The 51627-nt window shown below is 63.2% G+C and carries 48 protein-coding genes, 2 tRNA genes and 1 pseudogene; 36 read left to right on the top strand and 15 right to left on the bottom strand.

The window, feature by feature from the left end:
• On the bottom strand, nucleotides 1-1361 hold a 1361-nt coding region (locus tag AWB68_RS22465; RefSeq protein WP_087646546.1), incomplete at its 3' end, for an NAD(P)/FAD-dependent oxidoreductase.
• A 196-nt stretch (nucleotides 1362-1557) separates the two neighbouring features.
• Here AWB68_RS22465 and AWB68_RS22460 point away from each other — a divergent pair.
• Both AWB68_RS22460 and AWB68_RS22455 read left to right on the top strand, forming a co-directional pair.
• Entirely contained in the window at nucleotides 1558-2331 is a 774-nt protein-coding gene (locus AWB68_RS22460) for an SDR family oxidoreductase (RefSeq protein ID WP_087646549.1), read from the top strand.
• 31 nt (nucleotides 2332-2362) lie between these two features.
• Entirely contained in the window at nucleotides 2363-2800 is a 438-nt protein-coding gene (locus tag AWB68_RS22455; protein WP_087646545.1) for an acyl-CoA thioesterase, read from the top strand.
• A 6-nt stretch (nucleotides 2801-2806) separates the two neighbouring features.
• Here AWB68_RS22455 and AWB68_RS22450 read toward each other — a convergent pair whose 3' ends face one another.
• Nucleotides 2807-3352, bottom strand: a complete 546-nt coding sequence (locus tag AWB68_RS22450) for a LuxR C-terminal-related transcriptional regulator (protein ID WP_087646544.1) — start codon at nucleotides 3350-3352, stop codon at nucleotides 2807-2809.
• Nucleotides 3353-3544: 192 nt separating this feature from the next.
• Here AWB68_RS22450 and AWB68_RS22445 point away from each other — a divergent pair, with 192 nt between their 5' ends.
• From AWB68_RS22445 to AWB68_RS22380, 14 genes are all read left to right on the top strand, one after another.
• The gene (locus AWB68_RS22445) at nucleotides 3545-4249 is read left to right on the top strand and encodes a CoA transferase subunit A (RefSeq protein ID WP_087646543.1); all 705 of its coding nucleotides are present in this window, start codon (nucleotides 3545-3547) and stop codon (nucleotides 4247-4249) included.
• A 2-nt stretch (nucleotides 4250-4251) separates the two neighbouring features.
• Nucleotides 4252-4893 carry a CoA transferase subunit B gene (locus tag AWB68_RS22440; protein WP_087646542.1) on the top strand — a complete coding sequence of 214 codons (642 nt, stop codon included), beginning with the start codon at nucleotides 4252-4254 and terminating at the stop codon, nucleotides 4891-4893.
• A 204-nt stretch (nucleotides 4894-5097) separates the two neighbouring features.
• A complete protein-coding gene (locus AWB68_RS22435) occupies nucleotides 5098-6021 on the top strand; it encodes an alpha/beta fold hydrolase (protein WP_087646541.1) in 924 nt (307 codons plus the stop codon).
• Nucleotides 6022-6076: 55 nt separating this feature from the next.
• On the top strand, nucleotides 6077-6430 hold the full coding sequence (locus AWB68_RS22430; protein ID WP_087646540.1) for a RidA family protein: 354 nt from the start codon (nucleotides 6077-6079) through the stop codon (nucleotides 6428-6430).
• Nucleotides 6431-6454: 24 nt separating this feature from the next.
• Nucleotides 6455-8677, top strand: a complete 2223-nt coding sequence (locus AWB68_RS22425) for a RelA/SpoT family protein (RefSeq protein ID WP_087646539.1) — start codon at nucleotides 6455-6457, stop codon at nucleotides 8675-8677.
• Nucleotides 8678-8794: 117 nt separating this feature from the next.
• A tRNA-Val gene (locus AWB68_RS22420) sits at nucleotides 8795-8871 on the top strand.
• A 320-nt stretch (nucleotides 8872-9191) separates the two neighbouring features.
• Nucleotides 9192-11099 (top strand): threonine--tRNA ligase, encoded by a 1908-nt coding sequence (gene thrS / locus AWB68_RS22415; protein WP_087646538.1) that lies wholly within the window; start codon nucleotides 9192-9194, stop codon nucleotides 11097-11099.
• A 48-nt stretch (nucleotides 11100-11147) separates the two neighbouring features.
• A complete protein-coding gene (infC, locus tag AWB68_RS22410) occupies nucleotides 11148-11672 on the top strand; it encodes a translation initiation factor IF-3 (RefSeq protein WP_087646537.1) in 525 nt (174 codons plus the stop codon).
• Nucleotides 11673-11867: 195 nt separating this feature from the next.
• Nucleotides 11868-12065, top strand: coding sequence for a 50S ribosomal protein L35 (gene rpmI, locus AWB68_RS22405; protein WP_047898168.1), 198 nt, complete (start codon nucleotides 11868-11870; stop codon nucleotides 12063-12065).
• 29 nt (nucleotides 12066-12094) lie between these two features.
• A complete protein-coding gene (rplT, locus tag AWB68_RS22400) occupies nucleotides 12095-12454 on the top strand; it encodes a 50S ribosomal protein L20 (RefSeq protein ID WP_062637433.1) in 360 nt (119 codons plus the stop codon).
• A gap of 173 nt (nucleotides 12455-12627) precedes the next feature.
• Nucleotides 12628-13641, top strand: coding sequence for a phenylalanine--tRNA ligase subunit alpha (pheS, locus tag AWB68_RS22395; protein WP_200828761.1), 1014 nt, complete (start codon nucleotides 12628-12630; stop codon nucleotides 13639-13641).
• 82 nt (nucleotides 13642-13723) lie between these two features.
• Nucleotides 13724-16156, top strand: a complete 2433-nt coding sequence (pheT, locus tag AWB68_RS22390) for a phenylalanine--tRNA ligase subunit beta (RefSeq protein WP_087646536.1) — start codon at nucleotides 13724-13726, stop codon at nucleotides 16154-16156.
• 46 nt (nucleotides 16157-16202) lie between these two features.
• Nucleotides 16203-16613 (top strand): integration host factor subunit alpha, encoded by a 411-nt coding sequence (locus AWB68_RS22385; protein WP_062637437.1) that lies wholly within the window; start codon nucleotides 16203-16205, stop codon nucleotides 16611-16613.
• Nucleotides 16614-16676: 63 nt separating this feature from the next.
• On the top strand, nucleotides 16677-17057 hold the full coding sequence (locus tag AWB68_RS22380; protein ID WP_087646535.1) for a MerR family transcriptional regulator: 381 nt from the start codon (nucleotides 16677-16679) through the stop codon (nucleotides 17055-17057).
• Between the two features lie 117 nt (nucleotides 17058-17174).
• On the opposite strand, the gene AWB68_RS48285 is transcribed toward AWB68_RS22380, so the two are convergent.
• Nucleotides 17175-17327 (bottom strand): hypothetical protein, encoded by a 153-nt coding sequence (locus tag AWB68_RS48285; RefSeq protein WP_160110046.1) that lies wholly within the window; start codon nucleotides 17325-17327, stop codon nucleotides 17175-17177.
• A 118-nt stretch (nucleotides 17328-17445) separates the two neighbouring features.
• On the opposite strand from AWB68_RS48285, the gene AWB68_RS48280 reads away from it, so the two are divergent.
• Entirely contained in the window at nucleotides 17446-17622 is a 177-nt protein-coding gene (locus AWB68_RS48280; protein ID WP_160110045.1) for a hypothetical protein, read from the top strand.
• Between the two features lie 49 nt (nucleotides 17623-17671).
• On the opposite strand, the gene AWB68_RS22375 is transcribed toward AWB68_RS48280, so the two are convergent.
• The 5 genes from AWB68_RS22375 to AWB68_RS22355 all read right to left on the bottom strand — a co-directional run bounded on the left by AWB68_RS22375 (nucleotide 17672) and on the right by AWB68_RS22355 (nucleotide 21186).
• A tRNA-Pro gene (locus AWB68_RS22375) sits at nucleotides 17672-17748 on the bottom strand.
• A gap of 128 nt (nucleotides 17749-17876) precedes the next feature.
• Nucleotides 17877-18251 (bottom strand): hypothetical protein, encoded by a 375-nt coding sequence (locus AWB68_RS22370; protein WP_087646534.1) that lies wholly within the window; start codon nucleotides 18249-18251, stop codon nucleotides 17877-17879.
• A 141-nt stretch (nucleotides 18252-18392) separates the two neighbouring features.
• Nucleotides 18393-19283 carry a LysR family transcriptional regulator gene (locus tag AWB68_RS22365; protein WP_087646533.1) on the bottom strand — a complete coding sequence of 297 codons (891 nt, stop codon included), beginning with the start codon at nucleotides 19281-19283 and terminating at the stop codon, nucleotides 18393-18395.
• Between the two features lie 82 nt (nucleotides 19284-19365).
• Complete coding sequence (locus tag AWB68_RS22360) at nucleotides 19366-20289, bottom strand: LysR family transcriptional regulator (protein WP_087646532.1); 924 nt, start codon at nucleotides 20287-20289, stop codon at nucleotides 19366-19368.
• Nucleotides 20290-20373: 84 nt separating this feature from the next.
• Entirely contained in the window at nucleotides 20374-21186 is an 813-nt protein-coding gene (locus AWB68_RS22355; protein ID WP_087646531.1) for an IclR family transcriptional regulator, read from the bottom strand.
• Nucleotides 21187-21381: 195 nt separating this feature from the next.
• Here AWB68_RS22355 and AWB68_RS22350 point away from each other — a divergent pair, with 195 nt between their 5' ends.
• The 9 genes and pseudogenes from AWB68_RS22350 to AWB68_RS22315 all read left to right on the top strand — a co-directional run bounded on the left by AWB68_RS22350 (nucleotide 21382) and on the right by AWB68_RS22315 (nucleotide 32098).
• Nucleotides 21382-22074: a 3-oxoacid CoA-transferase subunit A gene (locus AWB68_RS22350; protein WP_087646547.1), complete on the top strand. Its 693-nt coding sequence runs from the start codon at nucleotides 21382-21384 to the stop codon at nucleotides 22072-22074.
• Nucleotides 22075-22089: 15 nt separating this feature from the next.
• Nucleotides 22090-22746, top strand: a complete 657-nt coding sequence (locus tag AWB68_RS22345) for a 3-oxoacid CoA-transferase subunit B (protein WP_087646530.1) — start codon at nucleotides 22090-22092, stop codon at nucleotides 22744-22746.
• Nucleotides 22747-22779: 33 nt separating this feature from the next.
• On the top strand, nucleotides 22780-23982 hold the full coding sequence (pcaF, locus tag AWB68_RS22340) for a 3-oxoadipyl-CoA thiolase (protein ID WP_087646529.1): 1203 nt from the start codon (nucleotides 22780-22782) through the stop codon (nucleotides 23980-23982).
• 4 nt (nucleotides 23983-23986) lie between these two features.
• On the top strand, nucleotides 23987-25345 hold the full coding sequence (locus AWB68_RS22335) for a 3-carboxy-cis,cis-muconate cycloisomerase (RefSeq protein ID WP_087646528.1): 1359 nt from the start codon (nucleotides 23987-23989) through the stop codon (nucleotides 25343-25345).
• Nucleotides 25346-25370: 25 nt separating this feature from the next.
• Complete coding sequence (pcaD, locus tag AWB68_RS22330) at nucleotides 25371-26165, top strand: 3-oxoadipate enol-lactonase (protein WP_087646527.1); 795 nt, start codon at nucleotides 25371-25373, stop codon at nucleotides 26163-26165.
• Nucleotides 26162-26557 (top strand): 4-carboxymuconolactone decarboxylase, encoded by a 396-nt coding sequence (gene pcaC, locus AWB68_RS22325; protein WP_087646526.1) that lies wholly within the window; start codon nucleotides 26162-26164, stop codon nucleotides 26555-26557. The genes pcaD and pcaC overlap by 4 nt, the downstream gene beginning before the upstream one ends.
• Nucleotides 26558-27028: 471 nt before the next feature.
• Nucleotides 27029-30100 (top strand): annotated as a pseudogene (locus AWB68_RS22320) (hypothetical protein); the annotation flags it as partial.
• Nucleotides 30086-30931, top strand: coding sequence for a YadA family autotransporter adhesin (locus AWB68_RS51880; protein ID WP_445344361.1), 846 nt, complete (start codon nucleotides 30086-30088; stop codon nucleotides 30929-30931). The pseudogene AWB68_RS22320 and the gene AWB68_RS51880, both read left to right, overlap by 15 nt.
• Nucleotides 30932-31024: 93 nt before the next feature.
• Nucleotides 31025-32098, top strand: a complete 1074-nt coding sequence (locus tag AWB68_RS22315; RefSeq protein ID WP_160110044.1) for an OmpA family protein — start codon at nucleotides 31025-31027, stop codon at nucleotides 32096-32098.
• Nucleotides 32099-32151: 53 nt separating this feature from the next.
• On the opposite strand, the gene AWB68_RS22310 is transcribed toward AWB68_RS22315, so the two are convergent.
• Together AWB68_RS22310 and AWB68_RS22305 are read right to left on the bottom strand one after the other, a co-directional pair.
• A complete protein-coding gene (locus AWB68_RS22310; protein WP_087646523.1) occupies nucleotides 32152-33441 on the bottom strand; it encodes a DUF3443 domain-containing protein in 1290 nt (429 codons plus the stop codon).
• An 11-nt stretch (nucleotides 33442-33452) separates the two neighbouring features.
• The gene (locus AWB68_RS22305) at nucleotides 33453-33917 is read right to left on the bottom strand and encodes a DUF2844 domain-containing protein (protein WP_087646522.1); all 465 of its coding nucleotides are present in this window, start codon (nucleotides 33915-33917) and stop codon (nucleotides 33453-33455) included.
• Nucleotides 33918-34455: 538 nt separating this feature from the next.
• Here AWB68_RS22305 and bamC point away from each other — a divergent pair.
• Both bamC and AWB68_RS22290 read left to right on the top strand, forming a co-directional pair.
• The gene (gene bamC, locus AWB68_RS22295) at nucleotides 34456-35658 is read left to right on the top strand and encodes an NlpB/DapX family lipoprotein (RefSeq protein ID WP_087646520.1); all 1203 of its coding nucleotides are present in this window, start codon (nucleotides 34456-34458) and stop codon (nucleotides 35656-35658) included.
• Nucleotides 35659-36208: 550 nt separating this feature from the next.
• Nucleotides 36209-36496: a putative quinol monooxygenase gene (locus AWB68_RS22290; protein ID WP_087646519.1), complete on the top strand. Its 288-nt coding sequence runs from the start codon at nucleotides 36209-36211 to the stop codon at nucleotides 36494-36496.
• A 33-nt stretch (nucleotides 36497-36529) separates the two neighbouring features.
• Here the strand turns inward: AWB68_RS22290 and AWB68_RS22285 are convergent, their stop codons facing one another.
• From AWB68_RS22285 to AWB68_RS22275, 3 genes are all read right to left on the bottom strand, one after another.
• Nucleotides 36530-36790 carry a hypothetical protein gene (locus AWB68_RS22285; protein WP_062637467.1) on the bottom strand — a complete coding sequence of 87 codons (261 nt, stop codon included), beginning with the start codon at nucleotides 36788-36790 and terminating at the stop codon, nucleotides 36530-36532.
• A gap of 219 nt (nucleotides 36791-37009) precedes the next feature.
• Entirely contained in the window at nucleotides 37010-37243 is a 234-nt protein-coding gene (locus AWB68_RS22280; protein WP_087646518.1) for a hypothetical protein, read from the bottom strand.
• Between the two features lie 347 nt (nucleotides 37244-37590).
• On the bottom strand, nucleotides 37591-38235 hold the full coding sequence (locus AWB68_RS22275) for a YdcF family protein (RefSeq protein ID WP_235028451.1): 645 nt from the start codon (nucleotides 38233-38235) through the stop codon (nucleotides 37591-37593).
• Between the two features lie 355 nt (nucleotides 38236-38590).
• Between AWB68_RS22275 and AWB68_RS22270 the strand changes: the two genes are divergently transcribed.
• Nucleotides 38591-38902, top strand: coding sequence for a hypothetical protein (locus AWB68_RS22270; RefSeq protein ID WP_087646516.1), 312 nt, complete (start codon nucleotides 38591-38593; stop codon nucleotides 38900-38902).
• A 286-nt stretch (nucleotides 38903-39188) separates the two neighbouring features.
• Here the strand turns inward: AWB68_RS22270 and AWB68_RS22265 are convergent, their stop codons facing one another.
• Nucleotides 39189-39446 (bottom strand): hypothetical protein, encoded by a 258-nt coding sequence (locus AWB68_RS22265; protein ID WP_087646515.1) that lies wholly within the window; start codon nucleotides 39444-39446, stop codon nucleotides 39189-39191.
• Nucleotides 39447-39721: 275 nt separating this feature from the next.
• The gene (locus tag AWB68_RS22260) at nucleotides 39722-40123 is read right to left on the bottom strand and encodes a transposase (RefSeq protein ID WP_087646514.1); all 402 of its coding nucleotides are present in this window, start codon (nucleotides 40121-40123) and stop codon (nucleotides 39722-39724) included.
• Nucleotides 40124-40522: 399 nt separating this feature from the next.
• On the opposite strand from AWB68_RS22260, the gene AWB68_RS22255 reads away from it, so the two are divergent.
• From AWB68_RS22255 to infB, 7 genes are all read left to right on the top strand, one after another.
• Nucleotides 40523-41437 (top strand): LysR family transcriptional regulator, encoded by a 915-nt coding sequence (locus tag AWB68_RS22255; RefSeq protein ID WP_087646513.1) that lies wholly within the window; start codon nucleotides 40523-40525, stop codon nucleotides 41435-41437.
• Between the two features lie 69 nt (nucleotides 41438-41506).
• Nucleotides 41507-42745 carry a pyridoxal phosphate-dependent aminotransferase gene (locus AWB68_RS22250; protein ID WP_087646512.1) on the top strand — a complete coding sequence of 413 codons (1239 nt, stop codon included), beginning with the start codon at nucleotides 41507-41509 and terminating at the stop codon, nucleotides 42743-42745.
• Nucleotides 42746-43131: 386 nt separating this feature from the next.
• Nucleotides 43132-44202 (top strand): SMC-Scp complex subunit ScpB, encoded by a 1071-nt coding sequence (gene scpB / locus AWB68_RS22245; RefSeq protein WP_087646511.1) that lies wholly within the window; start codon nucleotides 43132-43134, stop codon nucleotides 44200-44202.
• A gap of 123 nt (nucleotides 44203-44325) precedes the next feature.
• The gene (gene rluB / locus AWB68_RS22240; protein ID WP_087646510.1) at nucleotides 44326-46215 is read left to right on the top strand and encodes a 23S rRNA pseudouridine(2605) synthase RluB; all 1890 of its coding nucleotides are present in this window, start codon (nucleotides 44326-44328) and stop codon (nucleotides 46213-46215) included.
• Between the two features lie 404 nt (nucleotides 46216-46619).
• On the top strand, nucleotides 46620-47078 hold the full coding sequence (rimP, locus tag AWB68_RS22235) for a ribosome maturation factor RimP (RefSeq protein ID WP_087646509.1): 459 nt from the start codon (nucleotides 46620-46622) through the stop codon (nucleotides 47076-47078).
• Nucleotides 47075-48550, top strand: coding sequence for a transcription termination factor NusA (gene nusA / locus AWB68_RS22230; protein WP_087646508.1), 1476 nt, complete (start codon nucleotides 47075-47077; stop codon nucleotides 48548-48550). Before rimP ends, nusA begins: the two co-directional genes overlap by 4 nt.
• Before the next feature lie 93 nt (nucleotides 48551-48643).
• Nucleotides 48644-51616 carry a translation initiation factor IF-2 gene (gene infB / locus AWB68_RS22225; protein ID WP_087646507.1) on the top strand — a complete coding sequence of 991 codons (2973 nt, stop codon included), beginning with the start codon at nucleotides 48644-48646 and terminating at the stop codon, nucleotides 51614-51616.
• Nucleotides 51617-51627 lie beyond the last annotated feature (11 nt).

The raw sequence follows: 51627 nt of genomic DNA, 5'->3' as shown, positions 1-51627 counted from the left end.
TTGCCATCCGGTTTCGGATAGACGATCTGCTTGCATTGCGACGCGGGCTTGAGCGTCTCGTTGTCCGAGTGCTGATGGTGCAGCGTCCACGGCACGTTGCCGCCCATCACCTTCTGCTCCAGGCCGACCATGAAGGTGCCCAGGTACAGGCCCTTGCTCATCCACTGCTTGAAGTTGCGCGCGCGGTAGAGCTCGGTCTTGAGCCACGAGGTGTCGAAGGCATCGGGGTAGGCCGTGAGTTCATCGGCTTGGCGGCCGGCCTGCACCGCGTCGAACGCGGCTTCGGCGGCCATCTTGCCGGTCTTGATCGCCGCGTGCGAACCTTTGATGCGCGACGCGTTCAGGAAGCCCGCGTCGCAGCCCACCAGTGCGCCGCCCGGAAACACCAGCTTCGGCAGCGACATCAGGCCGCCCGCCGCGATTGCCCGCGCGCCGTAGGAAATGCGCTTGCCGCCGTCGAGGAACGCGCGAATCGACGGATGCGTCTTGTAGCGCTGGAATTCCTCGAACGGCGACAGATACGGATTCGAGTACCCCAGCCCGACGACGAAGCCGACCACCACCTGGTTGTTGTCCATGTGATAGAGGAACGAGCCGCCGTAGGTGTCGTTTTCCAGCGGCCAGCCGGCCGTGTGGATCACGAGACCGGGCTTGTGCTTGACCGGATCGATTTCCCACAGTTCCTTGATGCCGAGGCCGTAGACCTGCGGATCGGCGTCCTTGCGCAGCTTGAACCGGTCGGTGAGCTGACGGCCGAGATGTCCGCGCGCGCCTTCGCAAAAGAGCGTGTATTTCGCGTGCAATTCCATGCCGAGCTGGAAGTTTTCGGTTGGCTGGCCGTCCTTGCCGACGCCCATGTTGCCGGTGACCACGCCGCGCACCGCGCCGTCTTCGTTATAAAGCACTTCGGCTGCGGGAAAACCCGGAAAGATTTCGACGCCGAGCGCTTCCGCCTGTTGGCCGAGCCAGCGCGTGACGTTCGCGAGGCTGATCACATAGTTGCCGTGATTCTTGAAGTTGTCGGGCAAAAGCCAGTTGGGCACTTGCTTCGCGCTGTCCTTCGTCAGGAACAGAAAGCGGTCTTCGGACACTTCGACGTCGAGCGGCGCGCCTTTTTCCTTCCAGTCGGGGATCAGTTCATTCAGGCCGCGCGGGTCCATGACGGCGCCCGAGAGAATGTGGGCGCCGATCTCGGAGCCTTTTTCCAGCACGCACACGCCGATTTCGACGCCTTTTTCCTGTGCAAGCTGCTTCAGCCGGATTGCCGCCGACAGTCCGGCGGGGCCGCCGCCGACGATCACGACGTCGTATTCCATCGACTCGCGGGGACCGTACTGCTCGATGAGACTCTCCGGGGTCATCCAATGCTCCTATGTACCGTTAGAATGCTTTTTTCGGGGATCGGCTATTGTCAGCGAACGCTTGGGACGGTGCAACCAACCGTTCTGAGATTAGCACGATCGTACTATTTTGTGATAGCGTAGCAACGTGAAAGAATCGCGGTTGCGCGCGGCGCGTCCGGCGCGGCTGGATCAACCGAACAACAAGGGAACCACAATGGGCCGTTCGATCAATCTCGAAGGCAAGGTCGCGCTGATCACAGGCGCGTCCAGCGGATTGGGCAAGCGTTTCGCGCAGGTGCTGTCGCAGGCCGGCGCGAAGGTCGTGCTCGCGAGCCGCCGCACTGAACGCCTGAAGGAACTGCGCGCCGAAATCGAGGCGTCGGGTGGCGCGGCGCACGTCGTCTCGCTCGATGTCACCGATTATCAGAGCATCAAGGCAGCCGTCGCGCACGCGGAGACCGAAGCGGGCACCATCGACATCCTGGTGAACAATTCGGGCGTCTCGACGACGCAAAAGCTCACCGACGTCACCCCCGCCGACTTCGAATTCGTCTTCGACACCAATACGCGCGGCTCGTTTTTCGTCGCGCAGGAAGTGGCGAAGCGCATGATCATGCGCGGCAACAGTGCGTCGAAGCCGGGCTACCGGATCATCAACGTGGCGTCGGTGGCGGGGCTGCGCGTGTTTCCGCAGATCGGCCTCTACGCGATGAGCAAGGCCGCCGTCGTGCAGATGACGAAGGCGATGGCGCTCGAATGGGGCCGCCACGGCATCAACGTGAACGCGATCTGCCCGGGCTACATCGATACCGAGATCAATCATCATCACTGGAAGACCGAGCAGGGTCAAAAGCTGATGTCGATGCTGCCGCGCCGGCGCGTCGGCAAGCCGGAAGACCTCGACGGCTTGCTGCTGTTGCTCGCCGCCGACGAATCGCAGTTCATCAACGGTTCCGTGATTTCCGCCGACGATGGATTTTCCCTCTGATTTTCCCCTCCCTGATTTGCGGAAAGCGGCAATGAGTATTGAAAGCGATTTCCACACTGCGTTTGAAATGTCCATGCCGATCCGCTGGGGCGACATGGATGCCTTCGGACATGTGAACAACACCGTCTATTTCCGCTATATGGAGCAGGTGCGGATTTCCTGGTTCGAACAGCTCGGCATCGTGGCCGGCAACGGCGAGGGAGAGGGGCCGGTGCTCGTCAATGCATCGATGGAATTCCTGAAACAGCTTCACTATCCGGGCGACGTGATCGCGAGGATGTCGGTCGGCAAACCCGGTCGCAGCAGTTTCGACACGCGTTTCGAGCTGTATCGCGCCGACGATCCCGCCGCGCTGTACGCGAAGGGCGCTGCGAAGTGCGTCTGGATCGACTATGCGGCGGGTAAGTCGGTGCCGATTCCTGACATGCTGCGCCAGAGCATCGAAACCTCGGCGCCGGTTACGCCCTAGATCGCCTCAGGTCCCCAGCAACCGCTGCAGAAGTTCGGTGGCGTTGCAGGTGTCGTACTTTCTCATCAGCCGCGCGCGGTAAATATCGACGGTGCGCGGACTGATATCCAGCACCCGCCCGATCTGCTTGCTGGTCTTCCCCGTCACGAGCTGCGCGGCGATTTCCCGCTCCCGCGGCGTCAGTTCGATCGCGACGCGGCGCGTCGCGCTCAGGTCCTCGAAGGTCCACACGCCTGCCGCATGCGGCGCCGCCGGATCGAGCGAACGGCCGGTCACGTGGCACCAGAACAGCTCGCCATTCGAGCGCTTCATGATGCGGTCGTCGCCGTAATTCCCCTGATCCGTCATCAGCACGGCGATCCTCTCGCCGATCCTCTCGAATTCGTCCGACGACGGATACAGCACCTCAAACGACTGCCCGATGAGCGCTTCGCGCGGCGCGCCGAAGATCGCGCATAGCTGCGCGTTGCAATCCTCGATGATCCTTTCGCGCGACAAAACCAGCCCGACGGGCGCAAGATGAAACGCGGTTTGATAGTCCAGTTCGGGCATGTTGACTGTGATTGGCCGCGATCCTGTAGCGGTGCGGCGATTGCTTATGTATTTTTGCGTATTGTGCCGGATGGACGCGCCGTCGTACTCTTGCGTCACGCTAAAACGCCGCTGAGAGCGAAGTGTGAAGTGGGGCGCAGCGGCGAAACAAGCCGATTTTCAGTAGGTTCACAACATGGAAGGGACAAAGAGATGAACAAGGTCTATCCCGGCGCGAAAGAGGCGCTCGACGGCATCGTCAAGGACGGTCAGACTTTCGCCGTCGGCGGCTTCGGGCTGTGCGGCATTCCGGAAGCGCTGATCGAAGCGTTGCGCGACTCCGGCGTGCAGGACATCACCTGCATCAGCAACAACGCGGGCGTCGACGGATTCGGTCTCGGCCTGTTGCTCGAGACGCGCCAGATCAAGAAGATGATTTCGTCATACGTGGGCGAGAACAAGGAATTCGAGCGGCAATACCTCGCCGGCGAACTCGAACTCGAATTCACGCCGCAGGGCACGCTCGCCGAAAAGCTGCGCGCGGGCGGCTCGGGCATTCCGGCGTTCTTCACGAACACGGGCTTCGGCACGATCATCGCGGACGGCAAGGAAACGCGCCAGTTTGGTGAAAACCACTACGTGCTCGAACATTCGCTGACCGCCGACGTCGCGCTCGTCAAGGCGTGGAAGGCCGACAAGTCCGGCAACCTGATCTACCGCCGCACGGCGCGCAACTTCAACCCGATGTGCGCGATGGCCGGCAAGATCACCGTGGTGGAAGTGGAGGAGATCGTCGAAACGGGCGAACTCGATCCGGACGCGATCCATACGCCGGGCATCTTCGTGCAGCGCATCGTGCTGAACGCGAATCCCGAGAAACGCATTGAACAACGCATCGTCCGCGCGAAAGGAGAATGACCATGGCATGGAATCGTGACGAAATGGCCGCGCGCGCGGCGCAGGAACTGCAGGACGGCTTTTATGTGAACCTCGGCATCGGCTTGCCGACGCTGGTGGCGAACCATGTGCCGCCGGGCGTCGAAGTGTGGCTGCAGTCGGAAAACGGGCTGCTCGGCATCGGGCCGTCGCCGACGGAAGAAGAAGTCGACGCCGATCTCATCAACGCCGGCAAGCAGACGGTGACGACGCTGCCGGGCTCGTCGATCTTTTCATCGGCGGATTCGTTCGCGATGATTCGGGGCGGCCACATCAACCTCGCGATCCTCGGCGCGATGCAGATCAGCAAGAAGGGCGATCTCGCGAACTGGATGATCCCGGGCAAGATGATCAAGGGCATGGGCGGCGCGATGGACCTGGTCGCGGGCGTGAAGCGCGTGGTCGTGCTGATGGAGCACGTCGCGAAGGGCGACCAGCACAAGATCCTCGAGGAATGCACGCTGCCGCTGACGGGCGTCGGCGTCGTGAACCGGATCATCACCGATCTCGGCGTGATCGACGTGACCGAGAACGGCCTGAAGGTGGTCGAACTGGCCAAGGGCGTCAGCGCTGAAGAGATCCAGCAGAAGACCGGCGCGCCGCTGGATGTGAGCGGCGTGAAGTAATTGCGGCGATTCTGCCGTTTGGTAAGCAGGTCATAAGCAGGTCATAAAGCGGGCGAAGCGGAAGGCTTCGCCCGCTTTGTTTTTTGGACGGGTTTTTGGCGTGTGCACACTCGGCTTGTCCATTCGGCCAACGATTGTGCCGGGTACCGAAACGCTGCTATTAAGTGTTTACAATCATATCGACTCTTCTCCGAGGAAAATCCAATGTCCGCGCCAATCGTCGAAGCAACGTCTGGAACTTCAGAAGCATTTGAGCCGCGCCAGCGCTATGTGCAGTGCGCAAGTCCGGCGGGCTTGCATCGCGTCGCGTACACCGAGTGGGGCGACCCGGCGAATCCGCGGGTGCTGGTCTGCGTGCACGGCCTGACGCGCTCCGGGCGCGACTTCGACAAGGTCGCAGAGGCGCTCTGCCGCGAGTATCGCGTCGTGTGCCCGGATATCGTCGGGCGCGGCCTGTCCGACTGGCTCGCCGATTCGAAGTACTACGGCATCGCGCAATACGTCTCCGACATGGTGACGCTCATCGCGCGACTGAACGTGGAAACCGTCGACTGGTTCGGCACGTCGATGGGCGGCCTGATCGGCACGGCGTTCGCCGGATTGCCGAACTCGCCGATCCGCAAGCTCCTCCTGAACGACGTCGGGCCGCACATCGAACCGGCGGCGTTGAAGCGCATCGGCGAATACGTCGGCAAAGCCCCCGAATTCGAAACGCTCAAGGAAGCCATCGGCCATGCGGCGGCGCTCGCCGCGTCGTTCGGACCGCTGACCGGCGAAGAATGGGCCGCGATCAACACGCCCTTGCTGCGCGAACGCGAGGGCCGCTGGGGCTTCCGCTACGACCCGGGCATCGCGGTGCCGTTCACGGCCGCGACCGACGAAGCCAACGCCGCGGGCGAGGCATACCTCTGGCATGCGTTTGCCTCGATCAAGGCGCCGGTACTCATCGTGCGCGGCGAAACGTCGGATCTGCTGTCGCGCGAGACGGTCGAGCAAATGGTCGCGCGTGGCCAGGCGGCAAGCAGTTGCGAGATCCCGGGCGTCGGTCATGCGCCCGCGTTTTTGTCGCCGGACCAGATCGACGTCGCCCGGCGCTTCTTTCTCGAAAGCGCAACGGACGGGGCATAATATTAGGCTCGGCGTCGCGCTCGCCCCGAGCGCGCGGATAGAAACAGGAACCCTCATGGCAGTTACTCGTCATCACGTCGGCGCGCGTCTTTCCGAGATCGCGATCCACAACAACACGGTGTACCTGGCGGGCCAGGTCGCGGAAGACACGACAGCGGACATCGCCGGTCAGACCCGCGAAGTGCTCGGCCATATCGATCGCCTGCTCGCCGAAGCGAACAGCGACAAGACGCTTCTGCTGTCGGTGCAGATCTTCATCTCCGACATCGCCAATTTCCCGGCCATGAACACCGTGTGGGATTCGTGGGTCGCGGCCGGCAACACGCCGCCGCGCGCCACCGTGGAAGCCAGGCTCGCGAATCCGGCGTGCCTCGTCGAAGTCGTGGTGGTGGCGGCCCAGCGCAGCTAAAGCATTTGCAGTAACGCCGCAGGCATGACCGACACCGCCGTCTCCCCCGAACTGTTGCCCGAGCCGTCGTTCGACGATGCGCTCGCGTTCGTGCGCGAGCACGCGAGCGACGCGCGGCTCGTGAGCGGTGAATCGCTCGTCGATCACGCGGCGGGCACGGCGCGCATCGTGCAGTCGCTCAACATCGATCCGCACGCGGTCGCGGCGGCGGCGCTCTTCACACTGGCGCCGCATCTCGACGATCCGGAGGCCATCGGCGAGCGCTTCGGGCCGGAGGTGCACGCGCTCGTCTGCGATGTCAGGAAGCTCGCGCGGCTCGGCTCGGTCAGTTCGCGTGCAACCCAGGCGGTGCTGCCCGAAACCGGCCGCGATGCGCAGGCAGCGCGCCGCGCGCAGGTCGAGGCGCTGCGCAAGATGTTTCTCGCGTTCGCGCAGGACATCCGCGTCGTGCTGATCCGGCTCGCGTCGCGGGTGCAGACGCTGCGTTACTACGCGGCGCACAAGACGGAGCCGTCGCCGGACGTGCCGCGCGAGACGCTCGAAATCTACGCGCCGCTCGCGAATCGTCTCGGCATCTGGCAACTGAAGTGGGAGCTCGAAGACCTCGCGTTCCGCTTCGAAGACCCAACCACCTACAAGCGCATCGCGAAGCTGCTCGACGAACGGCGCATCGAGCGCGAGTCATATGTGACGAGCGCGATCGCCCGCCTGCAGACCGAACTCGCAACCGCGCAGATCAAGGCCGAGGTGAGCGGCCGTCCGAAGCACATCTACAGCATCTGGAAAAAGATGCGCGGCAAGGAACTCGATTTTTCCGAGCTCAACGATGTGCGCGCGTTTCGGGTGATCGTCGAGGACATCAAGGATTGCTACACCGTGCTCGGCATCGTGCACAACCTGTGGCAGCCGGTGCCGCGTGAGTTCGACGACTACATCTCGCGGCCGAAGCCGAACGGTTACAAGTCGCTGCATACGGTCGTGATCGGCGACGACGGCCGCGCGTTCGAGGTGCAGATCCGCACGCACGAGATGCACCGGTTCGCCGAATACGGCGTGGCGGCGCACTGGCGCTACAAGGAAGCGGGCACGCGGGCGTACGCGGGCCAGGTGACCGCGAGCGAGAAATACGACGAGAAGATCGCGTGGCTGCGGCAACTGCTCGCGTGGAAGGACGACGTATCGGATGCCGAACGACCGGGCTGGCAGCAACTGCGCGACGCTACCCTCGACGACGACCACATCTACGTGCTGACGCCGCAGGCGCGCGTGATCGCGCTGCCGCAGGGGGGCACCGCCGTCGACTTCGCCTATCACCTGCATAGCGAGCTCGGGCACCGGTGCCGCGGCGCTCGCGTCGATGGCGCGATGGTGCCGCTCAACACGCCGCTGCAAAACGGCCAGACGGTCGAGATCATCGCGGTGAAGGAGGGCGGTCCGTCGCGCGACTGGCTCAATCCGCAGCTCGGCTACCTGCATAGCGCGCGCGCGCGACAGAAGGTGCGCGCGTGGTTCAACGCGGTCGACGCCGAGGAGAACATCGCGGCGGGCCGGGCGATCGTCGACAAGACGCTGCAGCGGGAAGGCAAGACGTCGGTCAACCTCGACCAGCTCGCGGCCAAGCTCGGCTTCAAGACGCCCGAGGATCTGTACGCGCTCGTCGCGAAGGAAGAGTTCAGCCTGCGCAACATCGAGCAGGCGCTCCACGATACGCCGCCACCCGAGCCCGAGCCCGAAGCGCCCGCGCAGTTCGAAAAGCGCAGCAGCGGTCAGAGCGTGGCGCAGGGGGCATCGACGGGCGTGCTGGTCGTCGGCGTCGATGCGCTCCTCACGCAGCTTGCGCGCTGTTGCCGCCCGGCGCCGCCAGACCCGATCGCGGGATTCGTCACGCGGGGCAAGGGCATGTCGATCCACCGCAGCGATTGCGCGACGTTCAAGCGGATGGCGGATCGTTCGCCCGAGCGCGTGCTGCACACCACCTGGTCCGCCGATGTGATGGGCGGGCGCGGGTCCTCCGTGTATCCGGTCGATCTGGCGGTCGAATCCGCCGACCGGCAGGGCTTGCTGCGGGATATCTCGGAAGTGTTCGCGCGGGAAAAGATCAACGTGGTCGGCGTGAAGAGCCAGAGCCGCCGAAATATCGCGTACATGCAGTTCACCGTCGAGGTGTCGAACGCGGCGCAGATTCAGCGCGCCTGCACGCTTCTGGGTGAAGTGCAGGGCGTGATTCGTGCTTCACGCCGCGCGTAAGGTGTTGAATTTGAAGCGCATTTGACAAGAACTTAAACGTATCGACGAACTTTTTCAAAGCGGCTGCATAAAAACGCTTGCCAAGATTCAAAACGGTCCATATAATTTCGTTTCTTCAGGCTCGTAGCTCAGCTGGTTAGAGCACCACCTTGACATGGTGGGGGTCGTTGGTTCGAGTCCAATCGAGCCTACCAACGAAAAGGAAATCCTGGTTCGCCGGGGTTTCAAAACCGCAGTAAGCGCCTCGGCGCTAAAGGCGAACAAAGAGATGGCACCGCGAACGTTGACCGAAACAAATTCGGAGCGACGCTAGTCGAGGACCTCTTTCGCCCTTGTGGTTTGGTTTGAAAGTGAATGCGGCCCCTCGATTCGTGGGGCCGCATTTTTTTTGTTCGTTTGGTTTTGTTCGTTTGGTTTTGTGTGTCTGGTTTTGCGTAATTTGTTTTGCCCTTCGATTCCGTGGGGCAGGTTGATTTGAACTTGGTCGCCGCAAGCCGGCGTCTTGGAGAATGAAATGGTTTCGATACGCTTGCCCGACGGCTCCGTCCGACAGTACGACCACCCGGTGACGGTCGCCGAAGTCGCGACCTCGATCGGCGCCGGGCTCGCCAAGGCCGCGCTCGGCGGCCGGCTGGACGGCGAACTCGTCGATACGTCGGCACTGATCGACCATGACGCGTCGCTCTCCATCGTCACCGACAAGGACGCCGACGGCCTCGACATCGTTCGCCATTCGGCTGCGCACCTGCTCGCGTATGCGGTAAAGGACTTGTACCCGGAAGCGCAGGTCACGATCGGCCCGGTCATCGACAACGGTTTTTACTACGACTTCGCGTATAACCGCCCCTTCACGCCCGAAGATCTCGAAAAGATCGAAAAGCGCATGCTGGAACTCGCGAAGAAGGACGAGCCGGTGTCGCGTCGCGTCGTCTCGCGCGATGAGGCCGTCGACTACTTCAAGAGCATCGGCGAGAAGTACAAGGCGGAGATCATCGAATCGATCCCGGCCAGCGACGAAATCAAGCTTTATTCGCACGGCGCTTTCACCGATCTGTGCCGGGGCCCGCACGTGCCGTCCACCGGCAAGCTCAAGGTCTTCAAGCTGATGAAGGTCGCGGGCGCGTACTGGCGCGGCGACTCGAAGAACGAGCAGTTGCAGCGCATCTACGGCACCGCCTGGATCAAGAAGGAAGACCAGGACGCGTACCTTCACATGCTCGAAGAGGCCGAGAAGCGCGATCACCGCAAGCTCGGCAAGCAGCTCGACCTGTTTCATCTGCAGGACGAGGCGCCGGGCATGGTGTTCTGGCATCCGAAGGGCTGGTCGCTGTGGCAGCAGGTCGAGCAGTACATGCGCCGTCGCGTGAACGGGGCCGGTTATCTCGAGATCAAGACCCCGATGGTGATGGACCGTTCGCTCTGGGAGGCTTCGGGTCACTGGCAGAACTATCGTGAAAACATGTTCACGACCGAGTCGGAAAAGCGCGACTACGCGATCAAGCCGATGAATTGCCCGGGCCACGTGCAGGTGTTCAACCACGGATTGCGCTCGTATCGCGATCTGCCGCTGCGCTACGCCGAATTTGGTTCGTGCCATCGCAACGAGCCGTCCGGGTCGCTGCATGGTTTGATGCGCGTGCGCGGTTTTGTCCAGGACGACGCCCACATCTTCTGTACGGAAGACCAGTTCATCTCGGAATCGATTGCCTTCAATACCCTCGCGATGAGCGTGTACAAGGATTTCGGCTTCGACAGCATCGGCATCAAGCTTGCGCTCCGTCCCGATCAGCGCGCCGGCACCGACGAAATCTGGGATCGTGCCGAGCAGGGCTTGCGCGACGCGCTGACCGCCTGCGACCTGGAATGGGAGGAGCTGCCGGGCGAGGGCGCGTTTTACGGCCCGAAGATCGAATATCACATCAAGGACGCCCTTGGCCGTTCGTGGCAGTGCGGTACGCTGCAGCTCGACATGGTGCTGCCGGAACGACTCGGTGCGGAGTATGTGTCGGAAGACAACAGCCGCAAGCGGCCGGTCATGCTGCATCGGGCGATCGTCGGCTCGATGGAGCGGTTCCTGGGCATTTTGATTGAGCACCACGCCGGTGCAATGCCTTCCTGGCTCTCGCCGATTCAGGCGGTCATCCTGAATATCGCCGAGAATCAGGCGGATTACGCTCGCGATCTGGCCCAATCGTTGCAAAAACAAGGGCTTAGAGTAGAGAGCGATTTGCGCAATGAGAAGATTAGCTATAAAATACGCGAGCACACGCTGCAAAAGGTCCCGTATTTGCTGGTCGTCGGCGACAAGGAGCGTGAGGCAAAAACTGTAGCCGTGCGTGCTCGTGGCGGCGTCGATCTGGGCTCAATGCCGGTCGATGCATTCCTCGATCGCCTGCAGCAGGACGTGCAGGCGTTCAAGTAAGCCCACCCGCAGCGCGGCTTGTTTTTTAATTTTTAGAGGAAACGTAACATCGCTACTGATAAGTCGTCACATCGCATCAACGGTGAAATTACTGCACCTGAGGTGCGCTTGGTCGGAGTGGACAACGAGCCGCTCGGAATCGTGAAACTCGCCGATGCTTTCCGCATGTCGGAACAGCAGGACGTGGACCTCGTCGAAATCGCGCCACAGGCTGTACCGCCTGTCTGCCGGTTGATGGATTACGGCAAGTTCAAGTATTCGGAAGCGAAGAAGCAGCACGAGGCGAAGCTCAAGCAGAAGATCGTTCAGGTCAAGGAAGTCAAATTCCGGCCGGGCACCGATGACGGTGACTACAACGTGAAACTGCGCAACCTCACGCGTTTCCTCGAAGACGGCGACAAGACGAAAATCACGTTGCGTTTCCGCGGGCGAGAAATGGCCCACCAGGAAATCGGCATGCGCATGCTCGAACGTCTGAAGACGGACCTCGACGAATTCGGTCAGGTCGAGCAGATGCCGAAGATGGAAGGTCGTCAGATGATCATGGTTCTGGCGCCGAAGAAAAAGAAGTAATCGATGGATCGCGCTTGCTGGCAGGCGCGGCATCGGAGCAGGTTTCAGTGTGATGCCGGGCAATCGGCGTCGCTCATGAAAATGCGGCGGGTTCAAAACCGTCCGCACACAAGTGGCGCGTGGGTTTCGAAGGGCGGGAAAGGATCGATGGATCAACCGCACACCCATGTCCATCTAATAAACTGGAGTAGTTTCATGCCGAAGATGAAGACCAAGAAGAGTGCTGCAAAGCGCTTCGTGGTGCGTCCGGGCGGTACCGTCAAGCGCGGTCAGGCCTTCAAGCGCCACATCCTGACGAAGAAGACCACCAAGGTCAAACGCCATTTGCGCGGTTCCACGGCTGTTCATCATGCAGATATGAACTCCGTGCGCGCAATGCTGCCGTTCGCTTAACCCTTAACCGAAACTCATAGGAGCGCAACATGCCTCGAGTAAAACGTGGGGTTACCGCACGGGCCCGTCACAAGAAAGTCATCAAGCTGGCCAAGGGTTACCGCGGCCGTCGCAATAACGTCTATCGCATCGCCAAGCAAGCGGTCATGCGCGCAGGGCAGTATGCCTATCGCGATCGCCGCAACAAGAAGCGTGTGTTCCGCGCACTGTGGATCACGCGTATCAATGCAGCGGTGCGTCAGCACGACATGACCTACAGCGTGTTCATCAACGGCCTGAAGAAGGCTCAGATCGAACTCGACCGCAAGGTGCTGGCTGACATGGCTGTGTTCGACAAGGCTGCTTTTGCTGCGATCGTCAAGCAGGTGAAAGCCGCCGTTGCAGCCTAATTGCGAAATTAGTACTGCGTGGTTCGTCGCAGCGAATATCCGGTAGTTTCGGTGCCGCTGCGATAGAAAACGGGGCTCTCACCGAGCCCCGTTTTCGTTGGTCGAGCGAATTTGCACTTGAGTTTGCCCGTTCAGTTAAGCAGTTGAACTTCGACGTTGAAATGATGGGATCAATGGACCTGGATCAGATTGTCGCCGACGCGCAAAGCGCTTTTGAAAACGCCTCCGATGCCGCCACGCTCGAAAACGAGAAGGCGCGCTTTCTCGGCAAGTCGGGCGCGCTTACCGAGTTGCTCAAGGGCCTCGGCAAGCTCGATCCGGACACGCGCAAGACCGAAGGCGCGCGCATCAACGTCGTGAAAGGCCAGGTCGAAGCCGCGCTGAATGCGCGCCGCCAGGCACTCGCCGATGCGCTCTTGAATCAGCGGCTCGCGGCCGAAGCGATCGATGTGACGTTGCCCGGGCGCGGTATCGGCGCCGGCACGCTGCATCCGGTGATGCGCACGTGGGAACGCGTTGAGCAGATTTTCAGCACGATTGGTTTCGACGTGGCGGACGGCCCCGAAATCGAAACCGACTGGTACAACTTCACTGCGTTGAACAGCCCCGAAAACCATCCGGCGCGTTCGATGCAGGACACGTTTTATGTCGACGGCAACGATGCCGACGGCCGTCCGCTCCTTCTGCGCACGCACACGAGCCCGATGCAGGTGCGCTACGCGCGCATGAACAAGCCGCCGATCAAGGTGATCGTGCCGGGCCGCACGTACCGCGTGGACAGCGACGCCACGCATTCGCCGATGTTCAATCAGGTCGAAGGCCTGTGGATCGACGAGAACATCAGCTTCGCCGACCTGAAGGGCGTCTACACCGACTTCCTCAAGAAATTCTTCGAGCGCGACGACATCCTCGTGCGCTTCCGTCCTTCGTATTTCCCATTTACCGAGCCGTCGGCCGAAATCGACATGATGTTCGAGCACGGCAAGAATGCCGGCAAATGGCTCGAAATCTCGGGTTCCGGCCAGGTTCACCCGACCGTCATCCGCAACATGGGTCTCGACCCGGAGCGCTATATCGGCTTTGCGTTCGGCAGCGGCCTCGAACGCCTGACGATGCTGCGCTACGGCGTGCAAGACCTGCGCCTTTTCTTCGAAAACGATCTGCGTTTCCTGCGGCAATTCGCTTAACGCGCACCTTTGCCGAGAGGCCCGGCACATAAGAACACATGAGACCGGGCGCAGACATAACTCCTTTCGAACGTAGACACACATGCAATTCCCAGAATCCTGGCTTAGAAGTTTCGTCGATCCGGCCTTGACCACCGACGAACTGTCGCACGCGCTCACGATGGCCGGTCTCGAAGTCGAAGGTCTGCAGCCGGTCGCGCCGCCGACCACGAAAATCGTCGTCGGCCAGGTGCTGGAAGTGGCCAAGCATCCGAATGCGGACAAGCTCAACGTCTGTCAGGTCGATGCCGGCACGGGCGAGACGCTCAACGTTGTGTGCGGCGCGCCGAATGTCTCGCCGGGCATCAAGGTGCCGGTCGCGCTCGTAGGCGCGCAATTGCCGCCGACGGAAGCGGGCGGCGAACCGTTCGCGATCAAGCTGTCGAAGCTGCGCGGCGTCGAAAGCCAGGGCATGTTGTGTTCGGCGCGTGAACTGAAGCTGTCGGAGGATCACAGCGGCTTGCTGATCCTGCCCGCCGATACGCCGATCGGCCAGGACATTCGCGAGACGCTGAATCTCGACGACACCGTCTTCGAAATCAAGCTAACGCCGAACAAGGCGGATTGCCTGTCGGTGTTCGGCGTCGCGCGGGAAACCGCCGCGATCACCGGCGCGCCGCTCAAGGCGCTCGACATGCCGCCGGTTGCCGCTGCGCTCGACGAAAAGCTGCCGGTGAAGATCCTGGCGCCCGACCTGTGCGGACGCTTTTCGGGTCGCGTGATCCGCGGCGTGAACGCGCACGGGAAGACGCCGCCATGGATGGTCGAGCGGCTCGAGCGTTCGGGGCAGCGCAGCATCTCCGCGCTCGTCGACATCTCGAATTACGTGATGCTCGAACTCGGCCGTCCGACGCACGTGTTCGACCTGGACAAGATTCACGGCGGTATCGAAGTGCGCTGGGGCCGCAAGGGCGAGACGCTCAAGCTGCTGAACGGCAATACTGTCGAACTCGACGAAACCGTGGGCGTGATTGCCGATGACCGGCACGTCGAAAGTCTCGCCGGGATCATGGGCGGCGACAGCACGGCCGTATCGCTCGACACGACCAACATCTATCTCGAAGCCGCGTTCTGGTGGCCGGATGCGATCCGTGGCCGCGCGCGCAAGTACAACTTCTCGACCGACGCGGCGCATCGGTTTGAACGCGGAGTCGACTACTCGACGACCGTCGAGCACATCGAGCGCATTTCGCAATTGATTCTCGACATCTGCGGCGGCAAGGCCGGTCCGGTCGACGATCAGATCGTCAATCTGCCGACACGCGCGCCGGTCAAGATGCGCGTCGCGCGTGCGCATCGGATCATCGGCATCGAGATCGGCGCGGAAGAAATCGCGCAGATCTTCACGCGGCTCGGCCTCGCATTCGAGCGCGACGGCGACACGTTCTCCGTGACGCCGCCGCCGTATCGCTTCGACATCGAGATCGAAGAAGATTTGATCGAGGAGGTCGCGCGCATTTACGGTTTCGAGAAGATTCCGGCGCGCCCGCCGGTCGCCAAGAGCGAAATGCGTCCGACCAACGAGACGAAGCGTTCGGTTCATACGATTCGCCACGCCGTCGCCGCGCGTGACTACTCGGAGACCGTGAACTTCAGTTTCGTCGATGCCGAATGGGAGCAGGATTTCGCCGGCAACGACCATCCGGTCAAGCTGGTCAATCCGATCGCGAGCCAGTTGTCGGTCATGCGCACGACGCTGTTCGGTAGCCTCATCAGCGTGCTGCGCTACAACCTGAACCGTCGCGCGGACCGCATTCGCGTGTTCGAGGCGGGTCGCGTGTTCCTGCACGATCCGTCGATCAAGGCCGGCGAGCTGACCATCGAAGGCTTCGCGCAGCCGAAGATGATCGGTGGCCTCGCTTACGGCCCGACGCTCGACGAGCAGTGGGGCGCGCCCTCGCGTACGGTCGATTTCTTCGACGTGAAGGGTGACGTCGAGGCGCTCTTCGCGCCGGTCGTGCCGCGTTTCGTGACGGCAGCACATCCGGCGCTGCATCCGGGACGCAGCGCACGGATTGAAATCGATGGTCGCAAGGTCGGCTGGATTGGCGAGCTTCATCCGCGCTGGCTGCAAAAGTATGATCTGCCGCAGGCGCCGATTCTGTTCGAAATCGAAGCCGACGCTTTGATCGAGCGTTCGTTGCCGGTGCCCTCTGACGTGTCGAAATTCCCGCCAGTGAGGCGCGATATCGCGGTCGTCGTCGATCAGAAAATCGAGGTTCAGACGCTCCTCGACGAGCTCGAAAACGCTCGTTCCGAGCCCGCCTGCAAGCATGTCACGAGGGTTGCGCTGTTCGATGAATTTCGTCCAAAATCAAGCACTTCCGGTGGTTTGGGAGCGCACGAGAAAAGCCTTGCCTTCCGTGTAACGTTGCAAGATACTGGCGGGACGCTTCAGGACGAAACGGTCGAAACGGCCATCAAAACGCTGGTGGATCGCTTGGCTCGAGTACATGGCGCGCGGTTGCGCGGATAGCCTTTGTTGGGCCCCTCCGTCTTAATCGTCACGCCATTTTTCTGATATGAACCAAATGAACTCGAGTGATTTCGAAGCCCTTCTTTCGGCGCAACGCAGCGCCATGATCCGAGATATCCCGACTTCGAATGGCGCGGCGTCCAATGAGACGCCGACGCTCACGAAAGCCGAATTGGCCGAGATGCTGTTCGACCACGTCGGACTTAACAAGCGCGAAGCGAAAGACATGGTCGAAGCCTTCTTCGAAGTCATTCGCGACGCGCTCGAAAGCGGCGATAGCGTCAAGCTGTCCGGCTTCGGCAACTTCCAGTTGCGCGACAAACCGCAGCGGCCGGGACGCAACCCGAAAACCGGCGAAGCGATCCCGATTGCCGCGCGCCGCGTTGTCACGTTTCATGCGAGTCAGAAGCTGAAGGCACTGGTTGAAACCGGCGCGGAAACCAGCTTCGGACGCTGATGAACGGAACAGCGCTGCCGTAACCAGCGCCTCTGCGACACTCACCACGATGGTTGATCGACGATGGAAAAAGTCGTCTTGCCTCCGATCCCGGCCAAGCGCTACTTCACGATCGGCGAAGTCAGCGAACTATGCGGCGTCAAGCCGCACGTGCTGCGCTATTGGGAGCAGGAGTTCACGCAGTTGCGGCCGGTCAAGCGACGCGGGAATCGTCGGTATTATCAGCATCATGAAGTGCTGCTGATCCGGCGAATTCGCGAGTTGCTTTACGAGCAGGGATTTACGATCAACGGCGCGCGTAACCGGCTCGATTCGCAAGGCCGCGCAATTGACGACGATGGCGATGACGCCGACATCAAGGCGGAATCGTCGACGCAGGCTGTGGTGGATGTGGAGCAGTTGAGGAAAGAGATTTTGCAGGTGATCGAACTGCTTGGCGGGTGAGATCTCCTATCGATCGAAGAGCGCCGCGACGTGAGTCGCGGCGCTTTTTGTTTGCGTCGTCGGAACGCGTGCTCGCACGCCGTCACTGTTTGGTTTGTCCGTCCGACGCGCTTCGGCTCAATGTCCGATGAGCATGACGAGTGGCGCGAGCGGAATGATCGGATAGAGGCCGAAGGTCAGCAGGTTGTCGACGCCGAGTTCCCGCATCCAGAACTGTTCGATCTTTCCGTCGAGGTACGACCGCAAGGTGGCGCGGACTTCGGTCGGCATGTGCTCATGCTCCCGACGGCGACGAAGTTGGCATTGGTTATTCCACCGAAGGCGGGAACTTCACAGCACCTTTCGTCGCTGGCTCGACATTGAACAGATTCTCGCCTCGAAGACGGCCATGCTGGATTCGCTCGGTCGCCAGCGATCGACGGAAAATATGATGAGCGCCCTGTTTGAATCCATCGGGCTTGTTGACACAAGGAGTTTTGATCCCGAACCGATCGGTCGAATCGCGGCGATCAACGAAGTTGCCGAGCTTGTTGCATTTCCTCGGCGCGCGTCTCAAGTGCCGTGAAATTAGACAAAAGGCCCTCCGGCCAGAAGCCGGAGGGCCTTTTAGATACTGGTCGGGGCGAGAGGATTTGAACCTCCGACCACCTGCACCCCATGCAGGTACGCTACCAGGCTGCGCTACGCCCCGAAAGAGAGCGAAAGTATATCAGACCGCTTCCGCACTGAGAACCCATCCGACGACTTTCGCGCTGAAGCTCCATATTATCGCCCTCCCATCCGTCGTAGCGGTGGCGAGCGCACGCGACTCCGGAACCATCAGGCCGACAACTCCGACTGCGTATACTCCGACGTCTGGATCCGCACTGGACCCACCCCTCGATTACGACGTTGCCGAAAGCGCACGGCAAGCACAACCCCGACCACGCAAGGTATCGCATACCCGACAACCCGCTCGCCCAGTGCCGGCATCGATGCAAGGTTCACATAGCCCATCCGATCCAGCGACGCCGCCGATGCGAAAACGCGCGTAAGCAGCAAGTCGAGCACCATCGCGAGCGCGCAGAGCCCGACGAAGATCAGCGCGCCATTCCACTTTGCCTCGCGCTGGCTCGCGTTGATCGTGTTGCAGATGAACACCGCCGCGCCAAGCAGCACAAAATTGAGACAGAGTTGAAACCAGGGTAAGTTCATCGCGTGCCCGCTTGGCAGTAAGAGAGGTGAAGGCTCGACCAACCCCTCATCCGACGGCGCAAAACAAGCGCTTTCAATGAGGCGAAAATCGGGCGCGATCATCACATGCCGGCCGATGCGCTTGAATACGAGTTATCCTAATTAATTAGGCCGATCGGCCAGCGACTCCGACAGGAAGTCGATGAACGTGCGGACCTTCGTCGTCATGTATTTGCGGCTCGTGTAGACGGCGTAGACCGGCGGCGCGAACGCCGCATAGTCCGGCAGCACGCGCACGAGCGCGCCCGTCGCGAGATCCGGCGCCACGATCCATTCCGGAAAGTACGCCAGCCCGAGCCCGGCGCGCACGAGTTGGAGGGACATCGACGTGTCGTTGCTCTTCAGCACCGCGTGATTCTTCACGGTGAACGTGCCGTCGGGGCCGGTCAGTTCGACGAACTCGATGTTGGTGTACGTCGGCAGGATGATGTGATGCCTGCCGAGTTCATCGGGATGGCGCGGATCGCCGTGCTGTTCGAGATAGGCGGGGGAACCCGTCAGCATGAACGGCATCTTGCACAGCGGCCGCACGATCAGCGACGGCGACGGCTCCGACGTCGCCCGCAGCGCCATGTCGTAGCCTTCCTCTACCAGATCGACGAAGCGGTTTTCCAGCCGCAGGTCGATCAATACCTGCGGATAGCGCTGCCGGTAGGCCACGAGAATATCGGCGAATTTGCGCGTGGCGAACCAGCCCGGCGCGGTCACTTTCAGCACGCCCTGCGGATGCGCGGTTTGTGCGCCAACGGCCGCTTCGGCCGCTTGCAAAATGTCGAGCGCCTCGCTGCATTGTTCGAAATAGACGCTGCCCGCTTCCGTGAGGCTCAGGTGCCGCGTCGTCCGGTTGAGCAGGCGCACACCGAGCTGGCGTTCGAGATTCGCCACGTGCTTGCTCGTCATCGCGGTGGAGATGTCGAGGCGCTCGGCGGCCTTCACGAAACTTCCCGCCTCGACGACCTCGCGAAACACCCGCAGGCTGGTCAGCGCATCCATTCGATCATTTCCTGGCTGGAAATAAAGCGCCCATTCTAGCCGGATTGTCGTCGGCGGCTGAAGCTGCCCGGGTCGAGTTCGATTACTTCGGCCATTCGTCGAGCGCGTCGTTGAAGAGCGACGCGACCACGCCGCGCAACCACATCGTGCGGGCGTCGTTGTGAAACTTGCGATGCCAGTGCTGCCTCAGATCGAAACGCGGCAAGGGCAACGGCGGCTCGGCAAGCGTGATCGACGCATGCTCGGCGACATAGGCGAAGCCGATCGCGTGCGGCACGGTCGCGATCAGGTCGGTGCGCGACAGGATGAACGGCAGGCTCATGAAGTGCGGCGTCTCGAGTACCGCGCGGCGCCGAACGCGCTGCTTGTCGAGAAAATTCTCAAGAATTTCCTGGCTGCGTCCCTCGGCGCGCACGACCGCATGTCCGCACTCGGTGAATTGTTCGAGCGTGAGCGGTCCGCGTGCGAACGGGTGATCGCGCCGCATCAGGCAGATGAATCGATGGGAAAACAGGCGCTGCTGGAAAAAGTTGTTGCCGCCGAGGTCGGGAAAATAGCCGACCGCAAGATCGATGTCGCCGGCTTCGAGTCCGCGCTCGACGTCGCCGTGCGACAGCGACACGGATCGCAGGTTCGCATGCGGCGCCGCGACGGCAAGTGCCTGCAGCAGACGCGGAAGAAACACGATCTCGCCGACATCGGATAGCGCGAGGGAAAACGTATCGGTGGTGGCGGCGGGGTCGAAATGCTGGGTGTCGAGCAGGCCGCGTTCGATCCGGCTCAGCGCTTCGCGGGCCGCGGGCACGAGCGCGAGCGCGCGGGGCGTCGGCTCCATGCCGCGCGACGTGCGCACGAACAGCGGGTCCTTGAAATATTCGCGCAGGTGGCCGAGCGCCGTGCTTACGCGCGGCTGGCTGACGCCCAGCCGCTCGGCGGCGCGACTCACGTTGCGCATCTCCTCGATGGCGACGAGATACGGGATGAGGTTGAGATCCAGGTCGTTCATACGTTATCGGCGTTATCGGTTGGCGAGATAGAGGGTACCGCCGAATTCGTCTTGGCGAATAGTCGCGCCTGTGCTTATCCCGCGCTATCCGCGTCGCGCGACCATCTCCGAAACGCGCTGCGCCGCCTCCTGAAGCGGCTCGAGACACGCTTTCACCATCTGCTTCGCGTTTTTCCTCTGCGCGTTTCCGCTGATGTTGAGCGCCGCGATGATTCGACCTTGCCGGTCCCGGATCGGCGCCGACATCGAAATCAGCCCTTCCTCGAGTTCCTGATCGACGATCGCCCAGCCCTGACTGCGCACGACGCCGATCGCTTCCTTGAGCGCCGCCTTGCTGACAATCGTGCGCGGCGTGCGGGCGACGAGGTCGCTCGCGTCGAGCACGGCGTCGAGTTGGTCGTCGTCCACTGCCGAAAGCAGCATGCGGCCCATCGACGTGCAGAACGCCGGCAACCGGCTTCCGATCGACAGGTTGAGCGTGATGATCTTGTGCGTCGTCGGCACGCGCAGCACGTAGACGATGTCGGTGCCGTTCAGCACGGCCGCCGAACAGCTCTCGTGCACCTGCTCGACGAGTTCTTCCATCACCGGTTCAGCGAGATTCCAGAACGGCATCGACGTGAGATAGGCGAAGCCCAGGTCGAGAATCTTCGGCGTAAGCTGGAAGAGGCGCCCGTCGGCTTCCACGTAGCCGAGCGCCTGCAGCGTGAGCAGGATCCGGCGCGCGCCGGCGCGCGTGAGTCCCGATGCGGCGGCGACTTCGGTCAACGTCTGCGCGGGCCGGTTCGCATCGAACGAGCGGATCACGGCGAGCCCGCGCGCGAACGACTGGACGTACGAATCGCCGGGTCGCGCTGCGTCAGACTCTTCAGGCAATGGCTCTTTCAGGTTTTTCATCGATCGAAAGTGCGTCTGTCAGTAAATACCCGTATTTCGTTGACATGACAACGAATCCCGGAATACCATCTCATTGTTCGCTAAACGAATCCATGTTCGCACGACGAACAAAACAGGACAAGCAGGTTAACCCGAGTTTTCACCCGGCGTTCCGCGTTTAGGCGGGCGGCGGCACGCTCGCAGGAGATGAACGGCATGATCAACAAGATATTCGATTCGCTCGCGTCGGCGGTTAAGGATGTGCAAGACGGTGCGACCATCATGATCGGCGGCTTTGGCACGGCGGGCATGCCGTCCGAGCTGATCGACGCGCTCATCGAGCAAGGCGCGCGCGAGCTGACGATCGTCAACAACAACGCGGGCAATGGCGAAACCGGTCTCGCCGCGCTGCTCAACGCGAAGCGCGTGCGCAAGATCATCTGCTCGTTTCCGCGCCAGGCCGACTCGCAGGTGTTCGACGCGCTCTACCGCGCGGGCGAGATCGAACTCGAACTCGTGCCGCAGGGCAATCTGGCCGAGCGCATCCGCGCGGCGGGTGCGGGCATCGGCGGCTTCTTCACGCCGACCGGCTTTGGCACCCGGCTTGCGGAGGGCAAGGAAACGCGCCTGATCGACGGCAAGCACTATGTGCTCGAAGCGCCGCTGCACGCGGATTTCGCGCTCATCAAGGCATTCAAGGGCGACCGCTGGGGCAATCTGGTCTATCGTAAAACTGCGCGCAACTTCGGGCCGATCATGGCGAGCGCGGCGAAGACGGCGATCGTGCAGGTGTCGAAGGTCGTCGAACTCGGTGAACTCGATCCGGAAAACATCGTCACGCCCGGCATTTTCGTGCAACGCGTCGTGGAAGTGCCGCAAGCCGTCCATCAAGCCGAACTTGCAGCGTAAGCAAAAGGAAAAGCCATGAAAAAACTGACTCGTGACGAAATGGCGAAGCGCGTCGCGCTCGACATTCCCGAAGGCGCCTACGTGAACCTCGGCATCGGCGTGCCGACGCTGGTCGCCAATCATCTGGCGGCGGACCGCGAAATCTTCCTGCACAGCGAGAACGGCCTGCTCGGCATGGGCCCGGCGCCCGCAAAAGGCGAGGAAGACGACGAACTCATCAACGCCGGCAAGCAGCATGTCACGTTGCTGACGGGCGGCGCGTATTTCCACCACGCGGATTCGTTCGCGATGATGCGCGGCGGCCATCTCGATTTCTGCGTGCTCGGCGCGTTCCAGGTATCGGCGAAGGGCGATCTCGCGAACTGGCACACCGGCGCGCCCGACGCGATTCCGGCCGTCGGCGGCGCGATGGACCTCGCGATCGGCGCGAAGCAGGTCTACGTGATGATGGAATTGCTGACGAAGCAGGGTGAAAGCAAGCTCGTCGACGAATGTTCGTATCCGGTCACCGGCGTGGATTGCGTCGATCGCGTGTACACCGATCACGCCGTGTTCGACGTGACGCCGGAAGGTTTTGTCGTGCGCGAGATCGTGGAGGGACTCTCGTTCGAAGAACTCCAGCAGCTTGCCAAGGTGCCGCTGCAATATGCACCGCTGACCGAAGCAGCCTGAGCCCGACTTGCCACGATTTCCCTGGAGACACTGATGAAAGAAGCTTTTTTGTGTGACGCGATTCGTACGCCGATCGGCCGCTATGCGGGTGCGCTGTCGTCGGTGCGTGCCGACGATCTCGGCGCCGTGCCGCTGCGCGCGCTGATGGAGCGCAACAAGGACGTCGACTGGAACGCCGTCGAGGAAGTGATCTTCGGCTGCGCGAATCAGGCGGGCGAAGACAATCGCAACGTCGCGCGCATGTCGACGCTGCTGGCCGGTTTGCCCGAAGGCGTGCCGGGCACGACCGTGAACCGCCTGTGCGGCTCGGGCATGGATGCGATTGGCATCGCCGCGCGCGCGATCAAGTCGGGCGAAGCGAGCTTCCTGATCGCGGGCGGCGTCGAAAGTATGAGCCGCGCGCCGTTCGTGCAGGGCAAGGCGACCAGCGCGTTCTCGCGTCAGGCCGACATCTACGATACGACCATCGGCTGGCGCTTCGTCAATCCGCTGATGAAAAAGCTGCACGGCGTCGATTCGATGCCGGAAACGGCGGAAAACGTCGCGGACGACTATAAGGTCAGCCGCGCCGACCAGGACGCGTTCGCCGTGCGCAGCCAGCAGAAAGCGGCACGCGCGAAGGCCGACGGCACGTTCGCACAGGAAATCGTCGCAGTGACGATTGCGCAGAAGAAGGGCGATCCGATCGTCGTCTCGCAGGACGAGCATCCGCGCGAAACGAGCATCGAGGCGCTGGCGAAACTGAAGGGCGTCGTGCGCCCGGACGGCAGCGTGACGGCGGGCAACGCGTCGGGCGTGAACGACGGCGCGGCCGCGCTCCTGATCGCTGACGAAGACAGCGCGAAGCGCTTCGGCCTCGTGCCGCGCGCGCGCATCCTAGGTCTCGCGACCGCCGGTGTCGCGCCGCGCGTGATGGGCATCGGCCCGGCGCCGGCGACGCAAAAGCTCTTGAAGCGCCTGAACATGACGATCGACCAGTTCGACGTGATCGAGCTGAACGAAGCGTTCGCGTCGCAAGGTCTCGCGGTGCTGCGCATGCTCGGCGTCGCGGACGACGATCCCCGCGTCAACCCGAACGGCGGCGCGATCGCGCTCGGCCATCCGCTCGGCATGAGCGGCGCGCGCCTTGTCACGACCGCGAGCTATCAGTTGCAGCGCACCGGCGGCCGCTTCGCGCTCTGCACGATGTGCATCGGCGTGGGGCAGGGCATCGCGATCGCCATCGAGCGGGTCTGACGCCATGTTCGCGGCGACCGGCCGGCTCACCGACCTCATCTGCGGCACCGACGCGGCGAACGCCGTCTGGTCGCCGCGCCAGACGGTTCAATCGATGCTCGACGTCGAGGCCGCGCTCGCGCGAGCCTCGGCGGCGCACGGCGTGATCCCGGCGAGCGCGGTCGGCGCGATCGAAGCCGCGTGCCATGCCGACCACATCGACGCTGCCGCGCTCATGACCGGCGCGGCGGCGGGCGGCAATCTCGCGATTCCGCTCGTCAAGCAATTGACGGCCGTGGTCAAGGCCGCCGACGCCGAAGCGGCCAAGTACGTGCACTGGGGCGCGACGAGCCAGGACATCATCGACACCGGCACGGTGCTCCAGTTGCGCGCGACGCTCGATCTCATCGACGCCGACCTGCGCGACCTGTGCGCCGCGCTCGCCGATCAGGCGAGGAAGCACCGCGTCACGCCGATGATCGGCCGCACCTGGCTGCAACAGGCGCTGCCAATCACGCTGGGCCTGAAGTTCGCGCAATGGCTCGATGCGCTGACGCGCCATCGCGAGCGTCTGTCGACGCTGCGCTCGCGCGCCCTGGTGTTGCAGTTCGGCGGCGCGGCGGGCACGCTCGCGAGCCTGCGCGACAAGGCGCAGCCGGTCGCGCAGACGCTCGCCGACGAACTCGGCCTCGCGATGCCCGCGCTGCCGTGGCACACGCAGCGCGACCGCATCGCGGAAGCGGCTGCGTGCCTGGGCATGCTGACCGGTACGCTCGGCAAGATCGCGCGCGACATCTCGCTGTCGATGCAGACCGAAGTCGGCGAGCTCGCGGAAGCGGCGGCGGCGGGCAAGGGCGGATCGTCGACGATGCCGCACAAGCGCAACCCGGTCGGTTGCGCGGCGGTGCTGACGGCGGCGATGCGCGCGCCGAATCTCGTCGCGACGGTCTTAGCGGGCATGGTGCAGGAGCACGAACGCGCGCTCGGCGGCTGGCAGGCCGAGTGGGAAGCGCTGCCGGACCTCGCGCGCCTGACCGCGGGCGCGCTCGCGCAGATGAAGGCGATCGTGCCGGACCTCGAAGTGAACACCGGACGGCTCGCGGCGAATCTCAATGCGACGCGCGGGCTCGTACTCGGCGAGGCCGTGATGCTCGCCCTCGGCGACAAGATCGGCCGGCTGGATGCGCACAAGCTGGTCGAGCGCGCATCGAAGGAAGCCGTGGCAAGCGCGCGAACGCTGTTCGACGTACTGTCGGCCGACGCGACCGTGACGCAGCATCTCTCGTCGGACCAGTTGAAACAATTGCTCGATCCGGCGAACTACGCCGGCTGCGCGCAGGCATTCATCGATGCCGCGCTCGAGCTTCATCACGCCAACGCGTGAGTCCAATCCAGGAGCGAAACGCAAAATGCCTCATGCCGCCGTCAACGGTATACAGATCCACTATCGCGTCGACGCCGACGCGGGCGACGACGCCCCGTGGCTCGTCCTGTCCAACTCGCTCGGCAGCGACATGTCGATGTGGTCGCCGCAAGTCGAAGCGTTCGCGCAGAAGTATCGCGTGCTGCGCTACGACACGCGCGGCCACGGCCATTCGGACGCGCCGCAGGGCCCGTACACGATCGACCAGTTGGTCGGCGATGTGATCGGCCTCATGGACGTCCTGAAAATCAGGCGCGCGCATTACTGCGGCTTGTCGATGGGCGGGCTGACCGGCGTCGGGCTCGCCGCGCGCCATCCGGAGCGCTTCGCGCGCGTGGTGCTGTCGAACACGGCGGCGCTGATCGGCTCGGACGCCGTCTGGACGCCGCGCGCCGCGAAGGCGCGCGAGGTCCGCGGCATGGTTTCGCTCACCGACGCGGTGATCCCGCGCTGGTTCACGGCCGGTTTCATCGAACGCGAGACGCTGGTGCTGGCCCCGATCCGCGACGTGTTCCGCCATACCTCGGGCGACGGCTACGCGTCGAACTGCGAGGCGATCCGCGACGCGGACCTGCGCGACGAAGCGAAGACGATCAAGGCGCCGGTGCTGGTGATCGCCGGCACGCAGGATCTTTCGACGACCGCCGAGCAGGGTCGCGAACTGGCGGGTTATATCGAAGGCTCGCGCTATGTGGAACTCGATGCGGCGCATCTGTCGAACATCGAGAAATCGGCTGAGTACACGCGCCTCGTGCTGGAATTCCTGGGAGAACAACAATGACCGAAGACGAACGTTATGAAGCCGGCATGAGTGTGCGCCGCGCGGTGCTGGGCGATGCGCACGTGGACCGGTCGCTCGTCAATTGCACGGACCTGACCACCGAGTTCCAGAACCTGATCACGCGTTACGCATGGGGCGACATCTGGACGCGCCCCGGCTTGCCGCGTCATACGCGCAGCCTGTTGACGATCGCGATGATGGTGGCGCTGAACCGCAGCGAGGAACTGGCGCTCCACCTGCGCGCGGCGAAGAACAATGGCGTCTCGCGCGACGAGATCAAGGAGGTGCTGATGCAGACCGCAATCTATTGTGGTGTGCCGGCGGCGAATTCGGCGTTTCATCTGGCGCAGAAAATCTTCGACGAGGAGGATAAGGCGTTGCCGCCGGGGTGAGTGGGGTAGGGCGGCGGTTAGAGTCGTCAGGCGCTCGTCGTGGGAGATTAGAAGGCCGTTCCGGGTCATAGCGGAACGGCCTTTTTTCATGGTGGCGGGCGGCGATTGCTGTGCTTGTTTAGCTTGAATGCGCTAAATCGGAGACTTCGGTATTTTCCCGCTTCCCTTATCCATAAGGCATAGGACGCATTTTCTAGGATTTTTCGCGTGTAGAAAATTGAACTAATCGCGCAAAATATCGCGTGAAAGTTAATTTTTAACTGGCGTGAGATCGGTGCCTCGCGTCACCCCGGCGGAAGCGAGATTCAATGACCGCCCAGAGCGCTCTCTGGCGCCGGATCGGTGCGCAGGCCGGAAGCACTATGCCATAGATATTTAGTACCACGATCTAATAAGAACTTTCAAATAAGCCATCAACCATTCCTGAGACACGTCTGACGTGTCTCCAAAAACTGAGAGTGAGCAAACAAGATGAAGAAGAAAATTCAACGCATCGCATCGAGGAAGCGGGCTTCAGCCGGGAATTCCGATGTTCTGGCTCAGGCCATTTCACGCGCCCGCGAAATTGCAGCCGGCGCATCCGTTCAGAGCGCAGGCGCGGTACTGACGACGCTCTCCCTGCTCGCCCTGCCGCAAATGGCCCATGCCGAGACGCTCGTCGACGCTACGCCGCAGTCCGGCGATACGCGTTTCATGTATTCATCGCAGGTCAGCCAGGCGCTCGGCGCGCTGCCGACAAATCGCGACGTCCCCTTGGCGGCGGCCGTGAGCAACGTCCAGGCGCAGGGATCGAATGCGCTCGTGACGTTCGGCGATCCGAGCCTGCCGCCGTCGGAGCTGATCAAATCGGGTCCCACGGACAAGACGCAGCAGATCGAAGCGCTCGGCTCCGACTCCATCGCGATCGGGCTGAATACGCACGCGAACGGGGAACTGTCGGTCGCGATCGGTTCGAACACCAGTGCCGCCAATGAAGGCGCGGTCGCGGTCGGCAACTCGGCGGTGTCGAGCGGCATCCACTCGACGGCGATCGGCGTGAACGCGGAGGCCACGAATGGCGATCGCTCCCTGGCGATCGGCTATCGCGCTCAATCCGGCTCGACCGACAGCATCGTGATCGGCAACAATTCCGTGATCGGAGACACGGCGGACACGACGACGGACAACGCGATTGCGGTCGGTTCGAAGAACCTGATCACGGGCGCCAACTCGGCGGCCCTGGGCAACGGACTGACGGTGCGCGGCACGGACTCGTTCGTACTCGGCAGCAACACGAAGGTGACGGGCGCCAACAGCGTGGTTCTCGGCGCCGCAAGCGACGGTTCACAGAGCAACGTGGTGTCGATCGGCGCGAAGGGTTCGGAGCGCAAGATCGTGAACGTCGCGCCGGGCACGCTCAGCGCGACCAGCACGGACGCGGTGAACGCCTCTCAACTGCACAAGGTGGTATCGAGCGCGGCTGCGGCGCTCGGCGGCGGCGCTGCGCTCGGCACCGACGGCACGATCAGTGCGCCGTCCTACACGGTCGGGGGCAAGGCTTATTCCGACGTTGGCAGCGCGATCGATGCCGTCGTCAAGACGGGCGTTGCCGGGTCGGCGGACGCCGTCAGATATGACGACGCCTCGAAAGCTTCCGTGACGTTCGGCGGCACCGCCGCAACGGTCTTGTCGAACGTGGCGCGAGGCGCGGCGAACGCCGATGCCGTGAACATCAGCCAGTTGAAGGACACCGGTTTGACCCTCGATGCGTCCGGCAATGCGACCAACGCGCTCGTCGCCTACGACGACACGGGCAAATCGCGTGTGACGCTCGGCGGCACGTCCGGCACGCTCATCACGAATCTTGCGAAAGGCACGAACGACACCGACGCGGTGAACTTAAGCCAGTTGAAGAGCGCGGGCCTGACGGTGGACTCGAACGGTAACCCGGCCAATTCGTTCGTCGCCTACGACAACGCGGGCAAGGGCGTCGTGACCTTTGGCGGCTCGGCAGGAACCGTTCTGAAGAACGTAGCGAGCGGCACGAACGACACGGATGCGGTGAACTTCAGTCAGTTGAAGAGCGCGGGCCTGACCGTCGATTCAAACGGTAACGCGGCCAATTCGTTCGTCGCCTACGACAACGCGGGCAAGGGCGTCGTGACCTTTGGCGGCTCGGCGGGAACCGTTCTGAAGAACGTGGCGAACGGCACCGACGACACGGACGCAGTGAACTTCCGCCAGTTGAAGAGCGCGGGCCTGACCGTCGATTCGAACGGCAACCCGGTCAATTCGTTTGTCACCTACGACACCGCCAGCAAAGGAAAAATCACGCTCAGCGGCACGTCCGGCACGCTCATCACGAACCTTGCGAAAGGTACGAACGACACCGACGCGGTCAACTTTAGCCAGTTGAAGAGCGCGGGCCTGACCGTCGATTCGAACGGTAACGCGGCCAATTCGTTCGTCGCCTACGACAACGCCAGCAAAGGCAAAATCACGCTCAGCGGCACGTCCGGCACCCTCATCACGAATCTTGCGAACGGTACGAACGACACCGATGCAGTGAACTTCAGCCAGTTGAAGAGCGCGGGCCTGACGGTGGATTCGAACGGCAACGCGGCCAATTCGTTCGTCGCCTACGACAACGCGGGCAAGGGCATCGTGACCTTTGGCGGCTCGGCCGGAACCGTGCTGAAGAACGTGGCGAAAGGCACTGACGACACCGACGCGGTCAACTTCAGCCAGTTGAAGAGCGCGGGCCTGACGGTGGATTCGAACGGTAACGCGGCCAATTCGTTCGTCGCCTACGACAACGCGAGCAAGGGCGTCGTGACCTTTGGCGGCTCGGCGGGAACCGTCCTGAAGAACATAGCGAAAGGCACGGACGACACGGACGCGGTCAACTTCGGCCAGTTGAAGAGCGCGGGCCTGACCGTCGATTCGAACGGCAACGCGGCCAATTCGTTCGTCGCCTACGACGAAGCCGCGAGAGGCAAGATCACCCTCGGCGGCAGCGACGGCACGACGATCGCGAACGTGAAGGCGGGTGTCGACGATCACGACGCCGTCAACGTCGCGCAACTGAAGGGAGCGGGCCTCGTCGACGCCAGCGGCAAGACGATGGCGGCAGTCGTGTATGACACGAGCGCGGATGGCAGCGTGAATCGTGGTCAGGTGACGCTTGGCGGCGCGTCGGCGTCGGCGCCGGTTGCATTGCGCAACGTCGCGGCGGGCCGTCTCGTTGCCGGCAGCACGGATGCGGTGAACGGCGATCAGTTGGCCCAGACCGTACAGATGGTCAACGATTTGCAAAACGGTGGCTCGCTCAAGTACTTCACGACGAATACGACGCTCGCCGCCGCGCAAGCATCCGGCGCGGACGCGCTCGCGATCGGCGGCAACGCGCAGGCGAGCGGCCAGAACGCCGTCGCGCTCGGCGCGAATTCCGTCGCCGACCGCGCGGATAGCGTCTCGGTCGGCGCGGCCGGACAGGAACGCCAGATCACGAACGTGAAGGCGGGCACGGCGGACACGGACGCCGTCAACGTGTCGCAGTTGAAAAGTACGGGCCTGATCGACAGCAAGGGCGCGGTGGCCGCGGCGCTGACCTATGACAAGACCGCGAGCGGCGCAACCGACTACGCCAACGTGACGCTCGGCAACGGCGTCGCGGGCGGCACCGCGCTCCACAACGTCGCGGCTGGCGCTCTGGTCGGCGATGCGGTCAACGTAGGCCAGTTGAACGATGCCATCGGCAAGGTTGCGAACTTTACCGCCGCCAGCACGGCGTTTTTCAGCGCGGATGGCAATTCGTCGACGGAAGCAGCCGTGACGAGCGGCACGCATGCGGTCGCGGTCGGCGCAAGCGCGCTCGCGAGCGGCGCGAATACGCTGGCAATGGGCGCCGGCGCGAAAGCGAGCGCGGACAACTCGGTCGCCCTCGGAGCCGGTGCCATAGCGGATCGCGCAAACAGCGTGTCCGTCGGCTCGGCGGGGGCGGAGCGCCAGATCACGAATGTCGCCGCGGGCACGTCCGCGACCGATGCGGTGAACCTCGACCAGTTGAACCGCGCGTCGAGCAACACGCTCGGACAGGCGAACAGCTATACCGACCAGCGCTTCAACAACACCGATCAACAGATCCGCGATCTCGACCACAACACGCGCAAGGGGATCGCGGCGGCATCGGCGCTCAACGTCGTGACGCCGTATCTGCCGGGCCGCACGGCGGTCAACGCCGGCGTCGCTGCGTATCGCGGGCAGGCGGCGCTCGGGATCGGCGTATCGCGCTGGAATGAGAAGGGCAACTTCAACTTCAATGCGGGCGTGTCGTCGTCGGGAGGCAACAGCACCATCGTCCGCGCGGGCATCGGCTACGTGTTTGGCAGTTGAGTCGGCCACTAAGCACACTCATTCCATCGTATGACGGCGCGATACCCAACCCGCGGCGCCCGGCGCGCCGCGGCTCCGACTCAGGCTACACACATGAAAAACACGATGATCGCCGCAGTCTGCGCGCTAACGCTCGCAGGCTGCGGCTCGGCGGCGGTCCGCGACAAGCTCGCGATCCAGGACCCGACCGTCCTGCAAACCGGATTCGCAACCGAGCAGAGCGAAGCAGCAGGCGCGGCAGTGCGCCAATGGACCGACGTCTACGGGACGATCAAGGCGCCGCGCGACGTGATCGCGTCGCTGGAATCGAGACTCGGCGCGCTCGGACCAAGGAAGGAAAACTATTTCGGCTACAAGGATCAATGCTGGATCGATGCCGGGAATGAAGAACTCGCCTTGCACAACGGCTGGGGGTTCGTCGAGGAAGCGATAGGCGAATCCGCCCGGCTGACGGCGGGACTCGAAGGAAGCCAGCCGTTGTCGTCCGAGAACCCGTCGTTGCGCACGGTCGCGCCGCTGCGGCCGGACCTTGCCGCGGCCGTCAAGGGTTTGCAGGCCGATCCGCGCTTCCGGTACTGCCCGGGCGCGCAGAAGGTCGCCGCGTGCATGGAGGTCAAGCTCATGCACGCAGGGCACGACGCGTGGGCTCGCAACTTCGACGCCGCGCAGGTCAAAGTCGCTGCCGTCGAGCACGCGATGAGCGAGGCGCGCGAGCAACTCGACGGCTGCGCCGTGCCACAGGCGCAGCCGGTCGCGGCGGTGCCGTTGCCGCCGATGATCGCGCTGTCGACGGATGCGCTCTTCGCCTTCGACCGCGGCGATATCGCGTCGATCACGGATGACGGCAGGTCGAAGCTCGATGCAGTAATCGCGGATGTGAAGGGCGCGGGCGATGTGACCGGCGTCGCGATTTCGGGCTATACCGACCGGCTCGGCAGTTCGGCGTACAACCGCGCGCTGTCGCAGCGGCGCGCGACGAGCGTCCAGCGTTATCTGCAACGCCAGGGCATCACGGTGCCGATCCAGGCGCGCGGTTACGGGCCGGCGTCGCCGGGGGCGCAGTGCACGATGAAGCACCGCCGCGCGCTCATCGATTGTCTTTCGGGCGACCGGCGCGTCGAGTTGCGGTTCGCACGCAACGGCGAGTCTTTGGCCTCCGGCGAGTAGCAAGCCAGCGCAGCGGCCGCCCCGGTATTCGGGGGCGGCTGCTTCGACATGCGCTAAAACGCGTAGTACGGCCCGACGCCCGCAGGCGTCACGCGTCCTTCCAGCGCCGTGAACACGCGCCGTCCAAAGAAGAACGGTAAGCCCCAGTCAAAGTAATTGCCGACCGGGCCCGCGAGATTCGAGAACGCGTTGTTGCCGCTTGCGAAGAGCGTCGTCGAGGTCGATACGGCGAAGTTCACGTCGCGGGTCGTGCCGCTCGTCGAGCGAAGGGTGGCGGCGAAGCTTTGAGGCGTCGGCGGGCAGTACCAGAGTCCGCATACCGTCAGCGAAGTCGACGGGAAAAAGAGCCCGTTCGATCCGCTGTCGATGAAGCTCGTCGAGTACGTGTTGCCGCTGAAAATCGTGTTCACGTAGCCGGACAGTGCACTGCCTTGCAGCACGGTCGCATCGCCGAGCAGGTTGTTCGACTGTGAGCCGATGCCGAACGTCATCGTGCCGGCCACCGCCGGTGCGCCGGCGTCCGGCACGGCCGGGAGCTCGATCAGCACGCCGTTGTTATCGGCGGGAAAGCGGGCGACCGGGTTGGTTACCTGTTGCGCGACGGCGAGCGTGCTTGCGACGCAGTTCCCCGATGCGCACGCGTAATACCAGCGTGGCAGCGGCGAGCTCGCGCAGGCGCCACCGCAATCGGCGATGAACGGACCGACGCCCAGGATGCCGTTGCTGCGCAACCTAGCGGCCGTGAGCATCGGCAGGCCCGACTGGGTGCAATCCACGGCGGCGGCGGGCACGGCGGGATCGGCGATGACCTGGACCGATGTCGCGCCGGCCGTCTGCCCGGCGAGCCGGATGTCGGCGCTTCGGACCGCGCCCCAGGTGTAGCCCGTGCCGAACACGGCGCACTGCGCGACGCTCGAGCCGTTAGTGGACGTGATGGCCGGCAGCGCGAGCGTGGGCGAGAGCGCCGAGGCGAGAATGCGCAGGCCCTGGGAGCCGGTGTCGACCTGGATGTTGTCGATGGTCTGGCAGTTGTCGGTGCCCGGCACGCAGAGGGTGACGCTCGTCATTAGCATGTTGCGCGTGCCGCTGTCGAGCTTTGCCACCCGGATAGGCTGCACGTTCGGCGTGGTCGACTGCGCGACGGTGTTGTCGGGTGCCGGTGCCTTGGTGTCGGACGCGGACGCAGGGGCTGGGGCCGCCGGGGCGCTGGCGGGTGCCGGTGCGCTTGCCGGCGCGCTTGCTGATGTCGAACTGCCGCCCCCGCCGCCGCAGCCGGAAAGCGCGCCGGTCGCAATGATCGCAATGAACGTCGCCGCACACAGGAAAAATCGATGGGATCGCATGGGTCGGCTCCCTATTCGATGTCGGAGGTCGCGACGCCGGCCGGCAACGCGCTCGTGAGCCACGCGCGGCCGACGAACTGGCGCAGGCGCACGCTGCTCTCGACGACCAGATCATCCTGCGACACGCGCGACGCATGCAGCCCGTTGCTGACCTGCGAGGCGAGCGCGCCGTTTTGATATCGCGCGTAGTGGGCGCCGAGCAGCGCCTGAACGTCGGGTATCGCTGGACCATGCCAACTGACCGCGTAGACCTCGCCGGAGGAATTGACGTACTGGCGCACGGTGATCCCGTTCGTGTCGGTGGATTCGTGGTAGGAGAGCTGACCGTTTTGCGTGTGCTGCATGACCGCTGCGTGCGATGCGTCGTGGTCGCTGATGATCGTCGAGCCTAGCTGCGCGTCTGCGTACCCGCTTGCGAACGCCGCAGAAGCGAACGCGGCGATCAAAAGGTCCCGTGGGGTGGTTGGCCGTGACATTGTTTTTCTCCGTTCCTAAGGTCATTCTTATTTTCGAGATGAAATTCTAGGATGGAGGGTTGAAGAAATAGCGAGATGGGGATTCGTCTGGAAGGGTTTTTTGAGATGCCGTTTGAAATGCTTAATAATGCTTATTAAACAAGGAGTTGATCGACATTTGAGTGGGCAGCCGGAGTGAGTGTAAATGTCAAAAATTGTGCGACATGCAGAGGCACGCAGTTTTTTGAGATTTGAACGAGGCTTTTGGCGAGCTGCTGCGGCGGCATCGGAAAAGACGGAAGAAGGTGGAAAGAAGCAGTGGACGCGGACAGCCTGGCTTTTACGCCGCGGACGGTTTTATCGTGTGAAGGCGAAAACGGATCGCAGGAAGCGTTCGCAGATACGCTCCCGCGCAGCGTCCACGATCCGGCCCGACGCCAGCGCACACCCGGAACAGGCACCCGCGCGGTGCTGTTTTTGCACGGCGGCGCGCGGGACCGGTAAAATACTGGGTTGATCCACGGAAAACACCGTGGCGTAGCGGAAGGACTTCCCAAACATGACAGATTTTCGTGTGACCAAACGGTTGGCAGCACTTTTGATGGCGGCCGGGTTCGTGGCCGGATGCGGTACGTCTTCCCCCACCGCGATCAACTACAAGAGTGATTCCCGCTCGAAGCAGGCGTCCCTCGCGGTTCCGCCGAATTTGCTCGATGAAGCGTCCGACCAGCGTTCGTTGCCGCCCCAAGGCGGTCAGGCCACGCTGTCGGACCTGCAGCAAGTCCAGAAAGTCGCCCCGAGTGCTCCCACCGTGGTTCCGCCCGTCTCGGGCATGCATATCCAGCGCGATGGCACGGAGCGCTGGCTCGTCATCGACAACAAGACGCCGGACCAGGTCTGGCCGCAAATTCGCCGCTTCTGGCAGGAGCAGGGCTTCCTGCTCGTCGTCGACGCCCGCGACAAGGGCGTGATGGAAACCGACTGGAACGAAACCCATCCGCAGATTTCCGATGGCCTGATCCGCAACACGTTGTCTAAGGCAACGGGCAACTCGTATGTGACGGCCGAGCGCAACAAGTACCGCACGCGTCTCGAAGTGGCGCCGAGCGGCGGCACGTACGTGTTCGTGAGCCAGAAGGGCATGCGTGAAGCGCTGACGGGCGTGAACAACGATTCGAGCCAGTGGCAGGCTCGCCCGAACGATCCGGCGCTCGAAAACGAATACTTGAAGCGTCTGATGGCTGCGCTCGCGCTGACCGATTCGCGTCAGGCGTCGGGCGGTTCGGCGGACGCCGTCGCGCTCGACAAGGCGGCGCCAGCCGGCGCGAGCGGTGCCAAGCCGGCGGCGGCCACGACGGCGGCGCAGAACGTCGCGCTGTCCGGGCAGACGGCCATTCAGAACGACACGGTGCCCGAGGCTGCGTCCACGGAAATCACGCTGCCCGAGGCGTATGACCGCGCGTGGCTGCGTGTCGGCATCGCGCTCGACCGGAGCAACTTCACGGTCGACGATCGCGACCGCGCCAAGGGCGTCTATTTCGTGCGCTATGTCGATCCGAAGGACATGTCGTCGGCGGAACAGGGCTTCTGGAGCCAGGTCTTCCACGGCAAGAAGGAGAAGGTCGCGAAGCAGTACGAGATCAATGTCCGCGCGATCACGGAAGGACAAACGCGCGTCTCGATCATCGACGACAAGGGCCAGGTCGATTCCTCGCCTCAAGCGCGGCAGATCATGGCGCTGCTTGCCGATCAGATCGGCTGAGTGCAGTTGGCGCTTCGGCAGCACAAAAAAACCGCCCCGATTTTGGGGCGGTTTTTTTTATCGTGCGGCGAATTGGCATGCTGACTGCGCTGCCCTGCGCCAGTCTCGCGAGGGCTTCTTTGCACGCGGGCTTTGTGCGCCGGTATGTGCGTCGTTGTGTGCGGGAAAGCTTACTAGAATCGACTGTCTGACCAGTACAGTGCACGAATGGCGTGCGATTCGATCGGTGGAAGGCTGGCGCCTCCTGCCCTCGGAAGCCTGAATGGTTTGCACACGGGCGCCGACAGTCCCGTATCCCGGACACAGGTCCGCGCATTGGCGCGGGCGCCGGTGGCCCCGTCGCCTATCCTCGTAGGGCGACGGTTTTGCCCGCGTTTCAGCGAAACGCGGGCTTTTCTTTGGTGCGCCCGGCTGGGCGCATTCCTGGCGGTGCAAATCGTCTACCTTCCCGCCAAGGGGCGTGCAATCGCTGGCAACAAAGCGCTTGCAACCCGGCAATCAACTTGCCGCGCGGTTATCCTTGATCCTCTTTCACTCGAGGAAAACGCTCATGTCGGAAATTGCCGTTGTCGCTACTTTTGTCGCCAGGCCCGGGCAGGAAGAAAAGCTGAAGGAGGCGCTGCAGGGTCTCGTCGACCCGACGCGCAAGGAGCGCGGCGCCTTGCAGTACGATTTGCATCGCGATCTGAAAGAGCCGCGTCGCTTTGTGTTTTTCGAGCGCTGGGAAAGCGAAGCCGCGCTTGAGGAGCACGGCCGCTCGCCGCATATCGAGGCGCATCGCCGCAATGCGCCGGCTCTCGTCGAGCATGGCGAGATCCATGTGGTGGCGAAACTCTGAGAAACAGCGCGACTCGTCGAGGCGTCAGTTCCGTCAGTGCGTCTCGTGCGGGACGTCGAGAATCAGGATGATCGTCCAGTCGGCGTCGCCATCGTGGTGATATTGCCGTTCCGCGACGATGAACGGTTGCTGCTTGCCATCCGGCCCGAGAAAAAGCACGTCGCCTTCCATTGGCAGGCATTCCACCGGCGGGAGCGCGAGATAAGCGTCCTTGTTCGCGCTGCGCGGCATCAGTTTTTCGATCTTGCGTGACGCGGCTTCCGTCCATTCAATATCGAGCTGGATATTGCTCATGCTGTCCTCCGCACCGGGGTGCGTTTGCGGGTTCTCAAAGGGGAAAAGCGGGGTAAAAATGTCGACGCGCAATGTAGCATACCGCCGCGTCGCCGTTCATGTCGTTCGGTCCGCAACGCGTCCTTCGCCGATCTGTCACCTCCAATGAATAAAGCCGGAAACCGCGCTTGAAGCGCAGTTTCCGGCTTTACGTTCCAGCAGGACAGGCGTCCTACCGTGTCATTCCGCTGCCTTCTTCGTGCTCGACTTCTTGTGGCTCGACTTGTGTGACGGCGCCTGCGCCGGCGTGTTTTGCATACTATCCTGGCGCGCTTGCAAATTTTGCGCACGCATTTCGATATCGGAAATCTTGGCCGGATCGGTACTCATCGTCACGCCTTGATCGGCCTGCGCATACGCGCTGGACGCGACCGCGCTTAGGGACAACAGAACAGCCAGGGACACTTTTTGCATTCTTACCTCCTAGTAGTAGTTGAACCCGGGAATCGCCTGTCCGATTGGGCTGGACATCGCTCACTTCGCAGCAAAAATCGCTCCAGTGGGCCTCCTCGCAACAATCCACGCCGATGTTGCATTTCGGTGCACCGCGAGACCGAAGCAACCAGGGCAGGCAGTCGAATCATAGGCGCATACGGACCTGAGCACAGGCAACGCTATCGGCGTCGGACGCCTAACTCCCGCCAGTCGGTGACTGAGCGCGTGATCATACCGGCGCCGCAAACCGTTTTCTAGTCCTTATTAATTCAAGATGAAAGGTACGCCACCAATGTGGCAACGGCGTTTCGCTGCGCCGATCGAGGTTAATACAGATGCAGCCAGCGATAGACGTAAAAACGCATGATACCGACGACCTCGTGACACGCGATCTCGGCCGTGACGAATCCGTCGATGCTTGGAAAAAACGTCGATCGCGCGCTTCTCACGTTCGATACGAATGCCTGGGGCTCCAGTCCGAACGCTTCGAACGCGAGCACCGCACGCCGCATGTGATACGACGAAGTGACCACGATCAACGTTTCGTCACGTTCGGGGCGCAAGATGGCGGCAACGTTGCGCGCGTTCTGGTACGTGTCGAGACTGCGGTTTTCGAGCGTGAGATCGTCGGCGCCGATTCCTCGTGCAAGCAGGTAGGGCGCGTAGTTGTCGGCTTCGGTTTGGCCGTGACGTTGTGGGTCGCCGCCGCTCATGATGACGCGGCACGCCGCGCCCGTACGTCGGCACTCGCGGTACAACTCGGCCGTCGCGTCGATGCGTACGATCGAATCGCGCTTCGGTACGAGGCGTGCGTCGCGGTCGCGATCGGTGCCGCCGCCCAATATCACGATGGTCGTGCGCGGGGCGAAATCCGGCTGGATCGTGTGGTCAAAGCCGCGCTGAACGAGGTCGAGGATAGGGGTTGAGAGCCAACCTGCGCCAAGCGACCAGAAAAGGATCACGCAGAACATTGCAATTACGTGGCGCTTTCGTCGCCAAAGCGCAAAAAGCGCAAAAAAAAGCAGCAATAAAGTGAATAGAACCAATTTGATTGGGGTAACGTATAGTTTTCGAGACAATTCGCTGCGTCGTCGCGTTCCCGGGAATACGCCGACGATTTGCGAGGAAAGCGTGCGATCAGCACGTTGTAACGGGGGCTTGAAATAACAAGCAGCACCTAGCGCAAGCGGCGGCTGCGAATCCGGTTCTGGGTCGCGAAGCGGCAATGGAACCGGTGGGGGCATGCCGCGTTTAGTCGGCGCCGCCAGCAGTCTTCTGACTGCTCACGAGCGGCGCCGTCATGGCTGCACAGGAAGAAACAACGAAATGACCACGTATTCTAACGAAGCCGTACTCGAAGCGCTCCGGCGAGCCCAGTATCGCCAGGTGCCGTGGGCAAAGCGCCCCAATGTCTTCGATCACTTGCGCGCCCTCGGTTTGCTGGAACTCGTGCGCCAGCGCACGGTCGCACCGGCTCCCGGATTTCACGCGCCCGTCGACATCGCCGTGGTCACCGAGCGCGGCAAGCTCGAATTCTCCCGTCTCGCGCGCGACGAGCGATCGATGGATTGGGATCAGCATCGCGCCGCGCCCTATGCGCTCGTGATCCACGAACCCGTCCTCGAGGCTCGCGTCTAGTAGCGGCCTGGAGGTTGGCGTGGACGTTGACGCCACGAACGAGTGAGCGGCGTAGAGTGCGGGCAGGAACCCAGTTTCGGCTTCGGACCGGAAGGTCCTGCTGTCGATTGCTTCGACTGACAAACCTTGTAGGAAGCAGGCCGAAAAAAAGCCCGTATCGCGAGGATACGGGCATACCGGATCTTACTGCTGCCACGCTGTGCTCATGGCACTGTGTGGGACTGGCGCGACGCCGCAGTGGTTCCCTTCAATGCATCTGAATGTTTGCGGAATTGATCACGTCGGTTCAATGACCGTGCGGCTGCTCGTGATGCGCTGGTTCCGGGCGCGCCCGCACGTTGCTGGCGATATCGCCACGCAAGTCGCCGCGCGGTGCCGGTGGGCTGAAATCCCGGGCGCGCGACACGTCTTGTTGCGCCGGCGCGGCCGCCCGGGCGCTTGCCTTCACGCTGAGATCGTCCGGTTGTAATTGAGCCTGCGCAAGAGCGGCCCCGCACAGCAATGAAACCACAATGCCGCTCGCAAGCCGAGACATTGGTTTCATGGTGAGCTCCCTTCAGGCCCGTACGAAAGCCTGTTCGATAACTCATCAACTTATGCCAGTGCAGACAGCGGCGCTGTAATTAAGAGTAAGGAGTTGTTTCCTTACCGCGTAACGCGAACGGAGGACACGTGCCGAAGCCGATGCTTGCGGCACGTGCTAAAAAAACGAAGAGGAGAGAGGCCAGGGTTTCGTCCGGAAGCGCGGACGAAACCTCATGGTGCGAAGCGTGCAAATTCCGTGGCGCTTCTTTCGTGCGATGGAAGGAAATCGATCGCTCAGGCCATCTTGGCCGGTGCGCGCCACGATTCCGGGTTGGTCCAGAAGGCGCCCCGCAGACGATCGCGACTCGGCGGTGCTGGCGGCTTCGCCGCCGTGGATCCAATGCGGCCGCGCAGCGAAACTTCCCGGCCGTTGCTGCCGAGACGCTTCACGATCTCGGCGAGGGTGCCGTCGGCTTGCCACTCGTCGAAGCGGCGGCGGCAGGTCGGCGGCGACGGGTAGCGGCCCGGCAGCTTCGACCAGCCTTCGCCCGTCGACAGCACCCACAGGACCGCATTGACCACAGCGCGCGCTTCCACACGCGGGCGGCCGCGGCGTTCGCTGCGTGCAGGTTCCGCACAGAACAGCGCCTCAACCAGCGCCCACTCGTTATCTCTCAAATCGTCGAACAGCATCATGTTTCACCTCAGCGAAGCTAACCCCGGTGCGCTGCCCCGCGCCGCGCACTCTGGTCGGAATCCGAAGAACGAATACCCAGGCAGGTCGGAGGCCGCTGCGGCGGACGATTTGCTTTGACCGCAGGCAGTGCCGACCCTGTGCGCAATGAAATGCGAGAACCGTGCCATGTGAGCAGCAAATGCCGGGAAACCCACATGGCAGTAGGCTGGCGAGATGCCAGCATGGCCCGTATCAGACCCGAAATGTAGTGTTTGCGAAATCGGGACAATCACCAATCCAGTGCAGCAAGCCCTGCGTACGTGCGCGCACGTGGATTTGTTGCACCGCAGCGAAACCTCGTCGGTGCTTTTCGGCTCTCTATAATGCGCATTGATGTGGGTGATTAATGAGGTGCTGGAATGAGTGCAACGCTCAACGTGACACTCCGTCAATTGCGGGTGTTCATCGAAGTGGCGCGATTGCGAAGCTTCAGCCGGGCAGGCGGCGAAATCGGGCTGACGCAGTCCGCCGTGAGCCGGTGCGTGCGCGAGCTTGAAACCGAGATCGGCCTCAAGCTGATCGACCGCACGACGCGCGAAGTGCAACTCACCGACGTCGGCGCGAATCTGGTTGGCAGCGTGTCGCGGCTTCTGACCGATCTCGACGAAGCGCTGCGCGAGATTCGCGATCTGGGCGAGCAGCGGCGCGGGCGCGTGATCGTCGCGGCTAGTCCTACGGTCGCGTGTCGGCTGATGCCGCGCGTGGTCGCGGCATGCCTCGACCGGTTTCCGTTGATCACGCTGAGCCTGCGCGACGACGTGCAGAGCGACGTCCTGCGCCAGGTCAAGTCGGGAGAAGTGGATTTCGGCGTCGTCATCGGGCCGCTCGCCTCGGATGACCTCCACGGCGAAACGGTGATGACGGATTCGTTTTGCGTCGTCGCGCGGCGCGATCATCCGCTTGGGCGGGCGCGGGAAGTCGCCTGGGAGGCGCTGGCCGGGGAGCGGCTCGTGATGCTCGACTACGCGTCCGGCAGCCGTCCGATCATCGACGCAGTGATGCGCGAGCATGGCGTGAGCGCCGAAGTGGTGCAGGAACTCGGCCATTCGGCGACTGTTTTCGGGCTGGTGGAGGCGGGTGTCGGCATCAGCGTGCTGCCTTGGCTTGCGTTGCCGCTGCCGGCGCAGTCGTCGCTGGTTGCGCTGCCGCTCGTGCCGCGGGCCGAGCGCACCGTGGACCTGGTGAGGCGGCGCGATCGTTCGCTGTCGCCCGCCGCGGAATCGGTGTGGTCGCTCGTCGCCGCCTTGCCCGGCCGCGCAGAGGAACTCGAATGAGCGCGGCCGGGCAGTCGTGTGAAGGAAGCGCGGCGCGTTAGACTTTTACTTTTATCGGCGGAGCGGGCAATGAGCGAATCGGCGGGAGCGGTGTCGGCGGAATTGGGAACACTGGCGGGCGCCCATGGCGGCCACGCGCCGAACGCGCGCGACGCGGTGCGCGGGTTGCGCCCTTCGCAAATCCGCGAAGTGGCGAACGCGGGTTTCGGCGTGCCGGACGTGCTGCCCTTCTGGTTCGGCGAATCCGATCGGGTGACGCCCGAGTTCATCCGCGATGCCGCGAGCCGCGCTCTCGCCGGCGGCGCGACGTTCTACACGCACAATCTTGGCATCGCGCCGCTGCGCGAGGCGCTCGCCGGCTACGTCGAGACCTTGCACGGCGCCACGACGCCGGACCACATCGCCGTCACGAGCGCGGGCGTCAACGCCCTGATGCTGGCATCCCAACTGGTCGCGGGGGCGGGCGACCGGGTGGTCGCCGTCACGCCGCTGTGGCCGAACCTCGTCGAAATTCCGAAGATCCTGGGCGCGAGCGTCGAAACGGTGTCGCTGACCTATGGCGCCGCTGGCTGGACGCTCAATCTCGAACGCCTGCTTGCCGCACTCACGCCCGGCACGCGGATGCTGTTGATCAATTCGCCGAACAACCCGACCGGCTGGACCATGACCCGCGACGAGCAACGCACGGTTCTGGCGCATTGCCGTCGGCACGGCATCTGGATCGTCGCCGATGAAGTCTACGAGCGACTCTATTACGGTGCTGACGGAGGCGCCGCTCCGTCGTTTCTCGATCTCGCGACGCGCGACGAACGCGTGATCGCGGTGAATTCGTTCTCGAAAGCGTGGCTGATGACGGGCTGGCGCCTCGGCTGGCTGGTCGCACCGACCGCGCTGATGGACGATCTCGGCAAGCTCGTCGAGTACAACACGTCGTGTGCGCCGTCGTTCGTCCAGCAGGCGGGCGTCGTAGCAGTGCGGGAGGGCGAGCGCTTCACGCAATCGCTTGTCGCCGATCTGCACGCGAGCCGCGATCATCTGGTCGGCGCGCTGCAAGCCATTCCCGGCATCGACGTGCGCGCGCCGCTGGGCGCGATGTACCTGTTCTTCTCGCTGCCCGGCGCCGAGCGCAGTCTGGAGTTGTGCAAGGCGCTCGTGCGCGAAGCGGGCCTCGGGCTTGCGCCCGGCAGCGCTTTCGGCGCGGAAGGCGAAGGCTTCGTGCGCTGGTGCTACGCATGCGACCCGACGCGGCTCGACGCCGGAGTGGGACGCCTGCGTGCGTTTCTCGCGTCGCGGCGGGCATCGTCTTAAAGCGTGACAAGGCGCGGCCAGCGCCTTGTCCACCGCCCGACGTGAGCCTTCGCGCCTCCGGATGTTTCACCTTTACGCACCGGTTTTTTTTGCGTAATATGGCGCTCAGTCACGCGCTTCCGCCTTGGAATGCGCTACTCCGTCCGGTTGGGATGGCTCGTTGGACCGCCAGAAGTACCGCGATTTTTGCTGACTCGCACTGGCCGGTCGCTCGATTCGGCTCCCCCCGGTGCGTGCTCCCAATCAATATGACCGATCAAAATCGGGCGAGCGCGTCTTGAAATTCCGCGTCCAGTTCTACCGTCCGTTGCGTTCGTCTGAATGCCCGGGCCCGCTCAAGTCCGATTGATCCGGTTCATTGACCACACAGGGTCTGACCTAGCTGCATGAATACCCAAGAGGCGAAGATCGTCCTCGAGACTGCTTTGATTTGTGCGCAGGAACCGCTGAAGCTCGGCGAGTTGCGCAAGCTCTTCGCCGACGATATTTCGGCAGACACCGTTCGCACGTTGCTCGAAGGCCTCAAGGAGGACTGGTCGGGCCGTGGCGTCGAACTGGTGGCGCTGGCGTCCGGATGGCGTTTTCAAAGCAAGCCCGCCATGCGGGGTTATCTCGATCGGCTGCACCCAGAAAAGCCGCCGAAGTATTCGCGAGCCGTTCTCGAAACGCTCGCGATCATTGCTTATCGGCAACCGGTTACGCGCGGTGATATCGAAGAGATTCGCGGTGTGACCGTGAATACGCAAGTCGTGAAGCAGCTCGAGGATCGTGGCTGGATCGAGGTGATTGGCCATCGCGACGTGCCGGGCCGTCCGGCGCTGTATGCGACGACCAAGCAGTTTCTCGACGACCTCGGCCTGACGGCGCTCGACGAATTGCCCGCGCTGGACAATCCGTCCGCGCAATTCGAGGCGGCGCTTTTCGCGCAGCACTCGATCGACTTCCCGGACGGCGATGCCGCCCCGGCTGTGCCCGGCGAGGCCGCGCCGCAGCAGGATTCGAGCGATTTCATCGCTGGCGGGGAACACGCCGCGCAGGATGAAGTCCACGTGGAAGGAGCGCCGGATGATGACGCGCTGTCCGCGGTGCCCAGCCTCGCCGCTCGCGCCGAAGCGGGCACGGCGGCGGCTCGAAGCGACGAATCCGCGACGCGCGGAACAACGCAGAACGAATCGATGGAATCAGCGGCGGACCACGAAGCGTTCACGCCATTCGACGCTGCGGCCCCGGCGGCCGGAGCACCGGCTGGCGGTGAAAAAATGCCCGCCGAAGCCGACGACCAGAATCACGCAGCATCCCGGATCGAACCGGCGCGGCACGAACCACGTGCCGTCGCATCCGGATCGAACCCGGTGCAGATGGATGAGACGGACGCGGCCGATCGCGTCACCGCCGCACCGGACGAAAACACGCTGACCGACGACGATACCGACGGACGGGAAGCACGCCGCGCCTGATGCAATTGCACGGACCCTGATCCGGCTGTCCATAAAGATCAGTTCACACGATCAGCCGAAACGATCAGCGGATTTTTTGACGCGCCCGCGACGGGCGCGCGACTCGACACATTTGAGGTTGTTTTGACACATTCCCACGACAGCGATTCGCCCGAATCCGAGCGCCCCGTTCGTGCCACGGACGCACAAGACCCGTCCGACGCCGGCGAGCGCGCCCGCACCGACGATTCCGCCGAGGGCGACGACCGTCCCCGTCGCGGTTTGCGTCGCGGGCCGCGCAGCCTGATCGCACGGCGCCGCGCCGTCGCGAAGACGAAAGACGCCGAGGAAGGCGCGCCGGAAGCCGGCGCGGTGGCGGAAGCGCCGCCCGATGGCGTCGTCGCCGCGAAGGTGCGCATGCCGCGCAAGGAAGCGGGGGCCAGGGCGCCGCGCAATGCTGCGGGCAAGGGCAAGCGCGAAGCGGCCGAGGGTCGCGAGGCGGGAGTCAGGGAACCGAAGGAGCCGAGTGAGCCGAAGGAAGCGCAACGTGAGGGCGGCCGCCGGCAGGGCGCGCAGCAAAAGCGCGGCAAACGCGATGGCGCCGTGACGCCGGCGCCTGGCGCGACAGCGGCGGCCGTCGACGACGTGTTTGCCTATGTGACCTCCCCCGCCTTCGACGCCGACAACGGCACCGGTGGCGTGCGCGCTCCCATGCTGCGTCGCGGGCGCAACGACCCGCAGCAAAAACGCGTGCTGGAACCGGACGACGACGCGCCGAAGCTCCACAAGGTGCTCGCCGAGGCGGGCATGGGCTCGCGTCGCGACATGGAGGAACTGATCGTCGCGGGGCGTGTATCGGTGAACGGCGAGCCGGCGCACATCGGCCAGCGCATCATGCCGACCGATCAGGTGCGCATCAACGGCAAGCCGGTCAAGCGCAAGCTCGCGAGCAAGCCGCCGCGCATCCTGCTTTATCACAAGCCAACCGGCGAAATCGTGAGCCATGCCGATCCGGAAGGCCGTCCGTCGGTCTTCGACAAGCTGCCGCCGATGAAAACGGCGAAGTGGCTCGCCGTCGGCCGTCTCGACTTCAATACCGAAGGGCTGTTGCTGCTCACGACGTCGGGCGATCTGGCAAACCGCTTCATGCACCCGCGCTACAGCGTGGAGCGCGAATACGCGGTGCGGGTGGTCGGCGAGTTGTCGGAAGGCATGCGTCAAAAGCTGTTGAGCGGCGTCGAGCTTGAGGACGGCCCGGCCAATTTCCTGCGCATCAAGGACGGTGGCGGCGAAGGCACGAACCACTGGTATCACGTCGCGCTGGCCGAGGGGCGCAATCGCGAGGTGCGGCGGATGTTCGAAGCGGCCGGTTTGATGGTCAGCCGCCTGATTCGCACGCGTCACGGCCCGATCGCGCTGCCGAAGGGCCTGAAGCGCGGCCGCTGGGAAGAACTCGAGGACAATCAGGTGCGCAGCCTGATGGCGTCGGTCGGACTCAAGGCGCCGGCCGAGGAGAAAGGCGGCCGCAGCACGCCGCAGCGCGTTCAACCCGATCCGATGCAAACGTCGATGGGCATCATCACGCGTGAGCCGGTCCTGAGCTCGCACTTGCGCGCGACGCAGACACCGGCGCGCGGCGGTCCCGGCGGCCGACGTGGCGCGCCTGGCGGCTTTGGCGGATCGGCGGGGGGCTTTGGCGGTGCCGGCGGCGGCTTCAGCGGCGCGAGCGGTGGTGGCTACGGCGCGCGTGGCGGCGGCCGCGAACCCAACGGCAATCGCGCGGGCGCCGAAACGAACGGCAATCGCGCGAACAGCGGCCGTCCGGGTGCTGGTCCGCGCGGCGCTCGTGCACAGGGTGGTCCGCAGGGCACGGGAATGGGTGGTTCGGGCAAGCGCGCCGCGGGTGCGGGTGGTCCGCGCGCAGGCGGCCGACAGGGTCCGCAGGGGGGTGGGCAGGGCAAGTCCGCCAATGCGGGCGGCGCTGGCCGCGGTCCACGACCGGCTACGCCGCGCAACCGGACGCGCGGACGCTGAGCGTCGGCCAGTCGCGGAGGCTCGAAGTCTGATTGCACTGGCGCATTTGACTCAGCGCCGATGCAATGAAAAAGGGGCGCGTCGCTGCGCCTCTTTTCATTCGCCGCAAGTACGGGAACCAGGCAGGATTCGAACGCAAACGCCAGCGAAACGGCATCGAAACAGCCGCCAACCGGCCTAGTACGTTTGCGTTTATCCCGAAAAATGGCTAAAATCACAAAGTCGCTGGGCACGCAGTTTTGTTTCGCCGCCCGGATGCGACCTCGGTTTAAAGAAATTGGGCGTTGCGCCCATTTTTTTTTGGCCATTCGGTTCGTCATCTTGGGGCAACAAGTGCGCGCCGGCTCAAGGCGCGATCCGCAGGTGTTCTGGCGTGGAGCGCGCGCGAACACCTTGGAGTCACTGTGCATCTGACGGAATTGATAGAAACCACGGTCTCGGGCCTAGGCTACGAGCTTGTCGATCTCGAGCGCTCGGGAGGCGGCATGTTGCGCGTCTCTATCGACCAGCCCGCCGGAATCGCCATCGAAGACTGCGAGAAAGTCACGCGCCAGCTTCAGTACCTGCTCGAAGTCGAAAACATCGATTACGACCGGCTCGAAGTATCGTCGCCGGGTCTGGATCGTCCGCTCAAGAAACTGGCGGATTTCGAGCGCTTCGCGGGCAGCGAAGCTGTCATCACACTGAAAAAGCCGCTGGACGGGCGCAAGTCGTACCGGGGCATCGTGCATGCGCCGAACGGCGAAATGATTGGTTTGGAATTTGAAGGGAAGGACGGCGCCGCGATGCTCGATTTCACGCTCGCAGACCTCGATAAAGCACGTCTCGTCCCCAAGGTTGACTTTAGGAGCCGCAAACAATGAGTCGCGAAGTTTTGATGCTGGCGGATGCGCTGGCGCGCGAAAAAAACGTCAACAAGGACGTGGTGTACGCAGCACTCGAGGCTGCTCTCGCCTCGGCAACGAAGAAGCTGTTCGAGGAAGATGTCGATATTCGCGTCGCGATCGATCGTGAAAGCGGCGAGCACGAAACCTTCCGCCGCTGGCGCGTCGTGCCGGACGAGGCGGGCCTGCAGGAGCCGGACCAGGAAATCCTGCTGTTCGAAGCGAAGGAAGAAAAAGCCGACGCACAAGTGGACGACTTCATCGAGCAGCCGATTCCGTCGATCGAATTCGGCCGCATCGGTGCGCAGGCTGCGAAGCAGGTGATTCTTCAGAAGGTTCGCGACGCCGAGCGCGAGCAGATCCTGAACGACTTTCTCGAGCGCGGCGAAAAGATCATGACCGGTTCGGTCAAGCGGCTCGACAAAGGTAATTTCATCGTCGAATCGGGTCGCGTGGAAGCGCTTCTGCGCCGCGACCAGTTGATTCCGAAGGAAAACCTGCGGGTCGGTGACCGCGTGCGTGCGTATATCGCCAAGGTCGACCGCACTGCGCGCGGCCCGCAGATCGAACTCTCGCGCACGGCGCCCGAGTTCCTGATGAAGCTGTTCGAGATGGAAGTGCCCGAAATCGAGCAAGGCCTGCTGGAAATCAAGGCGGCCGCGCGCGATCCCGGCGTGCGTGCGAAAATTGGCGTGATCGCTTACGACAAGCGCATCGACCCGATCGGCACCTGCGTCGGCATTCGCGGATCGCGCGTGCAGGCGGTGCGAAACGAGCTCGGTGGCGAGAACGTCGACATCGTGCTATGGTCGGAAGACCCCGCCCAGTTCGTGATCGGCGCCCTCGCGCCGGCTGCCGTACAGTCGATCGTCGTCGATGAAGAAAAGCATTCGATGGACGTCGTCGTAGACGAAAACGAACTCGCGGTTGCGATCGGCCGCAGCGGCCAGAACGTCCGACTCGCCAGCGAACTCACCGGCTGGCAGATCAACATCATGACGCCGGATGAATCCGCGTTGAAGCAGAACGAGGAGCGCGGCACGTTGCGCGACCTGTTCATGGCGCGTCTCGACGTCGATGAAGAAGTGGCCGACATTCTGATCGACGAAGGCTTCACGAGCCTCGAAGAGATCGCGTATGTGCCGCTCAACGAAATGCTCGAAATCGAAGCCTTCGATGAAGACACGGTTCACGAACTGCGCAACCGCTCTCGTGACGCCCTGTTGACGATGGCCATCGCCAACGAAGAGAAAGTCGAAGGTGCCGCACTCGATTTGAAGAGCCTCGACGGCATGGACAACGAACTGCTGTCGAAGCTTGCAGAACGCCAGATCCAGACTCGCGATGACCTCGCCGAGCTGGCTGTGGACGAGCTGGTCGAAATGACCGGCATGGAAGAGGATGCCGCTAAGGCGTTGATCATGAAAGCACGTGAACACTGGTTCCAGTGAGAAATGACCATGGCGCACTGATATATCGCGGCCAGTTCGGCCGCATGACCCCGATCTAACAGCAAGGATCTGTCCTTGCATCAAGAGGAATGAATGGCGAGTAACAACGTAGCCCAATTTGCCGCGGAACTCAAAATGCCTGCAGGCGTACTGCTCGAGCAGTTGCAGGCGGCTGGCGTTCAGAAAGCGAGCGCTGACGACGACTTGTCCGAAACGGACAAGGCGCGTCTGCTCGATCATTTGCGAAAGTCGCACGGTTCCGCCGACGCCGACAAGCGCAAGATCACTCTGACCCGCCGGCATACGTCGGAGATCAAGCAATCCGACTCTACGGGTAAAGCTCGCACCATTCAGGTCGAGGTGCGCAAGAAGCGTGTCTTCGTGAAGCGCGACGAACATGGCGCCGAACAGGTCGTCGAGGCGGGCAATCACGTCGAGGACGAAGTCGACGAAGCCGAATTGCAGCGTCGCGAGGAAGAAGCGCGGCATGCCGCCGAGCTGCTCGAGAAGGAAGCGCAGGAACTGAAGGAACGCCAGGAACGCCTCGAGCGTGAAGAGGCGGAGCGTCGTGCGCGCGAGGAAGCGGCGGAAGCCGAGCGTCGCCGCGCCGAGGAAGAAGCGGCCAAGCGCGCCGCTGCCGTGGCGGAAGCGGCGGAAGTGTCGCGTGCCGCAACGGCTGCCCGCAAGGAAGATCGCGCGGAAGCCAAGGTCGACAAGCAGGCTGCAAAGCCGGCCGCGGAGCCCGCGAAGGTCGACACCGCCGCGCAGCAGAACGAAGAGAAGGCCGCCGCCGAGCGCGCCGCTCAACGCGAAGCGGCCAAGAAGGCCGAGGACGCCGCGCGCGCGGCGACCGAAAAGGCGCGCGCCGAGCAGGAACAGATCGCGAAGCGCCGCGCCGCGGCGGAAGCGGAAGCGCGTGCGATCCGCGAAATGATGAACACGCCGCGCCGTGCGCAGCAAGCGAAGCCGGCCGAGCCGGCGCCTGTCGCGAAACCGGTGGAAGCGGCGAAGGCCGTCGAGGCGAAAGGCACGCTGCACAAGCCGGCGAAGCCGGAAGGCGCGGTGTCCGCACGCCCGGCCGCGGCGAAGAAGCCGGCGGCAGGCGCGCCGGCACCGTCGGCACCGTCGTCGCCCGACAAGAAGAAGGCGGGCGGCAAGGGCGGCTGGCAGGACGACGCAGCCAAGCGCCGCGGCATCAAGACGCGCGGCGACACCAGCGGCGGCGTCGATCGCGGCTGGCGTGGCGGCCCGAAGGGGCGCGGCAAGCATCAGGATCAAACCACGTTCCAGGCCCCGACCGAACCGATCGTGCGTGAAGTGCACGTGCCGGAAACCATTTCGGTTGCCGATCTGGCGCACAAGATGTCGGTGAAGGCGTCGGAAGTCATCAAGGTGATGATGAAGCTGGGCCAGATGGTCACGATCAACCAGGTGCTCGACCAGGAAACGGCGATGATCGTCGTCGAGGAACTTGGTCACCGTGCGGTCGCGGCCAAGCTGGACGATCCGGAAGCGCTGCTCGTCGAGGGTGAAACGACGGAAGAGACGGGCGAGCGCCTGCCGCGTCCGCCGGTCGTCACGGTCATGGGTCACGTCGACCACGGCAAGACGTCGCTGCTCGACTACATCCGCCGCGCGAAAGTGGCTGCGGGCGAAGCGGGCGGGATCACGCAGCACATCGGCGCTTATCACGTCGAGACGCCGCGTGGCGTGATCACGTTCCTCGACACGCCGGGTCACGAGGCCTTTACGGCCATGCGGGCGCGCGGTGCGAAAGCCACCGACATCGTGATTCTCGTGGTCGCAGCGGATGACGGCGTGATGCCGCAGACGAAGGAAGCGATCGCCCACGCGAAGGCCGGCGGCGTGCCGATCGTCGTCGCGATCAACAAGATCGACAAGCCGGATGCGCACGCCGAGCGCGTGAAGCAGGAGCTCGTCGCGGAAGGCGTCGTGCCGGAAGAGTACGGCGGCGATTCGCCGTTCGTGGAAGTGTCGGCGAAGACGGGTCAAGGGATCGACGACCTGCTCGAAAACGTCTCGCTCCAGGCCGAAGTGCTGGAACTGACCGCGCCGATCGATGCGCCGGCGAAGGGTCTCGTGATCGAAGCGAAGCTCGACAAGGGCAAGGGTCCGGTTGCAACGATCCTCGTGCAGTCGGGTACGCTGAATCGTGGCGACGTCGTGCTCGCAGGCAGTGCCTACGGCCGCGTGCGCGCGATGCTCGACGAAACAGGCAAGCCGGTGAAGACCGCGGGTCCGTCGATTCCGGTCGAGATCCAGGGTTTGTCGGAAGTGCCGGGCGCGGGCGAAGAAGTCATCGTGCTGCCGGACGAACGCAAGGCGCGTGAGATCGCGTTGTTCCGTCAAGGCAAGTTCCGCGACGTCAAGCTCGCGAAGCAGCAGGCCGCGAAGCTCGAAAACATGCTCGAGCAGATGGGCGAAGGCGAAGTGCAGAACCTGCCGCTCATCGTCAAGGCCGACGTGCAGGGCTCGCAGGAAGCGCTGGTGCAGTCGCTGCAGAAGCTTTCGACCAACGAAGTGCGCGTGCAGATCGTGCACAGCGCGGTCGGCGCGATCAGCGAATCGGACGTCAACCTCGCCACGGCGTCGAAGGCGGTCATCATCGGCTTCAACACGCGGGCCGATGCCCAGGCGCGCAAGGTGGCCGAGAACAACGGCATCGACATTCGCTACTACAACATCATCTATGACGCAGTGGATGAGGTGAAGGCGGCAATGTCCGGCATGTTGTCGCCGGAGAAGCGCGAAGTCGTGACGGGCATGGTCGAAGTGCGCCAGGTCATCAAGGTGCCGAAGGTCGGCATCGTCGCGGGTTGTATGGTCACGGACGGCGTCGTCAAGCGCAGCTCTTCGGTGCGCGTGATCCGCAACAACCTCGTGATCCACACCGGCGAACTCGATTCGCTCAAGCGCTTCAAGGACGACGTGAAGGAAGTGCGTCAGGGCTTCGAGTGCGGCGTGTCGATCAAGAACTTCAACGACATCGTCGAAGGCGATCAGCTGGAAGTGTTCGAAGTCACCGAAGTGGCTCGTACGCTGTAAGATAGCCCGCC

Origin of the sequence: Caballeronia choica (assembly GCF_001544535.1) — a bacterium.
Classification (GTDB): domain Bacteria; phylum Pseudomonadota; class Gammaproteobacteria; order Burkholderiales; family Burkholderiaceae; genus Caballeronia; species Caballeronia choica.
The sequence above is the reverse complement of the archived record's forward strand: the minus strand, read 5'-3'. Positions and strand labels throughout refer to the sequence as shown.

Bases quoted from the DNA above. Each gene is read 5' to 3' on its own strand.
- thrS (WP_087646538.1), top strand. From the start codon at position 9,192: ATGGTTTCGATACGCTTGCCCGACGGCTCCGTCCGACAGTACGACCAC.
- pheS (WP_200828761.1), top strand. From the start codon at position 12,628: ATGGACCTGGATCAGATTGTCGCCGACGCGCAAAGCGCTTTTGAAAAC.
- pcaD (WP_087646527.1), top strand. From the start codon at position 25,371: ATGCCTCATGCCGCCGTCAACGGTATACAGATCCACTATCGCGTCGAC.
- AWB68_RS22440 (WP_087646542.1), top strand. From the start codon at position 4,252: ATGGCATGGAATCGTGACGAAATGGCCGCGCGCGCGGCGCAGGAACTG.
- AWB68_RS22265 (WP_087646515.1), bottom strand. From the start codon at position 39,446: ATGAAACCAATGTCTCGGCTTGCGAGCGGCATTGTGGTTTCATTGCTG.
- scpB (WP_087646511.1), top strand. From the start codon at position 43,132: ATGAATACCCAAGAGGCGAAGATCGTCCTCGAGACTGCTTTGATTTGT.
- AWB68_RS22290 (WP_087646519.1), top strand. From the start codon at position 36,209: ATGTCGGAAATTGCCGTTGTCGCTACTTTTGTCGCCAGGCCCGGGCAG.
- AWB68_RS22350 (WP_087646547.1), top strand. From the start codon at position 21,382: ATGATCAACAAGATATTCGATTCGCTCGCGTCGGCGGTTAAGGATGTG.
- AWB68_RS22310 (WP_087646523.1), bottom strand. From the start codon at position 33,441: ATGCGATCCCATCGATTTTTCCTGTGTGCGGCGACGTTCATTGCGATC.
- AWB68_RS22430 (WP_087646540.1), top strand. From the start codon at position 6,077: ATGGCAGTTACTCGTCATCACGTCGGCGCGCGTCTTTCCGAGATCGCG.
- AWB68_RS22370 (WP_087646534.1), bottom strand. From the start codon at position 18,251: ATGAACTTACCCTGGTTTCAACTCTGTCTCAATTTTGTGCTGCTTGGC.
- AWB68_RS22315 (WP_160110044.1), top strand. From the start codon at position 31,025: ATGAAAAACACGATGATCGCCGCAGTCTGCGCGCTAACGCTCGCAGGC.
- AWB68_RS22255 (WP_087646513.1), top strand. From the start codon at position 40,523: ATGAGTGCAACGCTCAACGTGACACTCCGTCAATTGCGGGTGTTCATC.
- AWB68_RS22250 (WP_087646512.1), top strand. From the start codon at position 41,507: ATGAGCGAATCGGCGGGAGCGGTGTCGGCGGAATTGGGAACACTGGCG.
- AWB68_RS22275 (WP_235028451.1), bottom strand. From the start codon at position 38,235: ATGTTCTGCGTGATCCTTTTCTGGTCGCTTGGCGCAGGTTGGCTCTCA.
- AWB68_RS22280 (WP_087646518.1), bottom strand. From the start codon at position 37,243: ATGCAAAAAGTGTCCCTGGCTGTTCTGTTGTCCCTAAGCGCGGTCGCG.
- AWB68_RS22285 (WP_062637467.1), bottom strand. From the start codon at position 36,790: ATGAGCAATATCCAGCTCGATATTGAATGGACGGAAGCCGCGTCACGC.
- infB (WP_087646507.1), top strand. From the start codon at position 48,644: ATGGCGAGTAACAACGTAGCCCAATTTGCCGCGGAACTCAAAATGCCT.
- bamC (WP_087646520.1), top strand. From the start codon at position 34,456: ATGACAGATTTTCGTGTGACCAAACGGTTGGCAGCACTTTTGATGGCG.
- nusA (WP_087646508.1), top strand. From the start codon at position 47,075: ATGAGTCGCGAAGTTTTGATGCTGGCGGATGCGCTGGCGCGCGAAAAA.
- AWB68_RS22365 (WP_087646533.1), bottom strand. From the start codon at position 19,283: ATGGATGCGCTGACCAGCCTGCGGGTGTTTCGCGAGGTCGTCGAGGCG.
- AWB68_RS22270 (WP_087646516.1), top strand. From the start codon at position 38,591: ATGACCACGTATTCTAACGAAGCCGTACTCGAAGCGCTCCGGCGAGCC.
- AWB68_RS22450 (WP_087646544.1), bottom strand. From the start codon at position 3,352: ATGCCCGAACTGGACTATCAAACCGCGTTTCATCTTGCGCCCGTCGGG.
- AWB68_RS22345 (WP_087646530.1), top strand. From the start codon at position 22,090: ATGAAAAAACTGACTCGTGACGAAATGGCGAAGCGCGTCGCGCTCGAC.
- AWB68_RS22380 (WP_087646535.1), top strand. From the start codon at position 16,677: ATGGAAAAAGTCGTCTTGCCTCCGATCCCGGCCAAGCGCTACTTCACG.
- AWB68_RS48285 (WP_160110046.1), bottom strand. From the start codon at position 17,327: ATGCCGACCGAAGTCCGCGCCACCTTGCGGTCGTACCTCGACGGAAAG.
- AWB68_RS22385 (WP_062637437.1), top strand. From the start codon at position 16,203: ATGAACCAAATGAACTCGAGTGATTTCGAAGCCCTTCTTTCGGCGCAA.
- rpmI (WP_047898168.1), top strand. From the start codon at position 11,868: ATGCCGAAGATGAAGACCAAGAAGAGTGCTGCAAAGCGCTTCGTGGTG.
- AWB68_RS22335 (WP_087646528.1), top strand. From the start codon at position 23,987: ATGTTCGCGGCGACCGGCCGGCTCACCGACCTCATCTGCGGCACCGAC.
- AWB68_RS22425 (WP_087646539.1), top strand. From the start codon at position 6,455: ATGACCGACACCGCCGTCTCCCCCGAACTGTTGCCCGAGCCGTCGTTC.
- pcaF (WP_087646529.1), top strand. From the start codon at position 22,780: ATGAAAGAAGCTTTTTTGTGTGACGCGATTCGTACGCCGATCGGCCGC.
- AWB68_RS22355 (WP_087646531.1), bottom strand. From the start codon at position 21,186: ATGAAAAACCTGAAAGAGCCATTGCCTGAAGAGTCTGACGCAGCGCGA.
- AWB68_RS22260 (WP_087646514.1), bottom strand. From the start codon at position 40,123: ATGATGCTGTTCGACGATTTGAGAGATAACGAGTGGGCGCTGGTTGAG.
- AWB68_RS22360 (WP_087646532.1), bottom strand. From the start codon at position 20,289: ATGAACGACCTGGATCTCAACCTCATCCCGTATCTCGTCGCCATCGAG.
- AWB68_RS48280 (WP_160110045.1), top strand. From the start codon at position 17,446: ATGCTGGATTCGCTCGGTCGCCAGCGATCGACGGAAAATATGATGAGC.
- AWB68_RS22435 (WP_087646541.1), top strand. From the start codon at position 5,098: ATGTCCGCGCCAATCGTCGAAGCAACGTCTGGAACTTCAGAAGCATTT.
- pheT (WP_087646536.1), top strand. From the start codon at position 13,724: ATGCAATTCCCAGAATCCTGGCTTAGAAGTTTCGTCGATCCGGCCTTG.
- AWB68_RS22460 (WP_087646549.1), top strand. From the start codon at position 1,558: ATGGGCCGTTCGATCAATCTCGAAGGCAAGGTCGCGCTGATCACAGGC.
- AWB68_RS22305 (WP_087646522.1), bottom strand. From the start codon at position 33,917: ATGTCACGGCCAACCACCCCACGGGACCTTTTGATCGCCGCGTTCGCT.
- rplT (WP_062637433.1), top strand. From the start codon at position 12,095: ATGCCTCGAGTAAAACGTGGGGTTACCGCACGGGCCCGTCACAAGAAA.
- AWB68_RS22455 (WP_087646545.1), top strand. From the start codon at position 2,363: ATGAGTATTGAAAGCGATTTCCACACTGCGTTTGAAATGTCCATGCCG.
- AWB68_RS22445 (WP_087646543.1), top strand. From the start codon at position 3,545: ATGAACAAGGTCTATCCCGGCGCGAAAGAGGCGCTCGACGGCATCGTC.
- pcaC (WP_087646526.1), top strand. From the start codon at position 26,162: ATGACCGAAGACGAACGTTATGAAGCCGGCATGAGTGTGCGCCGCGCG.